We start from the raw sequence: 57,671 nt of genomic DNA on the forward strand, positions 1-57,671 counted from the left end.
CAATTACATCTTGCTCGCTCTTTCCACTACTTCGTCAATAGAACCCGCCATATAGAACGCTTGTTCCGGAATATGGTCGAATTCGCCTTCTAAGATACCTTTGAAGCCACGGATTGTATCTTTTAACGATACATATTTCCCCGGAGAACCGGTAAATACTTCCGCAACGAAGAATGGTTGTGATAAGAAACGTTCGATCTTACGCGCACGAGCAACCACTAATTTATCGTCTTCAGATAACTCATCCATACCTAAAATAGCGATGATGTCTTTTAACTCTTTATAGCGTTGTAATGTGCCTTGTACACCACGAGCTACATTATAGTGTTCTTCACCGACGACTAATGGATCTAATTGACGAGAAGTTGAATCTAGTGGATCAACCGCAGGGTAAATACCAAGAGATGCGATATTACGACTTAATACAACCGTTGAGTCTAAGTGTGCGAAAGTTGTTGCCGGAGATGGGTCCGTTAAGTCATCCGCTGGAACGTAAACCGCTTGAACAGAAGTAATCGAACCTGTTTTGGTTGATGTAATACGTTCTTGTAATACACCCATTTCTTCCGCAAGTGTAGGTTGGTAACCTACCGCTGACGGTATACGACCTAATAATGCCGATACTTCCGTACCTGCAAGTGTATAACGGTAGATGTTATCTACGAAGAATAACACATCACGACCTTCATCACGGAATTTTTCCGCCATTGTTAAACCGGTTAATGCAACACGCAGACGGTTACCCGGCGGCTCGTTCATCTGACCGTAAACAAGTGATACTTTATCTAATACGTTAGAATCCGTCATTTCGTGATAGAAGTCATTACCTTCACGAGTACGCTCACCAACACCTGCGAATACCGAGTAACCGGAGTGTTCGATTGCGATATTACGGATTAATTCCATCATATTAACGGTTTTACCTACACCAGCACCACCGAATAAACCGACTTTACCACCTTTTGCAAACGGACAAATTAAGTCGATAACTTTGATACCGGTTTCAAGTAATTCCGTACTGTTTGATTGTTCTTCGTAGCTTGGTGCCGCACGGTGAATATCCCAACGAGCTTCTTCGCCGATAGGACCTTTTTCATCGATCGGCTCACCTAATACGTTCATAATACGACCTAGAGTCTTGGTACCGACCGGTACTTGAATCGGGTTACCCGTATTTTCAACTTTTAAGCCGCGTTTTAAACCGTCTGATGTACCTAATGCGATACAACGCACAAGTCCACCACCTAATTGTTGTTGAACCTCAAGGGTTAAACCCGATTCAACTTTTAAGGCATCATATACTTTTGGTACTGCATCTTGTGGGAATTCAACGTCGATTACCGCACCGATAATCTGTACAATTTTTCCTGTTGCCATTACCTGTTCTCCATTAAATTGCTGCGGCACCCGCAACAATTTCGTTTAATTCATTTGTAATGCTTGCTTGGCGAGCTTTGTTATACACTAATTGTAATTCATCGATTAATGTACCCGCATTATCTGTTGCGGCTTTCATCGCTACCATTCGAGCGGCTTGTTCAGAAGCTAGGTTATCTACAACTGCTTGGTATACCTGAGTTTCTAAATAACGAACAAGTAAACTATCCAATAAAACTTGTGGATTCGGTTCATAAATATAATCCCATGAACCTTTCGTATCTAATTCATCGTCATCTAGTTTAGGTAACGGAAGTAACTGTGCGATAACAGGTTTTTGTGACATCGTATTTTCAAAACGGTTGTAAGCGACGTAAACCGCATCCACTTCTCCGTTTCGGAACGCATTAATCATTTCATTAACTGCGCCCACGATACGTTCCATTTCCGGATTATCGCCTAATCCCGTTACTTGAGATCTCACGTTTAAGCCTAGATTTTGGTAAAAGCTTACGCCTTTCGACCCTACTAAACCAAGCTCAACACTAACGTCTTTATCTTTCCACGTTTTAAATTCATTCAAAGTCGCTTTGAATAAATTGATATTAAGGCCACCGCATAAACCGCGATCGGTCGAAACGACAAGATAGCCTACTTTTTTAATATCACGTTCAGTTAAAAACGGGTGCTTATAACCAATGCTTCCTTTCGCAATATGGCTAATCACCTTACGGATTGTTTCCGAATAAGGACGACTGGCAGCCATACGCTCTTGCGTTTTACGCATTTTAGAGGTAGCAACCATTTCCATTGCTTTGGTGATTTTTTGAGTATTTTTCACACTTGCAATTTTGGTTCTTATCTCTTTCGCACCTGCCATAATTTTTCTCCGCTAGTCGTGATTACCACGCACCGTTCTTTTTGAAATCTTCTACGATAGCTTTTAATTGATCCTTGATTGAATCGTTATAATCGCCAGATTTTGCCAAATTTTTCATAAAGTCGGTGTGATTACTATTTGCGTAAGCCAATAAAGCAGATTCGAATGAACCGATACGTTCAAGCTCTACATCATCTAAATAACCGAATTCAGCAGCAAAAAGAACTAATGCTTGTTCGCTTACCGGCATTGGAGCAAATTGTTTTTGTTTAAGTAATTCCGTCACTTTTTGACCGTGAGAAAGCTGTTTACGAGTCGCATCATCTAAATCGGAAGCAAATTGAGCAAACGCCGCTAATTCACGATACTGAGCTAATGCGGTACGGATACCGCCAGATAATTTCTTGATAGCTTTAGTTTGCGCCGCAGAACCTACACGAGATACGGAAATACCCGGGTTTACCGCAGGACGAATACCTGAGTTAAATAAACTTGACTCTAAGAAAATCTGACCGTCAGTAATAGAAATTACGTTTGTCGGAACGAAAGCCGATACGTCACCCGCTTGTGTCTCAATAATCGGTAATGCAGTTAATGAACCTGTTTGACCTTTTACCGCACCGTTAGTGAAACGCTCTACATAATCCGCACTTACACGTGCCGCACGCTCTAGTAAACGAGAGTGTAGGTAGAATACGTCACCCGGGAATGCTTCACGACCCGGCGGACGGCGTAATAATAATGAAATTTGACGATAAGCAACCGCTTGTTTAGATAAATCATCATAAACGATTAAAGCGTCTTCACCACGATCACGGAAATATTCGCCCATTGCACAACCAGAATACGGAGCAAGGTATTGTAATGCCGCGGATTCGGAAGCCGAAGCAACCACAACGATTGTATTTGCTAATGCGCCGTGTTCTTCTAATTTACGTACTACGTTCGCAATCGTAGATGCTTTTTGACCGATTGCTACATAGATACATTTAATACCCGAATCTTTCTGTGCAATAATTGCATCGATTGCTAATGCCGTTTTACCGGTTTGACGGTCACCGATGATTAACTCACGCTGACCACGACCGATTGGCACCATTGAGTCAACTGCTTTATAACCGGTTTGAACCGGTTGATCTACCGATTGACGGTCGATAACACCCGGCGCAATAACTTCTACCGGAGAGAAACCGTCGTTATCTATTTCACCTTTACCGTCAATAGGCTGACCTAACGTATTTACAACACGGCCTAATAAACCGCGACCTACCGGAACTTCTAAGATACGACCGGTACATTTAACCGACATACCTTCCGCTAAATCCGCATAAGGCCCCATTACTACCGCACCGACAGAATCACGTTCTAAGTTAAGTGCAATCGCATAACGATTACCCGGCAATTCGATCATCTCGCCTTGCATTACATCGGCAAGACCGTGGATACGAATGATACCGTCGCTTACCGAAACGATTGTCCCTGTGCTTTGAGCTTCGCTCACCACATCAAACTGGGCAATACGTTTTTTTATCAATTCACTAATTTCAGTTGAATTTAGTTGCATTTTTTATTCCTCTTACAAGCTCAACGCTGACGCTAAGCGATTTAACTGACCGCGGCTACTACCATCAATAACAACATCATCGTATTTAATAATTACGCCTGCAATCAGGCTGTTATCGATTTGGTTGGTTAAACGAACTTTTTGACCTAAGCGTTTTTCCATCGCTTTTGCGATTTTATCTTCTTGTGCTTGACTTAATTCGTTTGCCGAAACAATTGTTACATCTTTTACCGCTTCATGTTCCGCTCGTAATGATACGAAAGTATCAAAAACCATAGGCAACACAGCCAGACGTTTATTTTCAGCCATTACACGAATAAAATTTTGCCCATATTGATCAAGTTGGTCGCCGCAGATTTTGATAAAAGTTTCAGAAATCTGACCGCTTGCAAGGGAAGAATTAATATATTCCGCCACTTGTTCGTTTTCAGCAACGAATGCCGAAAACTGTAACATTTCTTGCCATTTGTCCAACTGACCTTGTTCTAAAGCAAAATCAAAAGCTGCTTTAGCGTAGGGGCGAGCTACTGTACTTAATTCTGACATCTGCCCCACCTTATTATAGTTCTGCAACTAGCTTATCAATAATGTCATTGTTCGCTGCTTGATCAACAGAACGACCAACAATTTTCTCCGCACCCACAACTGCCAATGCAGCCACTTTCTGACGAAGTTCTTCTTGAACACGTTTACGCTCGCTTTCCACTTCCGCATGACCTTGTTCAATAATTCGTTGGCGTTCAATTTCAGCTTCCGCTTGAACAGACTCTAAAATTTCATTACGACGTTTCGTTGCTAAATCAATAATTTTTTGTGCTTCTTCTTTCGCTTTAAGGATTTCTTGATCCGCAGCAGCTTTAGAATCCGCTTGTTCTTGTTTCGCTTTTTCAGCCGATGCCAAAGCGTTAGCAATATTTGCTTGACGCTCTTCGATCGCTTTAATCAGCGGCGGCCATACAAATTTCATACAAAACGCAACGAAAAGTGCGAATGCAATAAGCTGACCGATTAGTGTTGCATTTAAATTCACAACGCCCTCCTAAAAGTCGGTTAAGTTATTCAATGAATAACGGAAAAGAGAGACCCGACTTATTTCAATAAATCAATGAACGGGTTCGCGAAGATGAAAAGTAAAGAAATACCTACAGCAATCATTGCGATAGCATCTAAAAGACCTGCAACGATAAACATTTTTGTTTGTAAGCTGCTTGCTAATTCAGGCTGACGAGCAGACGACTCTAAGAATTTACCACCTAAGATAGCAAAGCCGATAGCCGTACCAAGTGCAGCGAAAGCTAATAAAATTGACGCACCAATAATTGTTGCTGTGATTACTGATTCCATAATGTTCTCCATTAAGATTGAGGAATTCGCCAAAAGGCAGGGTTGTTGTTAATAAAATAATTCAAGCAATCAAATTTTTGCAAAATATTGCGCAAATTCGACCGCTCTTTAGGTTCGTTTAATGATCCGCTTTATTATAAGCGATACTCAAATAAACAATCGTTAGCATCATAAAGATAAAGGCTTGAAGCGTAATAACTAAAATATGGAAAATAGCCCAAACCAAGTGTAATGGGATACCTAACGCTTGTAGCGCAAAGTTATCGGCCATATACATTACTGCAATAAGGATGAAGATTAGCTCGCCTGCATACATATTACCGAATAAACGGAATGCTAAAGAAATCGGTTTTGCAAGTAGCGTAACGGTTTCGAGAATAAAGTTTACCGGAATAAACGCCCAATGGTTAAACGGATGTAAAGTATATTCTTTGACTAAACCACCGAAACCTTTTGATTTTACGGTATAGAATAAAATTAAGAAGAATACGCAGATAGACATACCTAAGGTTGCACTAATATCCGCTGTAGGAACGGCACGAAGATAATGGATACCGAACATATTTGCCAATTGAGGTAAGAAATCCACCGGAACTAAGTCAATAGCATTCATAATGAATACCCAGCAGAAAATAGTAAGTGCAAGCGGAGCAATGACATTACGCGGTCCGTGGAAGTTATCTTTAACTAAACCGTCCACCCAACCAATGACAATTTCCACGAAGCATTGCAATTTTCCCGGTACTCCCGACGTCGCATTTTTCGCAACTCGAGAAAATACGAAAAGGAAAATAACACCAGCAAGCAGAGAGAAAAAGAGCGTATCTAAATGAACAGCCCAAAAACCGTCACCTGAAGCTAAAAAACTCAAGTGATGGCTAATATATTCTGCGGTAGTTCCAGCCATAATGAATCCTTTTAGAATAAGAAATTAATGAGTTCGTTTACTTAAAATAAACGGAATGACATTATTTAAAAATAATGCCATTAAATATCCCACAAAAAACAGTACAAGATGAAGATAAGGCAATAACTTAAAACACATAACCACTAATAAAATAGTGATTATCCATTTTAAGCCTTCGCCTCGATAAAAATCGCCCATTTTTGACTGGTTTTTGGTCGTTTTTTTTAAAAAAATCCAATAAACAAAAACACAATGCGGAAGAAAACTGGATAAAAAGCCCCCTAAGAAGGAAACGCTTTCCACTCCTTTCCAAATCATTAATACACCGAACAGACTTACAAGAAGAAAAAATTCGATTTTTAACGCACTGAGATAGTGTAATTTCGCTTTATTTATTACAGCAGACATATAACTTCCCATCCGACAGGCAAATGCCCTCTGTAAAAAATGAAATATTTCTTTGGATTATACGATACAAAACAACAGATTAAAACCTGAAAAAGCCATAAAAAAGCGATTTATGCAAAATTTGTTATAAAAAGGTTAATTTTAAACTTTTGTATCGTAAAACATAAGGATACATCAGTTATCACAATGTGATCTTATTCACATTTTTCTCACAATTAATGCCGAAGAATATAGATAGATATTTATCTAATACTAAATCCGAAATTAAATATTGATTAACAACTCGAAAAATAAGTGGAAAGTGATACTTTTTACTTACTCTTTATCTCAAAGAGATCATCTCAGTAAATCAGCTTAATTAGGTTTATTTAATAATACTAAATGACGCTCACCAACTAATTCCGGTACGGAAAGAGGAATGACTTTTTCCAGCCGAATCGGATTTTTAATCTCTTGCACTTCACTTTCCGCATAAATGCCTTTAAGAGCATAAAATTTACCCTGCGGATTCGGTAAATGGTAACACCAATCCACCATGTCATTCAGACTGGCAAAAGCACGGCTTAGCACCCCGTCAAACGTTTGTTCAGTATATTCTTCCACACGAGAAAGTACCGGTGTGACATTCGTTATACCTAACTCACGTAACGCATTTTTAATAAAGGTAATACGCTTGCCAAGGCTATCTAGCAACACAAATTGTTTATCCTGATTGGCAATCGCTAACGGAATCCCAGGCAATCCCGGACCGGTTCCGACATCAATAAACTTTTCGCCTTGTAAATGTTCGCTTACCACTAAACTGTCTAAAATATGTTTCACCAACATTTCATCCGGATTGCGCACAGAAGTGAGGTTGTAGGCCTTATTCCATTTATCTAATAAACGCACGAAACCTACCAACTGCTCTTTCTGCTGATCGGTCAAATTAATTTGCGCCTGTCCCAACAAGCGGTCTAATTTCTGTCTCATTTTGTAAAATCCTTGTGGTGTACCACAATAAAACACGGAATACACTAAAAGTAACCTTGAATTAATTTCCGTATATTCCGTGTTTCCTTATCAGCTAAATTATAATTCGCCTCGTTTCAGCATGCCTTGCTTTTTTAAATTCACAAGAAGAATTGAAATTGCCGCCGGCGTAATACCTGAAATACGACTTGCTTGGCCAATCGAAACCGGGCGATGTTGCATCAGTTTCGCTCGTACTTCGTTTGAAAGGCTCTCAACCTTGTCATAATCAAATTCAGCCGGAATTAAAGTATTTTCGTGACGTTTATGACGTTCAATCTCATTCTGCTGATGTTCGATATAACCCTGATATTTAATCGATATTTCAACTTGTTCAGCCGCTTGTTTATCGTCTAAAGCCGGAGCAAACGCAGCGACTTGCGTGAGTTTGTCATAAGTAACTTCCGGACGACGTAACAAGTCTTCGCCGCTCGCTTCACGGGTAAGCGGACTATTAACCAATTCATTGACTACCGCTAAATGTTCCGATTGCGGGTGAATCCAAATTTGTTTTAGACGTTCACGCTCACGTTCGATATTTTCCATTTTTTGGTTAAATCTCGCCCAACGAGCGTCATCAATCAAACCTAACTCATGTGCAATCGGGGTCAAACGGATATCCGCATTATCTTCACGCAGCAATAAACGATATTCCGCACGTGAGGTAAAGACACGGTACGGCTCTTTAGTGCCGAGCGTGCAAAGATCATCAACTAATACGCCTGTATAAGCAAGATCACGAGTTGGGAACCAAGCCTCTTTGCCTTGAACCTGTAATGCCGCATTAATACCGGCTAACAAACCTTGTGCAGCAGCTTCTTCATAACCGGTCGTACCGTTAATCTGACCTGCAAAGAATAAACCTTCAATCGCCTTAGTTTCTAACGTCGGTTTTAGATCACGAGGGTCGAAATAATCATATTCAATCGCATAGCCCGGTTTGATAATACGAGCTTTTTCCAAACCCTTCATCGAATTTACGATACCCATTTGTACGTCAAACGGCAAACTGGTTGAAATCCCGTTCGGGTAAACTTCAATGGTACTTAAACCTTCAGGCTCAAGATAAATTTGGTGACTGTTACGATCGCTGAAACGCATTACTTTATCTTCGATCGACGGACAGTAACGAGGTCCGATCCCTTCGATGACACCGGTGTACATAGGACTACGATCTAAACTATTTCGGATCAAATCGTGTGTTTGTTCATTAGTATGCGTGATATAGCAAGGGATTTGGCGCGGATGAAGATCTACCGACCCCATAAACGACATTACCGGTAATTCCGCATCACCATGTTGTTTAGCCAAAACGTCAAAATTGATCGTACGAGCATCCAAACGCGGCGGCGTACCGGTTTTAAGACGATCAACACGTAAATTCAGATCACGTAAGCGATCCGCTAACATTGTCGCAGCAGGATCTCCCGCACGCCCTCCGGCATAGTTATCTAAACCGATATGAATTTTACCGGCAAGGAAAGTACCGGCGGTTAATACTACGGAACGTGCTTTAAAGGTGAGTCCCATTTTAGTTACTGCCCCAACCGCACGGTTATTTTCGACTAAAATATCCACCACTTCTTGTTGGAAAATATCTAAATTCGGTTGATTTTCTAGTGCGGTACGCACCGCTTGGCGGTAAAGTACTCGGTCTGCTTGCGCACGAGTCGCACGTACGGCAGGCCCTTTCGAACTGTTTAAGGTACGGAATTGGATCCCCGCTTGGTCAATCGCAATGGCCATTAAACCGCCCATCGCATCGATCTCTTTTACTAAATGACCTTTACCGATACCGCCGATAGCCGGATTACAAGACATTTGCCCTAAAGTATCTACATTATGTGTTAGAAGTAGCGTTTTTAATCCCATACGGGCAGGAGCCAGTGCCGCTTCCGTCCCTGCATGACCGCCGCCAACAACGATCACATCATAAATTTCATGGTAAATCATATATCTGCCTTTATAATTTTTATATTCTGAGTAACTGAAACAAAAGTGTGCTATTCTACCTCAAAATTACAGGATCATGAAAACGTAATTTTAAGATCGTTTATTCGATCCGAAAGAAGATCCGATGATCGTTAATTATAATATAGATCTATATATAGAGATCTTTATTATTGTTATTATTAGAGAGATCCTTTTATGAGGATAACTCTATATTTTTAAATAAAATCAAAAAGTTAGCGTAACTTAAAATCGATAAAGATCTTGTATTTTCAACAGATCTAATTTGTGGATAAATCTAATAGTTATCCACAGGGGAAGCATTTTATCAAGTTATTAATGAATAGATCTCAAGTTGTCAGGCGATAATCTACTGAATTATCCACAGATAAAATAATTAATTTTATGCTGATTTAATAAACAAAACGGCGTAATATAAAGCGTATTTAAGAATGAATAATTCGGAGATGATTATGAAAAAACCACTCTATTTGGCTGTTTTTAGTGATATTGACGGAACGTTGCTTAATACGGCACATCAAATTACGCCCTTGACGCGGCAAGCAATTCAATCCGTTATGCAAAAGGGTATTCCTTTTATACCCGTTTCCGCTCGCCCTCCTTTAGCTATCACGCCTTATACTCAACAATTGCAAAGCCACTATCCGATCATCTGTTATAGCGGTGCGTTAATCTTAGATCAGGATCTAAGTCGGTTATATAGTGTAGTGATAGAGCAAGCGGATCTTAATCGGTTGAATCTATTGCTTGAAAAATATCAACACCTTTCTATTAACCATTATGTGGGTATTGATTGGCTTACTAATAATTTGGAAAACGAGTGGACTGTTCAAGAAAGTGAAATTACCGGTTTACAAGCGGTCGAAAAAACGAAAAATTTAACAGATGTACATAAAATTCTGGTCATGGGAAAAGCGGAGCAAATTCAATCTTTAGAAAAGTTATTGAAACAGCAGTTACCGCATCTTGCCATTCATCGTTCTAAAAATGAATATTTGGAGATAATGAATAAGCAAGCGACCAAATCGAATGCCATTCGTTTTATGGAAAAAATCTTGAATATGAATCAAGATCAGGTCATTGCTTTCGGCGATAATTTTAACGATTTGGATATGTTGCAATATGCGGGGCTTAGCGTGGCAATGGGCAATGCGCCGGAAGAGATTAAAGCGGCGGCAAAACGGGTTACCTTATCCAATAACGATGACGGGATTGCAGTCGTATTAAATGAAATATTTAACTAAATGATAAAAAATAATGCCTCGCTGATAACGAGGCATTTTATTTCATTATTTCACACTAATATCACGACCAAAGAATTGTTCGCCTAATTTTTTCAACGTACCGTCTTTGTGTAGTTCGTTAATTGCCGCACTGATTTTGTTTAACGCTTCTTGGTTACCTTTATTCGCGATAAAACCGGCATCCACTTTTTCAGGCGATTCCCAAACGATTTTTAAACCTGATTTCGGATTTTTCTTCAGATAATCCAATAAAGCAAGATTATCGTTGAAAGTAGCATCCGCACGTTTTTGTTGAATCAATAATAAGCCCTGCGCCATACCGTCAATCGGCACGATATCCGCACCGTTAGCACGTGCTAATTCGCCGTAGTTTGAGCTTAAGGTTTGTGCCGTTTTTACGCCTTTTACATCGGATGCCTGTTTAATTTTTTCTTCATCGTTGCGAACTACTAATGCCGCGCCCGACCAGCTATAAGCCGCCGATTTATCAAAAGTCGCTTGGCGTTCCGGAGTGGTTAAACCCACTTGGTTTGCCACCAAATCGAAACGATCCGCTTTTAAACCGGCTAACATCGCATCCCATTGTGTTTCTTTAAAGTCCACTTTAACGCCTAATTTTTCTGCAACCGCTCGGGTGACTTCCACATCGTAGCCGGTTAATTTACCGCTTGCATCGTGATAAGTGAAGGGGGCGTAAGTACCTTCGGTACCGACGGTAATCGTACCTTTAGCATTAATTCTGTCGAGTAAGGTTTCTTTAGCAAAAGAAGTCGCCGAGGTTGCAAGTGCGATAGCTGATACCGCAATTACCGATAATTTTTTTAACATAGTAGGAACCCTCTTAATTAGAGAAAATTAATAGATAAAATATATAAAGTTGTCTTTCGGCGAATTATTAGAGAAATTTATATGCGCTTCAAATAATTAAATAGAATAATATTTAGCGAAATATTGTAAGAGAGAGGAAACAAGCGTTATCCGAGAAAAGTAAGCGGTCATTTCTAGTAAATTTTTACCAAAAAATAACCGCTTCTCTCACGATAAATATGCACCGCAACAATGTTTAAATTTTTTGCCGGAACCGCATACGCAGTTTTGTTTTTGCGAAGGCAACGGGGCGGTCGGATCAACGAAATGCCAACGATTATCTATCTGTACGAACAACGATAATTCGTGATGCGCTTCGATGCCGTTTTCCGTGTTAAATAGCGCGTTAAATTCAACTAAACTGTGAATCTTAGTGATATACGGCTGATGTGCGATGATTTCTAACCCCGCCCACTTGGTACTTTCGCCCCATACTCTCATAGCATCTCGATCTAAAAATTTCTGCTGGCTAGGGACAGTGGTTTCCACAATATAATTGATATTAACCAAAGTATAAGCCGCATAGCGAGAACGCATTAATTGTTCGGCTGTTTCTGGGAATGCTGTTTTTAAATGAAACGGCTGACAGCATTCCGTATAAGGCTTACCGGATTGGCACGGGCAAGCGGTTAAATTTTCTGACATTGTTACGACTCTGACTTGGTTGAATCACTCACAAATTTGAGTAAGGCGTTAATTTCATTTTTTGCCTGCTCGGAAAGCACCTTGTTATCATTTAACATTTGTGTACCGCGCAGGCGGATAAATTCTAAATAATCTTTATTTTGTGTTTGTTCGTATTGCTGTTTCGCTGCATACATTTCGGCAAAATATTTGCGCGTTTGGCTAATTAACATCTTTTGCCCGAACATCACAATAATTGCCAATGCAAGCGCAATTACCGAACCGTAGCCGTCAGTCGGATAATATAAAACGCCGGCAATAATAAATAAGGCGGTAACCAGCATCGAACTGTTTTTTATGTACTGCTGTTCGGGTACTTTAAGGGCTTTTTTTAAATCCATTGCAAAATTTCCTGTAAATTTGACCGCTTGTATTATAAAAAATACCCCCTCTTGGATAAAGAGGGGGCAAACGAGTTAAAGAGAGAATTAAGCTAAAATGCCTAACCAATAACCTAAAATACCGACGCCGAATAGCGCGAAGATAATGTACATTGCATTTACTTTCTTACGTAATAACCACATACATAAGAAGGTAAGCAATAATGCCGCTAAACCCGGTAATAAATCGTTAAGCACGCTTTGCACGGTGGTAACCACTTCTTCACCCATTGCGTTTTTATAGCGAGAAAGCTCAAACGGTATGTTGATACTGGTCCACTTCGATACCAACGAACCCATTACAAATAAGCCGAGAATCGAAGCGCCTTGCGTCACTTTTTGCAGACGACCGCCACCCATATCCGAAACGATTTCCGTTCCTTTTTGGTAGCCGTATTTGAAGCCGTACCAACGGGTAAGCGCACGGCAAAGGTTAATACCGATAAAGAATAATAGTGGACCTAAAATGCTACCGCTAATCGCTAAACCCGCACCTAGTGCGGCTAATACCGGACGTAATGTTCCCCAGAAAATCGGATCGCCGACACCGGCAAGCGGCCCCATTAAACCGACTTTCACCCCGCTAATTGCCGCATCGTCAATGTCTGCACCGTTAGCACGTTCTTGTTCCATCGCAGCGGTTACACCCATAATCGCCGAACCGACCCACGGCTGGGTATTGAAGAACTCTAAGTGGCGTTTTAATGCCGCCGCCTGGTCTTCTTTACGGCTGTAAAGACGTTTAATCGTTGGGATCATCGATACACAGAAGCCCATTGATTGCATACGTTCAAAGTTAAATGATCCTAATAGGAAAGTTGAACGCCAATAAGTCGCACGAATATCCGCACTGGTAAGTTGTTTTTTCTCTGACATAATTTGCTCCTTATAGACCTTCTAACTCGTTATCCGCTAATTTTTTAGTGGTGCGAGGCGCTGCTACCGATTGGTTGAATTGTGGATTTAATTGGATGTAAAGCATCGCTAAACACGCACCTAAGAAACCAAGTCCCACTAAGTTGTAGTTTGAGAATGATGCAATCACAAAACCCATAAAGAAGAACGGCATTAACGCACCGGCACGCATCATATTGATGACCATCGCATAACCTACCACCACGATAAAGCCACCAGCGATTTGCAAGCCACGGGTTACGACTTCAGGAATCGCATTTAATGCTTCGGTTACCGCATCGGTACCGGCTACCAGTGCTACGAAGAAAGTTGGAATTGCTACACGTAACGCTTGTAACAAAAGACCGGCAAAGTGACAGAATTCAATACCGCGGAAGTTTGCCTGTTCGGCAAATTTATCCGCTTTATGTTGTAAGAAGATGGTTAGAGTACGCACGAAGATGGTTAATACCTGACCTGCCGCCGCTACCGGAATGGCAATCGCAATCGCCGTCCCTTTATCTTGGCCGCCTTTGATAACTAAGATTGCCGCAATGACAGAGGCTAATGCCGCATCCGGTGCCATTGCCGCTCCCACGTTCATCCAGCCTAATGCCAACATTTCAAGCGTACCGCCAACGATAATACCGGTTTGTAAGTCGCCTAACACCCAGCCGATTAAGGTACAAGCCACAAGCGGGCGGTGAGTTTGGCGTTCATCAAGTACGGAACCCATACCGCAAATTGCGGCAACTAAGGTTACTAAAATAATTTCAATACTAGTCATAAGAAAATCCTTAATTAGAATTTGATTGCATCAAGACGTGCTTTATCAAGCGGTTCTTTTTTGTTTGCCGCCACTTGTTGTAACGACATATCTACGCCTAACTCGAGGAGTTTGTAGAATGCGGCAAGATCGGTTTGGTTAATCGCCACCGCTTGAGAAATCAGTTTGTCGCCCTCACGGAAAGTCATACCGCCGACATTCACATTTTTAATGTTCACTCCGCCTTCAATTAAGCGAACGATATCGGACGGATTAGTCACCAACCAAATGATGTTTTTGCCGGCATATTTCGGGTTGTGCCATACTTTGATCGCTTTATCGACCGTAATCACATAGCCTTTTAAATGTTCAGGTACGATTTGGAGCAATAATTCGCGGCGAATATCATCATTTGCCACTTCATCGCTGATTGCGAAAATCGCTTCGCATTTCACCGTTTTCGCCCAAGAGGTCATCACTTGGCCGTGAATTAAGCGGCTGTCGATACGCATTAATGAAATGTTCATACGACCATTTGGATCGTAGTTTGCAGGAAGAGAAGGAGATTCTTCGGAAGTTGTTTCTGGTTGTGAAACGGGAACGGCTGGTTCAGGATTATGATAAGTTCTTACGCTTAAATTACCGACTTCTTTAGCGGTTGCCGCAAGTTCAGATGCGGTTTTGGCATCCGCCGAAGCATCCATCACTTCAAGTAACATCGGTAGGTTGGTTCCCGTCACAATATCGTCCTGAGGACGTTTTGCGACAATTCTGGCTGCCGCATTGTACGGGCTACCACCAAATAAATCGACCAAGAACAACACGCTGTCGTCCGGTTGAAGCGTTGCGATAATCGCTTCATATTTTTCGACTAACGTATCTTGACCCTCTCCCGGCACAAAGATAACCGGATGAACATTATCCGTTTCTCCATATACCATTTGTGCGGAATTAACCAACTCAAGCGCTAATTTGCCGTGAGCGGCGATGATCAAATGCACCATTTTTCACCTCTGTGGTTTCTATATCCATAGTTTTTTGCTAAAACGCTTTAGCACTCATTATGAGAATATGCAAACGATTGCCTGTTTGCAAATGTTTTATAAATTAATGTCATGATTAATAGATCTAGATCATAAAAAAAGCCTTTAGTAAAATTTTACTAAAGGCTTTATCTGCAAAATTGAATAATTATTTACAATAAAATACTACCGATTAAGGCAATGATAAATCCGACAACACCGATTGAGGTTTCTAATGCCGTCCACGTTTTTAAGGTGGTTTTGGTATCCATTTCTAAGAAACGGCTCATTAGCCAGAAACCGGAGTCATTCACGTGAGAAAGTACCGTCGCACCGGAAGCAATTGCAATCACGATAAAGCAAAGATCGAATTGACTTAAATCGGTTGAAGCCGCAACACTCGGCGCAATTAATGCCGCTGCGGTAGTTAATGCTACTGTTGCCGAACCTTGTGCGACACGCATCGCCACCGCAATGATAAACGCCGCTACGATAATCGGCATACCGGTATCCGAAAGCATGGAAGATAATACATCGCCGATCCCGCTGGCACGTAATACGCCGCCGAACATACCGCCCGCACCGGTTACTAAAATAATCGAGCAAATCGGGCCTAACGCATTGTTACATAAACTTTCGATTTGTTCGTAGCTGCGTTCTCCACGTAATAACATAATCGCCAGTAATAAGGTGATTAATAACGCCACCGGTGTTTTACCGATTAAACGTAGGCTTTGCACCCAAAGTTCGGAGCCGTCAATCACTTTCGCCACACTTAAGGTATTTAAACCGGTATCAAATAAAATTAAGAAGATCGGTAATACTAAAATAAATAATACTCGACCGAATGACGGAGGTGCTTGTACCGAAGTTTCGCTGATTGCCGCCGCATTTAAAAACGCTTTTGGTAACTCTACGTGAACACGCTTACTGATAAACATACTGAAGAGGTAAGTACCGATATACCAAGTCGGAATCGCACAGATTAAACCGACAATCACCATTAACCCCATATTCACACCCAGTAAATCACCGGAAGCGACCGGGCCCGGATGCGGCGGTAGAAATGCGTGCATTACCGCAAACGCACCGGCGACCGGAAATGCATAACGTAATACCGAACCGCCGAATTGTTTTGCTACGCTAAAGACAATCGGTAACATCACTACTAAACCGGCATCGAAGAAAATCGGGAAGCCGAAGAGTAATGCCGCCACACCTAAGGCAAACGGAGCTTTTTGTTCGCCGAATTTATTAATCAGCGTATCGGCTAATACTTTTGCCCCGCCGGTAATTTCTAATAAACGCCCAATCATTGCACCTAAGCCGACTAATAAAGCCACGGAAGCAAGCGTGTTTCCGAAGCCGGTTAATAAGGTCGGCAGAATTTTATCGACCGGAATACCTGCCGCCAATGCGGTTAATAGACTGACGATCAGTAATGCGACAAACGCATGTACTTTGAATTTTATAATCAATACCAATAGCGCAATGATCGCCACTACCATAATGAAAATTAACATAGAAACCTCGATAAGAAGTATAAATTGTTACTGGTAACATAAAATTAAACGTTTGTGATGTAAATAGATTGTTAGAATTAATTTTAAAAATGAGATCTATATCACAAAATTAAATGTTACCTGTAACATTTAAGTGAAAAATCTGCTATGTTGCCGAATAAATAGGAGGAAGCTCAAATGAAATCTGGTCAAAGTTTTATTTTAATGGGTGTATCAAGCACCGGTAAAACTACAATAGGTAGTGAAGTAGCACGTCGTTTAGGCATTAAATTGATTGACGGCGATGACCTGCATCCGAGAGCGAATATCCTCAAAATGAGTCAAGGACAACCGCTAAATGATCAAGACCGTTTTCCGTGGCTGGAACGAATTAATGATGCTGCCTTTAGCTTAGAGCAAAAAAATGAAGTAGGAATTATTGTTTGTTCGGCGTTGAAAAAGAAATATCGTGACCAAATTCGTCAAGGTAATCGGAATGTGAAGTTTATTCATTTACACGGTTCATTTGATCTTATTTTAGATCGAATGAAAAAACGACAAGGTCATTTTATGAAAACCGAAATGCTGAAAAGCCAGTTTGATACGTTAGAAATTCCGCAAGCGGACGAACCGGATGTCATTTCGATTGATATTAGCGGCAGTTTTGAAGACGTGGTGCAATTATGCGTACAGGCGATTAAAGCCTATCTATAAAAAGAATGTTGAGTAGAACAAGCGGTTATTTTCTGCAAATTTTTTGCAAAATTTAACCGCTTTTTTTATGTTTAAATCGTTTCGCCGATATGAATTTTATAACCGAGATTAATTACTTCATCTTGAATATTATCACCATTTAGACGGCTTAATAATTGTTGTGCGGCCACTTTGCCGATTTCAAACCGAGGAGTAATCACACTCGCTAATTGAGGTGTTACGGATTGACCGACATCGTGTCCGTGAAAACCGGCAATTGCAATTTGTTGCGGCACTTTGATGCCTAACCGTTGGCATTCAAATAATGCGCCGATTGCCAAATCGTCATTGGTACAAAAAATGCCGTCGATATTCGGATATTTTTCCAGCGCAATATGTAGTTGTCTTGCCCCCAAGGTAAAAGAAGATGATTCTTCCGTAGCAATAGTGTAAGGCGTTAGTTTATGCTTTTGCATCGCAAGTTCGTAACCACGCATTTTTAAACGGGTACGTTTATCCATTCTTGCCGAAAAATAGACCACTTGGCGACAACCTCGTTTGACCATGGTTTCAACCATGGCTTGAGCAGCAAAAATATTGTCAAAACCGACCGCTTGTTGCAGTCCTTTTTCACTGGTATCCATTATTTCAATTACCGGAATTTTCGCGACGCTTAACATTTTGAGCGTGCGTTCACTATGGTTATTTTCCGATAAAATTAAGCCGTCCACATGATAAGAGAGGAGCGATTCAATGCGTTGTTCTTCTTTTTGTTCGCTATAACCATAGTGGGCGAGCATGGTTTGATAACCGGTAGCATCAGTTACACTTTCAATCCCTTTTAACACATCGGCAAATACCTGATTGGTTAAAGACGGCAGCAACACGCCAATCGCTTTACTTTTGGCATTGGACAGAATATCCGGCGCACGATTCGGAATATAACCGAATTGTTCAATCGCAACGGCGATTCGTTTACCGGTCTCTTCGGCAACCGAGGAGGGATTGCGTAAATAGCGACTGATGGTCATTTTGGTAATGCCTAAATGTTCGGCAATATCTTGTAAAGTCGGGCGTTTATGTTTGCTCATAGGGTTAATTTTTGTAAAGTATGTCGCTATTTTAACGGAAAGTATGATTTTATGTTTTATTTGCAAAATAACAAGCGGTAAGATTTTAGTAAAATTTTGCAAAACCCTATTTTGTAAACACCTATGAAGGCAATTTTATGGCAACAATGAAAGACATTGCTCGTATTGCGGGCGTTTCTACTTCCACCGTTTCCCACGTGATCAATAACTCACGTTTTGTCAGTGACGAGATTCGTCAGAGAATCGAAAAAGTGGTGGCGGAACTGAATTATACGCCTTCGTTAGTTGCGCGCAGCTTGAAAGTAAAAGAAACCAATACAATCGGTATGCTCGTTACCACCAGTAGTAACCCGTTTTTTGCGGAAGTAGTACGTCACGTCGAACGTTATTGTGAACGCCATAACTATCATTTAATTTTAGTTAATACTGACGGAAACAGCGACAATTTAGCTCAACATTTAGACCGTTTATTACGTAAACAAGTGGATGGTTTATTGTTGATGTGTTCCGAACCGCAAGATTTAGACGAAAGTGTGATGGCGAATATTCAGTTGCCAATGGTGGTGATTGACTGGTGGCAACAGACGCTAAATGCGGACAAAGTGCATGAAAATTCAGAATTAGGTGGTTATCTTGCAACAAAAGCGTTAATTGATGCTGGTTATACAGAGATTGCGGTAATTACCGGCGAACAATCAAAATCACATACTTTAAACCGTTTACAAGGCTACAAGCGGGCGATTTTAGAGGCAAATTTGCCAATTCGTCCAGAATGGATTATTGACGGTCACTTTGATTATCAAGCCGGTCTAGAGTGTGCAAGTAGGCTACTTACGGCGAATTCCCGTCCTCAAGCAATCTTTGCGATGAGCGACAGTATCGCTATCGGTGTATATCAAGCCGCTTGGCAAGCCGGTTTGCGTATTCCGCAAGATATTGCGGTGATCGGTTACGATAATATCGAATTATCGCAATATCTCGCCCCACCACTTTCCACCATTCATCAACCCAAAGCCCGTTTGGCAAAAAATGCGGTGGAACAGTTGATCGCCCGTATTCATCAGCCGGATAAAGCTTATCAAAAAATCGAACTTACCCCCGAACTTGTCGTTCGCCGTTCTTTTTAAAAAATTTGTGATAGACCTCTCAAATCCGATAAGAAGCGTTTGCTTTTTTACGTGAATTTTTCTATTTTTTATTCATCGAAACGTTTCGATAAAATAAAAAACGACCTAAAAGGAGGAAATATGAAAAAAACAGCGGTATTAAATGCACAACTTTCCGGTGTAATTGCCAGCCTTGGGCATACGGACGGTTTAACTATTTGTGATGCCGGCTTACCGATTCCTTCTGAACAACAATGTGTTGATTTAGCTCTGACTAAAGGTGTACCAAGTTTTTTATCTACCTTGGAAGTAGTGCTAACTGAACTCTTTGTCGAACGTATTTTATTGGCGGAAGAAATTAAACAAGCTAATCCAGCTATCGAACAACAGTTGCTTGAAATGATCAATAAACTTGCTCAAACGCAAGGTCGTCAAATTGAAATTGAATATGTGGTACATAGTGAATTTAAACAACGCAGTAATCAAGCGAAAGCGGTGGTGCGTACCGGTGAATGTTCGCCGTATGCGAATGTGATTCTTTACTCAGGCGTACCGTTCTAGAGCGAGGAAAATATGAAAACCTTGTTAAAAATCAATGGGATTGATAAAGCCTTTCCAGGCGTACAAGCGTTAAAAAATGCCTGTCTGAACGTTTATTCCGGCAGAGTGATGGCGCTAATGGGCGAGAACGGAGCGGGTAAATCAACCCTGATGAAAATTCTGACCGGTATTTATCAACGTGATGCCGGTACGATTGAATACCTAGGTAAAGCTGTCAGCTTTGCCAATCCAAAAACCTCGCAAGAAGCCGGTTTAAGCATTATTCATCAAGAACTAAATATTTTAGGTAACTTGTCGATTGCGGAAAATATCTTCCTCGGGCGTGAATTTACCAATGCTTGGGGCGGTATTGATTGGCGCAAAATGTATGAAGAATCCGACCGCTTGTTGGCACGTCTCGGGGTGAAACATTCCAGTCGCCAAGCGGCAAACGAATTATCGATCGGCGAATTACAAATGGTGGAAATCGCTAAAGCTTTGAGTTTTGAATCACAAGTGATTGTAATGGACGAACCGACCGATGCGCTAACCGATACCGAAACTGAAGCGTTATTCAGCGTGATTCGAGAACTCAAAGCAGAAGGGCGAGGTATTGTTTATATCTCTCACCGTTTAAAAGAGATCTTCCAAATTTGTGATGATGTAACCGTATTGCGTGACGGTCAATTTATCGGTGAAAGTACGGTGGCGGATTTAACCGAAGATCGTTTAATTGAGATGATGGTCGGGCGTAAGTTAGAAGATCAATATCCGCATATTGATAATCCGATCGGCGAGGTTTGTTTATCAGTTAAAAATTTGTCGGGTAGCGGCGTGAATAATGTTTCGTTTGAATTGCATAAAGGCGAGATTCTTGGCGTTTCCGGTTTAATGGGTGCTGGACGTACCGAACTAATGAAAGTGTTGTACGGTGCATTACCGAAAACCGCCGGCGAAGTGGTGTTAGACGGCAAAACGATTGATAACCGCTCCAGCCAAGACGGCTTAAATAACGGCATTGTCTATATTTCGGAAGACCGAAAAGGTGACGGCTTAATTTTAGGTATGTCGGTCAAAGAAAATATGTCGCTGACCGCTTTGGAATATTTATCGAATTGGGGACGCATCAACCACGAAAAAGAGAATATGACCGTGGTGGATTTTATCGATCTGTTTAATATCAAAACCCCAAGTCCGGATAAGATTATCGGCGAATTATCCGGTGGTAATCAGCAAAAAGTGGCGATTGCCAAAGGCCTAATGACCCGTCCGAACGTGCTGATTTTAGATGAACCGACCCGAGGTGTGGACGTCGGGGCGAAAAAAGAAATCTATCAACTGATTAATAAATTCAAGGCTGAAGGTTTGAGCATTATTTTAGTTTCAAGTGATATGCCGGAAGTATTAGGGATGTCCGATCGCATTATTGTAATGCGAGAAGGCGCCATTCGTGGCGAGTTTTCTCGCACGGAAGCAACCCAAGAAAAATTATTATCCGCCGCAATCGGCAAATAAGTTAGACGCTTTTACAAGCGGTCAAATTTAGCAAGAATTTTGCAAAAGGAATCAATATGAACAAAGCATTTAATCTAAAAAAATTCCTGATAGAACAACGTTCGATCATTGCATTACTCGCATTAATTGCGGTGGTGTCATTTTTAAACCCGAATTTTTTTAGTGTCGATAACTTACTGAATATCCTCCGCCAAACGTCAGTGAATGCGATTATTGCTATCGGTATGACGTTTGTGATTTTAATTGCTGGCATCGACCTTTCGGTCGGTTCGGTCTTAGCACTCACCGGAGCGGTAGCGGCAACTTTAATCGGTTTAGATCTCTCGATTTATTTAGTGGTACCGGCGGTATTGTTATTCGGTGCGGCAATCGGCTTGTTAAACGGTGCATTAGTCGCCTTCGGTAAAGTACAAGCCTTTATGGCAACGTTAATCACTATGTTGTTATTGCGTGGCGTGACGATGATTTATATGGAAGGTCGCCCGATTTCTACCGGTTTTTCCGACAATGCCGATTACTTTGCTGAGATTGGTACCGGCGAATTATTCGGTGTGCCGGTGCCGGTTTGGTTAATGTTTATCTTATTTGCTATCGGTTGGTTTATTCTGACTCAAACTCGTATCGGTCGTTATATTTATGCGCTTGGCGGTAACGAATCGGCAACCGCACTTTCCGGTATCAACGTGAATAAAATCAAACTGTTTGTGTTTGCGGTCAGTGGCGTGTTAGCGGCACTTGCAGGTTTAATTGTCACCTCTCGTTTAGGTTCGGCACAGCCAACAGCAGGCACAGGTTATGAGCTTGATGCGATTGCGGCGGTTGTGGTTGGCGGAACCAGTTTAATGGGCGGTAAAGGTCGTATTATCGGCACACTAATCGGTGCGTTAATTATCGGCTTCCTCAGCAATGCGTTGAATTTATTAGATATTGACTCTTACTATCAGCTTGTCGCAAAAGCGTTAGTAATTTTAGCAGCGGTTATTTTGGATAACTTCCTTGGCCGTAAAAAAGCGTAACCTACTCTCAAAAGGAGATTCCTATGAAAAAATTAACTTCTTTAGCACTTGCTTTAAGTTTAGCATTCGGTGCAAAAGCAATGGCGCAAGACACATTGGCATTAGCGGTTTCTACGCTGGATAACCCTTTCTTCGTTACCTTAAAAGAAGGTGCGGAGAAAAAAGCCAAAGACCTCGGTTACAAATTAGTGGTGTTAGATTCCCAAAATGACCCGGCAAAAGAATTAGCGAACGTGGAAGATCTCACGGTGCGTGGTGCGAAAGTGTTACTGATTAACCCGACAGATTCGGAAGCGGTCGGCAATGCGGTGGCGATTGCGAATAAGAAAAATATTCCGGTCATTACTTTAGACCGTGGTGCGAATAAAGGCGAAGTGGTGAGCCACATCGCTTCGGATAATGTTGCCGGCGGTAAAATGGCGGGCGATTTTATCGCAGAGAAAGTCGGTAAAAATGCCAAAGTTATCCAATTAGAGGGCATTGCCGGCACATCAGCGGCACGTGAACGCGGCGAAGGCTTTAAACAAGCGGTAGCGGCAAACCAATTTGAAGTATTGGCCAGCCAACCGGCGGATTTTGACCGTACTAAAGGCTTAAACGTAACCGAAAACTTACTGGCAAGCCACGGTGCAGCAAAAGCGGTATTTGCACAAAATGATGAAATGGCATTAGGCGCATTACGTGCGATTAAAGTGGCAGGTAAAGATATTATCGTTGTCGGCTTTGATGGTACGGATGATGCAGTGAAAGCGGTAAAAGGCGGAAAACTGGCGGCAACTATCGCACAACAACCGGATAAAATCGGTGAGTTAGGTGTGGAAACTGCGGATAAATTGCTTAAAGGCGAAAAAGTCGAAGCGAAAATCCCAGTGCCGTTAAAAGTGATTAGTCAGTAATTTTGGCTCCGGAACCGTTATTTTGACGGTTCCGGCATCGCTAGGTTTGTTTAAGATCGGTTTGAGGTTGTTATGAAAAAACTTTGTGTGTTGGGTAGCGTAAATGCGGATCACGTTATTCGAGTCCCTTATTTCCCAAAAGCGGGCGAAACGCTGAAAGGCGGTCATTATCACATTGCGTATGGTGGCAAAGGTGCGAACCAAGCGGTAGCTGCGGCTCGTGTACGAGATACATCATTAGTTGATGTGGATTTTATCGCTTGTATCGGCGCTGATGATATTGGGCGAGCAATGAAACAAGCATTTGTGCAAGACGGCATTAATCCCGAACACATTGTTGAAGTGGCTGATCAAATGACCGGCATTGCGATGATTCAAGTGGCAGATTCGGGCGAAAACAGCATTGTGATTTCCGCCGGTGCGAATGCAAATTTAGATGAAAGCGTGGTGGCACAACATCAAGCCACGATTGAAAGTGCGGATTGCCTACTGGTTCAGCTAGAAACGCCGTTACAAGCGGTCGAAAAAGCGCTAAAAATTGCGAAAGCTCATCACACCCAAGTGATTTTAAATCCGGCACCGGCACAACCGCTCTCGGATGAAATTTTAGCGAATATCGATATGATTACCCCAAATGAAACCGAAACCGCCTTACTGACAGGCGTTCAAGTGGTCGATGAACAAACCGCTCAACAAGCGGCGAATGTGTTCCATCAAAAAGGGATTCAAACCGTGTTAATTACTTTGGGGGCGAAAGGGGCGTTTTTAAGTGAAAACGGCAACGGCGAAATTATTGCCGGCTTTAAAGTCACACCGGTGGACACCACCGCCGCCGGCGATACCTTTAACGGCGCATTGGCGATTGCTTTATTAGAAGGCAAATCAATGCGAGATGCGGTCATGTTTGCCCACAAAGCCTCTTCGATTTCAGTCACTCGTATGGGTGCACAAAGTTCGATTCCAACTCGAGCGGAATTAGTTTAACTATTTTATTGAATCAACAAGCGGTTGGTTTTTTGCAGAAATTTGCAAGAATTCGACCGCTTGTTTTTTTATTATTTCACCTTGTTATAAAAATCATTATCATTAACATAAGTTGTTGATCCTTATCAGCTTTTCCCCAATCTCCGTACAAATTTTCTTATCATCTTTACAGAGTAACTATAGAATCAAATTATACCCTTATTTAGTTATGTTTAATTTTGTTTGGAGTGAATATGTCAATTACAAGACGTGGATTCCTAAAAGGAACATCAGCAAGTGTAACTGCATTAGCGGCATCCGGCGGTATCTCTCTCCCTTTTGTTGCTAAAGCTGAAACAAAAGATAATGTTGCCGGACAAGCACAAGATGAAAAAGTAGTTTGGAGTGCCTGTACAGTGAACTGTGGTAGCCGTTGTCCATTGAGAATGCATGTAAAAGATAATCAAATTTTATATGTGGAAACGGATAATACCGGTACGGATACTTACAATGTCGATCATCAAGTCAGAGCTTGTTTACGTGGCCGTTCAATGCGCCGTCGTGTTTATAATCCTGATCGTTTGAAATATCCGATGAAACGTGTAGGTAAGCGTGGCGAGGGTAAATTTAAACGTATTTCTTGGGATGAAGCATTAACGGAAATTGCACAATCATTACGTAAAAATATTGAAAAATACGGCAATGAAAGCATTTATCTCAACTATGGTACTGGCACATTAGGTGGAACCGTAACAAAATCTTGGCCGCCGGGTTCAACTTTAGTTGCACGTTTGATGAATTGTATCGGTGGTTATTTAAATCATTATGGCGACTATAGTACCGCTCAAATTGCAGTAGGTTTAGATTACACCTATGGTGGTGGCTGGGCATTAGGCAATGGCTTAGCTGATATTGAAAACACAAAACTTATCGTACTATTCGGTAATAATCCAGCGGAAACTCGCATGAGTGGCGGTGGTTTAACCTATTGTTTTGAGCAGGCTAAAGCAAAATCAAATGCCAAAGTTATCATCATTGATCCACGTTATACGGATACAGGAGTGGGTAAAGAGGATGAATGGATTCCCATTCGCCCTGGTACTGATGCAGCGTTAGTATCTGCACTTGCTTATGTATTAATCACCGAAAATATGGTCGATCAGGCGTTTTTAGATAAATATTGTGTTGGCTATGATGAAAAAACATTACCTGCTGATGCACCTAAAAATGGTCATTATAAAGCCTATATTTTAGGTCAAGGCGATGATGGCATTGCTAAAACACCTGAATGGGCTTCTAAAATTACCGGTATTCCTGTTGAGCGTATTATCAAATTAGCCCGTGAAATTGGTCAAACAAAACCTGCTTATATTTCACAAGGCTGGGGACCACAACGCCGTAGTAATGGCGAGTTAATTTCTCGTGCGATTGCGATGTTACCGATTTTAACCGGCAATGTAGGGATTAGTGGCGGTAATACCGGAGCAAGAGAAAGTGCTTATGGAATACCGTTTGTAAGAATGCCAACTTTAACCAACCCGGTGCAAGCAAGTATCCCAATGTTCTTATGGACGGATGCGATTCTTCGTGGCACAGAAATGACAGCGACAACAGACGGTATTCGAGGCGTAGATAAACTTTCTGCACCGATTAAAGTTATTTGGAACTATGCAAGTAACTGCTTGATTAACCAACATGCAGAAATCAATCGCACCCATGAAATTTTACAAGATGAGTCAAAATGTGAGTTGATTATTACGATTGATAACCATATGACTTCAACTGCGAAATATAGTGATATTTTGTTACCGGATTGTATGACTTCAGAACAGATGGATTTCTGTTTAGATGCTTATGTCGCCAATATGAACTATGTTATTTTTGCTGATCAAGTGGTTAAACCTTCATTTGAGTGTCGTAATATCTACGATATGTTAAGTGATTTGGCTGAAAAATTAGGTGTAAAAGAACAATTTACGGAAGGCAGAACCCAAGAACAATGGTTACGCCATATTTATGAGCAATCTCGCCAAAAATTACCTGAGCTTCCAACGTTTGAAGAATTTAGACAACAAGGTATTTTCAAAAAAGTCGATCCAAAAGGTTTCTTTATCGCTTATAAAGATTTCAGAGAAAACCCTGAAGCGAATCCATTAAAAACACCGTCAGGTAAAATTGAAATCTATTCATCTCGTTTAGCGGAAATTGCACGTACTTGGAAATTGGAAAAAGATGAAGTGATTCATCCGTTACCAATTCATACCGATAGCTTTGAGCATTACGGTGACCCATTAATGCAAAAATATCCGTTACAACTTTCCGGTTTCCATTATAAAGCGCGTACTCACTCAACTTACGGTAATGTAGATGTACTCAAAGAAGCAAATCTGCAAGAGATTTGGATTAATCCGATTGATGCACAAACGAGAGGAATTCAAAACGGGGAATTGGTTCGTATCTTTAATGATCGTGGGGAAGTGCGTATTAATGCTAAGGTTACACCTCGTATTATTCCGGGTGTTGTAGCATTGAGCGAAGGGGCTTGGTATGCACCGGATAAAAATGGTGTGGATTATTCAGGTTGTATTAATGTGCTTACTACCCAACGCCCATCTCCACTAGCAAAAGGCAATCCGCAACATTCCAACTTAGTGCAAATTGAGAAATTATAGAGGTGAACTATGGAACAATATGGTTTTTATTTCGATTCTGAACGTTGCACAGGTTGTAAAACTTGCGAGTTAGCGTGCAAGGATTATAAAGATTTAGGTACCGATGTGAATTTCCGCCGTATTTATGAATATGCCGGCGGGAATTGGGTGCAAGGTAATGATGGTTGTTGGCATCAAGATGTCTTTGCTTACTATATGTCGATTTCGTGTAACCATTGTGATGACCCTGCGTGTGTAAAAGTGTGTCCGACCGGTGCGATGCACAAAAATGCGGACGGTTTTGTAATGGTAAATGAAGATACCTGTATCGGCTGTCGCTATTGTAGTATGGCTTGTCCTTACGATGCACCGCAATACAGTGTAAGCAAAGGGCATATGACTAAATGTGACGGTTGTTATTCTCGCGTGAAAGACGGACAACAACCGATTTGTGTCGAATCTTGCCCGTTACGTGCGTTAGATTTTGCACCGATTAAAGAGTTACGTGCGAAATATGGTGAACAAGCATCGATTGCACCGTTACCGTCAGCAGATTTAACCAAACCGAATTTAGTGGTTAAAGCCAATAAACACGCACGTCCAAGTGGCGATACAACGGGGTTTTTAGCTAACCCAAGAGAGGTGTAAGATGAATGCAGGATTACATGAATTACCGTTGGTTTTCTTTACGGTGTTAGCTCAAACAGCGGTCGGATTTTGGCTGATTTTTACCTTTGTGATGTGCAAAGGTTCTAGTCCGAAAAGCCAAAGTTATTTGCACAAAGGACTATTTGTTGCATTGCTATTATTAGCGTGCGGCTTTATCGCTTCCGTAACACACCTAGGTTCGCCGCTCAGAGCGTTCAATTCATTAAATCGCGTCGGCAGTTCTATGATGAGTAATGAAATTGCGAGCGGTGCGGTATTCTTCGCCTTAGCCGGTGGATATTGGCTATTAGCCGTATTAGGCAAAATGCCGCAAGGGTTAAGCAAAGTGTGGTTAGTAGTGACAGCATTAGTAGGCGTTGTGTTTATGTATATGATGAATAACCTTTATCATTTACCGACCGTACCGACTTGGAATAACGCAATAACCTCTTGGCAATTCTATTTAACTGTTGTCTTGGGTGGCTGTGCATTAGCGATGGCAGTATTAAGCATAAATCCGCATCAGGATTATCAAGTGAAATGTAGCCCTTGGTTATATGTGCTAGCGGTATTCTGTGTAGCGGTGGTCGTTATTTACCAAGCATTCGGATTAGCGCATATTCATAGTTCGGTACAACAAGCGGTTAATTTAGTACCGGATTTTGCGATTATGCAAGTGTTACGCCTCTGTTTATTAGCGGTGGCGGCAGCATTGATTGTAAAAGGTAGAACATTGCCGTTACTTTCTCTCGCTGTACTTATCACATTAGCGGCTGAAATGATTGGTCGAGTATTATTCTACGGTTTACATATGACCTCAGGAATGGCGGTATAAATGAAAAATAATGGTGGAGAAACCCACCGTTATGCGATAAATAAGGAAAATAAAATGCAAAACGAATTACAACAATGGATTTCTATCAGCGGAAGATTATTAGGCTCGTTATTCTACTATGAACCGAGCGATGAAAATGTACAGTCGGCTTTGCATTTTTTCCAACAAGAAAATTGGGCAAATGAATGGGGGGAGTTAGCCAATGAATCCCAAATTAAGCAGTTAATTGTCCAAGGTTTAGCTCAAGTTTTATCTGAACAATATCAACGTCTGTTTATCGGTCCGGAGCAACTTATCGCACCGCCGTGGAGTTCGGTTTATCTTGACCCGGAATCAGTTATTTTCGGTAATTCGTTATTGGATTTACGTGCTTTTTTGCGTAAACATCAAATTGCATTAACTCAGAACGAAACCGAGCCGGAAGATCATATCGGCTTAATGTTATTACTTGCCGCTTATCTTGCGGAAAGTAAACCTGAATTATTACCGGAATATTTGAGTAAACATCTGCTTATTTGGGCGGAACATTATTTCGACTTAGTCGCCCAACAAACGAATTTTCCGTTCTATCAAGGACTTGCATTACTTGCTCAACACACTTTAAAAGATTGGCAACAAAAACTGGCAATTATTGTCCCCCAAGTTTCTTTTTATCGTTAAGCTATGTTAGGCAAAAACAAATTACCACCGCTTGAACTTACGCCGAGAGTTTTTTCTCGTCGGGAGTTATTTACCGGTTTTTTTCGCCATGCTCAACCTAATCGGAGCCAGCTACGAATTGAAAATCGCCCGCCTTTTGCCGCACCGGAACATCTGTTTAGTGCTGCCTGTGACGGATGTGGTAAATGTGCCACGGCTTGCCCAATGGGGGTTATTGATATTCGCCGACAACAAGCGGTATTAGATTTAACTTTTTCCGCTTGTACCCTTTGCGGTAAATGTGCTGAAAACTGTCCGACCCAAGCCCTACATCTTTCTTTTAAAAAAGATACTGAACTCCGTCCCCAATTCTCAACCGCTTGTTTACACACAAAAGGGCAACCTTGCGATAGTTGTATCCAAAGTTGCCCTCAACAAGCGATTTCACCTGAACTCACTATTAATCACGACCTCTGCAACGGTTGCGGAGAGTGTAAACAAGCCTGTTTTATGGCGGCGGTGAGCCTAAAAGGTACGAATTAGTCGGCTAATTTCATTACATAAAGCTGATATAACGGTAAGCCTTGCATAACATGTACTTTGCGCTGATAAGTGTTTACATAATGATCTACGACAGGTTTAACAAGGGTGTAGTGATGTTGTTGCGTAATAGGATCCGGTGACCAACAGTAATCGTCAAAAGCAATGATTCCTTCATGAGAACCAGCTTTATATTTCACAATCTTACTTTGCGGAAAACGTTCTGCAGTGAGAGCAATATTATGATTGAATCGTTCTTCTACACTCATCATATTTAACTCGGCGTGTTCCAGTCCCTCTTGCCATGTATCAAGACAGAAAATTTCAACAGAAGGTTGGTATTTAAGCGCTTCTTCGATAAAGAATGAAGTTGAACTCCCCTCAAAAGAACCGACTTCTAAAATACGAATGGGCTTTAAGTCTTGAAAAATCTTAGCAAGATTCTGAATATTATGAGAGAACCAGTCGGTTGAGTATTGATATGAGGTATTTGATGTGGACATAAGATTTCTCGTGTGTGGTAAGGCTATAGCTGTAATTTAATCGTCATTCTCATAGATATGGGAAAAATTGTAAATGTTTAAACAAACATTTGCGTGATAATGAGGATAAACAAGCGGTAAAATTCCGCTGATATGTTGTAAATTTTTAGGGAAATTTGACCGCTTGTTTGCGACAAAAATATCATTTTGATATACTTCACTCAACATACCTGCTATGCCTATGACTGAGTTTTCTTAGTTACGCACAAATTTGCAGGTTTTTTTTTACACGGAAGATAGAAAATGGGGCAATTTAATAAACCTACAAAATCCAATCAAGAGCTTGTACAACAATGGAAAGCAAGAGGCTTAGTTATATCCGATGAGGCTCGCGCGGAACGTTATTTGGAACATATTAGCTATTATCGTTTTTCCGCTTATACCATTCCTTTTCAACAATTCAACAATCCGAATCATCACTTCAAGCCCAATACAACATTTGACGATATTCTTAATTTATACATCTTCGACCGTGAATTACGTTTGCTTGTATTAGATGCGATTGAACGTATTGAAGTCTCTGTCCGTACACAAATCAGCAATGTAATGGGAACACAAGCTCAAAATCCTTTTTGGTATATGCAAGAAAGCTATTTCAAAAAGGATTTCAATATTTATCGCTTACTCGCTCAGATTGAAAAACAACTGGCTGAAGAACAGCAACGTTTAGAACGTGATGAAAAACATATTCAGAAACGCTACAAAAATAATAATATCGATGAGAAAGAAAGAGATCGCCTGTTAAATAATGTTCGTAAAGAAAATTTCTTACGCCACTATCTCACTCAGTACAGCACACCGAAATTGTTACCCTCGTGGATGATGATTGAAATGCTAACTTGGGGCGAACTTAGTCATTTATATGCAGGGCTATCAGAAAAACATCAAAAACCGATTGCCAAAAATTTAGGCGTACAAGCGCCTATTTTAGAATCTTGGTTAAAAGTTTTAAATGACGTTCGCAATATCTGCGCTCATCACAGCCGCTTATGGAATAGAGAATTTGGACGAGTAATTAAAACCCCAATCAGCCAAAACAGACTATGGCTTTCATCGGAAATCAAGTTGAATAACCAACATATCAACGCAGAAAAACGCCTTTACCCGATTTTAGTCGCAATTCAAGTGCTACTTTATACCATCAGCCCAAATTCAACATGGGCAAAACGCTTGAAGGAATTGTTAGATAGTTATCCTGACATTCAGAAAGAATATATGGGTATTCCACAAAATTGGGAATTAGATAGCTTTTGGGATAAGGCTTTGAGATAAAAATGAGCCACAGCGTGGCTCAACAGGCTCGAAGAGCCTCCTAACCACGTACGGCTCGTACGTGGTTATATGCTCAGTTTGGGCTGGAGTAAAAACAACAAGCGGTTGAGTTTGCAAGATTTTTTGCAGTTCCAACCGCTTGTTGTTTATAAAACTATCTATTTCGATTTGCAAAACGCTCTATAATTTCCATATCATTCATTTCATCATTCGGATCTTCACTAAAGAAAAAACTTAGATTAGTATCCGCTCTAAAATGAGCATATAAAATAGGACGTAATAATTCCGCCTTATTGCTATTCTCAAGACTTCTAACATTAAGTAAACCATTTTCCCTATGCCCATTTCGTCGTACATCATAACAATAAATAGCATTAGGATTATTTGGCTCAAGTCTACGAACCATTAATTGGTTTTCTAACACATTATTTCTTTGTATTATTTTTTCTTGCGGAATAACATCTGAAAATAGCTCTGCAAACTGAACAAATATATCTCTCCAATGACCTCCATTTTCTGGTTGTATATTGAAAAAGTGACAGAATTGATGCGTATTATGAAAGTGTACTTCATAAAAATCACAATATGCTTCAATACTATGATTCACATCATTCACATCAATAAACTCTAATTTAGCTTGAGCATATATATTAGGTTTATGTTCATTATCAGCATATAACCGCAGAATTACGATAGTCTGTACATTATTATATCCAAATCTAAAGGCATCAATAACCCAGCCTAACTGATTCATGCTATTTAATAACAATGGTAAATTTTGGAATCTAATTGGCATATAAAACTCCTATAAAAAAGGATAATAGTAGAAACTATTACCCTTCTAAATAATTATTACTTCAACGCAACCCTCGCATTTCTAAACAATCTCATCCACGCCCCGTCTTCTGTCCAATCTTCAGGATGCCATGAGTTGCTGACTGCGCGGTAAACACGTTCTGGGTGTGGCATCATAATTGCGACACGTCCGTCTGAGTTTGAGATTGCGGTAATGCCGTTTACCGAGCCGTTCGGGTTAGCTGGGTAAATTTCGGTCGGTTGTAAGTTGTTATCGATATATTGTGCGATGACAAGTTTCTGTTCGGTTAAGCCGGCAAGTTGTTGTGCCGATTTGAACTCCACTTGACCTTCACCGTGTGAAACGGCAATCGGCATATGTGAACCCTCCATACCTTGGAACCAATGGCTGTTGGTTTCGTTGATTTTAACTAAACCAACACGTGCTTCGAAGCGTTCCGATTTGTTACGTACGAAACGTGGCCAGTTTTCTGTACCCGGGATAATTTCCGCAAGGTTCGAAACCATCTGGCAACCGTTACATACACCTAATGCAAGCGTATTCGGATTCGCAAAGAATTGGCTGAACTGTTCACGCAACATTGGGTTGAATAAAATTGATTTCGCCCAACCGCCGCCGGCACCGAGTACGTCACCATAAGAGAAGCCACCACACGCAACTAACGCATTGAAATCTTTAAGATTTCTTCTACCCGCCATTAAGTCTGATATATGTACGTCAATCGCATTAAAGCCGGCACGGTCGAATGCCGCCGCCATTTCGTAATGGCTGTTTACGCCTTGTTCACGCAAGATAGCGATAGTCGGCTTCACGCCTTTGTTGATAAACGGAGCGGTAATATCTTCGTTTACATCATAGGTTAAGAAAGTTGATAAACCTTTGTTGTTCGGGTCTTTTTTGATTTCAAATTCTTGATCCGCACATTCCGGATTATCACGTAAACGTTGCATTTGGTGAGTTAATTCCGCCCAAATTCCACGTAATTCTGAACGTTTTTCGTTAAGAAGTTTGAAGCTGCCACGGCTAATCACAAAGCGATCGTCTTCGTGTACCGTACCTAAATCTTTGGTTAAGCCCAGTAAGTTATGTGCATTTAATACTTCACGCACACGCGCTAAATCCGCATCTTTTACTTGAATAACGGCACCAAGTTCTTCGTTGAATAATACTGCTAAATCGTCATCGCCTAACGCTGAAATATCAATTTCTACGCCGCAGTTGCCGGCAAACGCCATTTCCGCAAGGGTAGTAATTAAACCACCGTCCGAACGGTCGTGGTAAGCAAGTAATTTGTCTTCCGCCACCAAGGTTTGCATTGCATTAAAGAAATTTTTGAGGCTTTCTACATTCACAACGTCCGCCGGCTTATCGCCGAGTTGTTTGTAAACTTGCGCTAATGCGGTTGCACCTAAACGGTTTTTACCTTCACCTAAGTCAATTAATAATAAGCTTGATAAGCCTTTATCGGTACGTAATTGCGGGGTAACGGTTTTACGCACATCTTCCACACGAGCGAATGCCGAAATCACTAATGAAAGTGGTGCAGTTACCGATTTTTGCTCACCGTCCTCGATCCACGTAGTGCGCATTGACATTGAGTCTTTACCTACCGGAATCGTAATACCTAACGCCGGGCAAAGCTCTTCACCGACCGCTTTTACTGCTTCATAAAGACCGGCATCTTCACCTTCGTGACCCGCCGCCGACATCCAGTTTGCCGAAAGTTTAATACGTTTTAGTTCACCGATATTGGTCGCTGCGATATTGGTGATCGATTCCGCCACCGCTAAACGTGCAGACGCACCGAAATCTAATAAAGCAACCGGCGCACGTTCGCCCATTGACATTGCTTCACCGTGGTAGCTGTCTAAACTTGCCGTAGTTACCGCACAGTCCGCTACCGGAATTTGCCACGGGCCAACCATCTGATCACGTGCCACCATACCGGTTACCGAACGGTCACCAATGGTGATCAAGAAGGTTTTTTCTGCGACAACCGGTAAACGTAACACACGATGTAGCGCTTCTTTTAATTGGATTTGTTGGCTATCAAGCGGTTGATTTTCAACGGTTTTTGACGAAACGTCACGGTGCATTTTCGGCGTTTTGCCGAGTAACACGTTCATCGGTAAATCAATCGGGTTATTGTCGAAATGATCGTCTTTAAGAGTTAAATGTTTCTCTTCGGTCGCTTCACCGATCACGGCAAACGGCGCACGTTCACGCTCACATAATTCGGTAAATAACGCTAATTTTTCCGGTGCAACCGCTAATACATAACGTTCTTGCGATTCGTTACACCAAATCTCAAGCGGTGACATACCTTTTTCGTCACATAAAATTTTACGTAAATCGAATTTACCGCCACGCTCGCCATCATGAACTAATTCCGGCATTGCGTTAGATAAACCGCCCGCACCTACGTCGTGGATAAATAGAATCGGGTTATCTTCGCCTAACTGCCAGCAACGGTCGATCACTTCTTGGCAACGGCGTTCCATTTCCGGGTTTTCACGTTGAACAGAGGCAAAATCTAGATCTTCTTTCGATTTACCGGAAGCCATAGACGAAGCCGCACCGCCGCCTAAACCGATGTTCATTGCCGGGCCACCAAGTACGATTAATTTCGCCCCAACCGGAATTTCACCTTTTTGCACGTGTTCAGCACGGATATTACCGATACCGCCTGCGAGCATAATCGGTTTATGGTAACCACGTACTTCTTCACCGGCAAAGCTGTTTACTTTTTCTTCATAAGTACGGAAATAACCTAATAACGCCGGACGACCGAATTCGTTATTAAATGCCGCACCGCCTAATGGACCTTCGATCATAATATCGAGTGCCGAAGCGATACGATTCGGTTTTGAAAGCGGGTTTTCCCACGGCTGTTCAAAGTTTGGAATCACAAGGTTAGAAACCGAGAAGCCGGTTAAACCTGCTTTTGGTTTTGCACCGCGACCGGTTGCACCTTCGTCGCGAATTTCACCGCCTGAACCGGTCGCTGCCCCTGGGAACGGCGAGATCGCAGTCGGGTGGTTATGGGTTTCCACTTTCATTAAGATATGTGCATCTTCTTGATGCGCACGATATTGACCGTCTTGATCCGGGAACCAACGACCGACCTTCGAACCTTCCATTACCGCCGCATTATCTTTATAAGCTGAAAGCACGTAATCAGGCGTTTTCTCGAAGGTGTTTTTAATCATTTTGAATAATGATTTTTCTTGTTTTTGACCGTCAATCGTCCAATCCGCATTAAAGATTTTGTGGCGACAGTGTTCCGAGTTCGCCTGTGCGAACATATAAAGTTCGATGTCGTTCGGGTTACGATTTAAAACGGTGAAATTTTCGACTAAATAATCAATTTCATCATCCGCTAACGCTAAACCTAAGTTCACATTCGCTTCTTCTAACGCTTTACGACCGCCGTTTAAAATATCTACGGTGGTAAATGGCTTCGGCTCCTGTTGAGCAAATAAATTTGCCGCTTGTGCTTCGTTATCTAACACCGTTTCTAACATACGGTCGTGTAATAAACCTTTTAAGGTTTCGATTTGTGCCGCCGTCGGCTCCGCGCTGAATTCAAAATAGTAAGCTAAACCACGTTCAATACGATTTACTGCTTGTAAGCCGCAGTTGTGCGCAATATCGGTCGCTTTTGAAGACCATGAAGAGATGGTACCGATACGAGGGGTCACAATTAAGCAAAAACCGGTCGGCTCGTGTTCGGTGAGTGTTGGACCGTAATGTAAAAGCTCTTTAATTTCAGCAGTTTGTGCTGCGCTAAGTTCAGCATTTAAATCGACAAAATGCACATATTCCGCATAGACCGATTTTACCGGTAGCGCATTTTGTTGGAATTTGGTTTGGAATTGGTTAAGACGAAATTCAGAGAGGGCTGGAGAGCCGCGAAAGGTTTGTACAGTCATTGTTGATTCCGTATTTGAGAAATAAAAAAATTCTCTGCCATTATAGCGGATAACGCAAACGTTTGCATTGCAAAATTTTAGGGAAATTCGACCGCTTGTTCCGACTTTTTCTCAGGGATTTAAAAATAATGTGATCGGACTCTAATATTTGGATTTCGTCGCTCGACAGCCAGTCGGCAAGCGGTTAGATTTAGTCGCATTTTTGTAAACTGTTAGTTAAAAAATTATGGAAAGTCGTCATTCGTTAATTATTCGCTATTTGGAAGAATTTCATCAGGCAAGCGTTTTAGAACTTGCCGAACAGTTTAATGTTTCGGTCGAAACGGTGCGTCGAGATTTAAATAAATTGGCGGCGGAAGGGCTGCTACATCGTACTCACGGCGGAGCGGTAAGCAATAAACAACGGGATGTCGGCCGTTCGTTTCATGTTCGCCAGCGTATGAACAGTAATGCGAAAAAAATGATTGCGGATAATGTGATTCATCATTTGTTTCCGGAAGCGACGATTGCGTTAGATGCCAGTTCGACCGCTTGGAATGTGGCACAACGAATTCCGAATATTCCGTGTAAAGTGGTCAGCAGCTCGATGCGGATTATTTACAGCTTATCGCATAAACCGCATATCGAGACGATTGCGACCGGCGGCGTTTATGTCGAAAAATATAATGCGTTTTACGGTCCGTTGTCCGAACAATTGTTATCTCGCTTAAAAATTGATATTGCGATTATTTCCTGTACCGGTGTTGCGGACGGTGCGATTTGGGAATCCAATGAGGTGAATATCGCCTTTAAGCGAAAATTATTAGCGAATAGCAAACAAGTCTTTTTATTAGTCGATCACAGTAAACTTGAACGTAAAGATCGGTTCAAAATGGCGGACTTATCCGAAGTGGATAAGTTATTTGTCAATCAACTTCCCCCTCAAACACTCCAAAATTATTGCGCACAAAATAGTATAGAAATTGTTCTCTAATTGGTCTTTTTGCGAATAAATGCCCGATTTTTTGCCTGTTTTTGCAAAATCGGGCATTTGTTTTTTTGCTTTTTTTAGAAAAAACGGCTTTTTTCTGTGATCGTACTCACAAAACTTTAACGAGTTTGGAGTTTTCCTTCGTTAAAAATCTTGCTTGTGCATAATAGCCCTTGTCGAAACACTCATTTCTCTTTTCTTTTAACCAATCGGGAGATTTTATTATGACAACCTTGAAATCAACTCCAGTAAAAATTGGTATCCGCCCTACAATTGACGGTCGCCGCATGGGGGTTCGTGAGTCTTTAGAAGAACAAACAATGAATATGGCAAAAGCGGTTGCCGAATTATTGCAATCGGAAATTCGCCACCCAAACGGCGATTTTGTCGAATGCGTGATTGCCGACACCACTATCGGCGGCGTAGCGGAAGCGGCGGCTTGTGCCGAAAAATTTAAACTTGAAAATGTCGGTGTGGTGATTACCGTTACCCCTTGCTGGTGTTACGGTTCTGAAACCATCGATATGGATCCGCATATGCCGAAAGCGATTTGGGGCTTTAACGGTACCGAACGCCCGGGAGCGGTGTATTTAGCGGCTGCATTAGCAGGACACAGCCAATTAGGTTTACCGGCTTTCTCAATCTATGGTACGGAAGTTCAAGAAGCGAATGATCAATCTATTCCTGCCGACGTTCGTGAAAAATTATTACGTTTCGCACGTGCCGGTTTAGCGGTTGCGAATATCCGCGGTAAATCTTATTTATCTATCGGTTCCGTTTCAATGGGGATTGCCGGTTCTATCGTAAATCAACCGTTCTTCCAAGAATATCTCGGTATGCGTAACGAATACGTCGATATGACCGAAATTAAACGCCGCTTAGATCGCAAAATTTACGATGAAGAAGAATTTAAACTTGCGATGGAGTGGGTAAAACAATATTGCAAAGACGGTATTGATGTCAATGCGGAACAAAACCAACGCAGTCCGGAAGAACGAGCCAAACTTTGGGAAGATGTGGTGAAAATGACCATTATCGGACGTGATTTAATGGTGGGTAATCCACGTTTAGCCGAACTCGGTTATGTAGAAGAATCAATGGGTCATAATGCGGTTGCCGCCGGTTTCCAAGGACAACGTCAATGGACCGACCATTTACCGAACGGCGACTTTATGGAAGCGATTCTAAATTCAACCTATGACTGGAACGGTGTGCGTGCGCCGCACATTTTAGCTACTGAAAACGACTCGTTAAACGGTGTCGGTATGTTGTTGGCAAATCAATTAACTGGTCAAGCGCAAATCTTTGCGGACGTGCGTACTTATTGGAGTGAAGATTCGGTTGAACGTGTTACAGGCTGGCGTCCGGAAAGCGGTTTCTTACACCTATTGAATTCCGGTTCGGCTGCATTAGACGGTACCGGTCAGCATACGGATAAAGACGGTAATCCGGTCGTTAAACCGGCTTGGGAAGTGACCGAAGAAGACGGTAAACGCTGCTTAGAAAATACCCGTTGGTGTCCGGCTGTACACGAATACTTCCGTGGCGGCGGCTTATCTTCTCAATTCTTAACCAAAGGCGGTATGCCGTTCACCATGCACCGTATCAACATTATTAAAGGTCTTGGTCCTGTATTGCAAATCGCAGAAGGTTGGTCGGTCGAATTACCTCAACACGTACATGAAACCTTAAGCAAACGTACCGACCAAACATGGCCTTGTACTTGGTTTGTACCACGTTTAACCGGTAAAGGTGCGTTTACCGATGTATATAGCGTGATGGCGAACTGGGGTGCAAACCACTGTGTGGCGACTTACGGTCACGTGGGTGCGGACTTAATTACTTTAGCTTCAATGTTACGTATTCTGGTATGTATGCATAACGTCGAAGATAAAGATGTGTTCCGTCCAAGTGCATGGAACGGTTTCGGTCAAGATAAAGAAGGCCAAGATTACCGTGCATGTGCAAACTTCGGTCCGTTATATAAATAAAACATATCCTCCCTCTCCCTCTACGGGAGAGGGGTTTTACCCACTTTAGAACGGAAGTAAAGGGAGAATAATATTTATGTCTATTGCCCTTATTTTTGACTGCGGTGCGACGAATTTACGTACGATTGCCATTGATCAAAGCGGGAAAATTCTCGCGATGCAACACCTTGCCAATAATACCCAAGCAGGGGAAGAAAACCCTGATTATCACATTTGGGATATTGAAGAAATTTGGCAAAAATTGATGGCTTGTGCAAAAAGCACCCTTTCACAACTTTCAGCGCAACAACGCCAATCTATCGTAGGGATTTCCGTGACGACCTTTGGCGTGGACGGCACGATTTTTGATAAAGCCGGCAACCAGCTTTATCCGATTATTTCTTGGAAATGCCCTCGTACGTTACCGATTATGGCGGAGCTTGCCGATAAAATTGACGTAGAAGCACTTTATCAACGTAACGGGGTAGGGCATTATAGTTTTAACACTTTATTCAAATTATTATGGTTGAAACAACATAAACCTGAACTTTATGCTCAGGCGGACAGTTTTCTGTTTATCTCGTCTATTTTGACCTATCGCCTAACCGGCGTGCAAAGTACCGACCGCACTATGGCTGGGACTTCTATGATGACCAATATTGAAAACGATGATTGGGATAAAGAGGTTCTCTCATTATTAGGCTTAACCGAAGCGCATTTCCCACCGATGAAAAGTGCCGGCGAAGTTATCGGTACTTTAAAAACAACATTAGCCGATGAGTTAGGTTTAAGCGATCAAATTCCGGTAATTTCTTGCGGTCATGATACGCAATTCGCCATTTTCGGCTCCGGAGCCGGTTATAACCAACCGGTATTAAGTTCGGGAACGTGGGAAATTTTAATGTCGCGTTGCCAACAAGCTAAACCTGAATGGAAATTTGTTGAGCAAGGTTTGACGATTGAATTTGACAGTCAATCCGGCGGTTTCAACCCCGGCGTGCAATGGGTTGCGTCCGGTGTGATGGAATGGTTGGGCAAACGTTTCTTTGCCGATGTAGTCGGTCAAGATAATTATTACGGCACGATGATCTCCGAAGCACAATCGGTGCCGGCAGGTGCAAACGGTGTGAAATTAGTCGGTAATTTTGACGGTACGACAACGGAAAGCGGATCGATTACCGGTTTGTCCATGCATACAAGCCGCGGCGAAATTTACCGTGCCGGCTTGGAATATATGGCGTATCGCTTAAAAGCCGGTTTAGCCGTTTTAGAACAGGTCGGTCAATTTAATGCGGAAAGTTTGATTTGTGTCGGCGGCGGTTCTAAAAACGCCCTTTGGAATCAAATTCGTGCCGATGTGTTAAATCGACCGCTGGATGTGGTGGATTTCCCTGAGAGTACCGTGTTGGGTGCGGCAATGTTCACTTTTGCCGGTGCGGGTGTTTTCTCATCGCCGGAACAAGCGCAACAGGCAATGAAACCGAATGTACAACGAGTAGAACCATCAACTAACAGTCAGTTTTATTAATCATCATTAAGTTACGAATCCCTATCTATATTAGCTGCAAGCGATCGAATTTCTTGCCGGCTTTGTGAAGTGCTGCCCAAAAACGACCGCTTGGTGAAAATTTAGGCATTCGTTCTAGGAAAAAACAGGAGTTCAAGATGTTAAAAGGTATTCATCCGGCAATTTCTCCGGAATTACTCAAAGTGTTAGCGGAAATGGGGCACGGTGACGAATTAGTCCTTTCCGATGCGCATTTTCCGGCGCATTCGATTCATTCCAAAGTGATTCGTGCGGACGGTATCGGTGTCGCCACTTTATTAGAAGGAATTTCGGCGCTGTTTGAATTCGACCAGTATGTCGAAGCCCCGTTAGCAATGATGCAAGCCGTACCGGGAGACACGTTGGATCCGAGTGTCGAAGAACGTTATTTAGCCGCAATTAAAAAAGTAAACGGCATAGCCCCGAAAGTCGAGCGAGTAGAACGCTTTGCTTTTTACGATCGTGCGAAAACCGCTTATGCGGTCGTGGTTACCGGCGAGTTAGCGAAATACGGCAACATCATCATCAAAAAAGGGGTTACGCCCGTTAAATAAAAATTTACACCATTAACAGAATTCATCATAAAAAATTAAAGGAGTTCACTATGAATCGCAGAGAACTGGCTCGACAAATTATCGATACTTGCCTTGAAATGACACGTCTCGGTTTAAACCAAGGGACGGCAGGTAATGTTAGCGTACGTTATCAAGACGGTATGCTGATTACTCCAACCGGTACGCCGTACGAACAAATGACCGAAGACAGTATCGTTTATGTGGATAAAGACGGTAAACACGAAGACGGTAAGTTACCGTCAAGCGAATGGCAATTCCATTTAGCCGTGTATGAAGCGCGTCCGGAATTAAATGCGGTCGTGCATAATCACGCATTGAATTGCGCCGCCGCTTCTATCCTCGGCGAAGATATTCCGGCTATTCACTATATGATTGCTTGTACCGGAACCGATCATATTCCATGCGTACCTTATGCGACTTTCGGCACACACAAATTAGCCGATTATGTGCGTGAAGGGATTAAGCAAAGTAAAGCGATTTTACTGGCGCATCACGGCTTAATTACCGCAGATAAGACCTTGGATAAAGCATTAGGTATTGCTCATGAAGTTGAAGTAATTGCAGAGTGGTATCTAAAACTGCTTGCAACAGGCAGACCGCTTCCGACGTTATCCAAAGAAGAGATGCAAACCGTATTGGAAAAATTCAAATCTTACGGTTCTTGGGTCGAAGAAAAATAAATGTAATCGAGAAATGTAATCGAGAAATGTAATGACATCTTCATAAACAACGAAAAAGGAACGTCCTATGACAGCTAAAGTTCTTGAGAAAAAATTTGTGGTGCCATTTATCCTGATCACCACGCTATTTGCCCTTTGGGGTTTTGCAAATGATATTACCAACCCGATGGTAGCTGTATTCCAAACCGTAATGGAAATTCCGGCTTCCGAAGCCGCTCTCGTACAGTTCGCTTTCTACGGCGGTTACGGTACGATGGCGATTCCCGCCGCATTGTTTGCCAGCCGTTATAGCTATAAAGCGGGTGTATTATTAGGTTTAGCATTATATGCCATTGGGGCGTTCCTGTTTATCCCGGCGGCAAAATATGAACAGTTCTCGTTCTTCCTTTGGTCGCTTTATATTCTTACGTTCGGTTTAGCGTTCTTGGAAACTACGGCGAACCCGTTCATTCTTTCAATGGGTGATCCGGCAACCGCAACCCGTCGTTTAAATTTAGCGCAATCTTTTAACCCGCTAGGTTCGATTACCGGTATGTTTGTCGCTTCACAAATCGTTTTAACCAACCTTGAATCGGAAAAACGTGATGCGGCGGGTAACTTACTGTTCAATACTTTATCGGAAGCGGAAAAAGCGGTGGTTAGAACCAACGACTTAGAAATGATTCGTAACCCGTATGTGGCGATTGGTATTGTGGTATTGGTGGTCTTTATCATTATTGCGCTTTACAAAATGCCTGCAACCAAAATGGATGAACACGGTAAAATCTCTGTGAAAGAATCATTCGGTCGTTTAATTAAAAATGCACGTTATCGTGAGGGTGTGATAGCACAAGTATTCTATGTCGGTGTGCAAATTATGTGTTGGACCTTCATTATCCAATATGCGGAACGTATTGGTTTAACTAAAGCGGAAGCGCAAAACTGGAATATTGTGGCAATGGCGCTCTTTATCAGTAGCCGCTTTATCAGTACTGCTGTGATGAAATATCTTAAAGCGGAATTAATGTTGTTCCTGTTTGCTGTAGGCGGTTTCTTCAGTATCTTAGGGGTAATGTTTATTGACGGTATGGGCGGTTTATATTGCCTTGTATTGACCTCCGGTTTTATGTCACTAATGTTCCCGACTATCTATGGTATTGCGCTTGACGGACAACGTGAAGAATCGGCACTCGGTGCGGCTGGTTTAGTAATGGCTATCGTGGGCGGTGCGTTAATGCCGCCGCTTCAAGGTTCGATTATCGATATGGGTACGGTTGCGGGTATGCCGGCGGTAAACTTCTCATTTATCCTACCGTTAATTTGCTTCGTTGCTATCGCTATCTACGGTTTCCGCTGCTGGAAAGTGTTAGTTAAATAACTATAAAAGGAGCTATCAAGCGGTCGAGTTTTCCATAAAATTTGCAAAAAAATCAGAAAATAAGACCGCTTACCTTCCTTATCGGAAAATGAATTTTTAACTTTAAGAAGGAATATTGTATGTCAAATCGTTTGATTCTGAATGAAACCAGTTACCACGGTAAAGGTGCGATTCAACACATTGTGTATGAAGTCAAAAGTCGCAGTTTTAAAAAAGCATTAGTGGTAACCGATAAAGATTTAATTAAATATAACGTCGCTTCAAAAGTCACCGATTTATTAGATGCGGCGGGATTACCTTACGAAATATTTGACGCAGTAAAAGCGAATCCGTCGGTCGATGTGATCAAAGCCGGTGTAGAAAAATTTAAAGCATCCGGTGCGGATTATCTGATTGCCATCGGTGGCGGATCCCCGATTGATAGTGCGAAAGCAATCGGGATTATCATCAATAACCCTGAATTTAGCGATGTATTATCGTTAGAAGGTGTGGCACCGACGCATCAAAAATGTATTCCGATCATTGCAGTACCAACCACCGCTGGTACGGCAGCAGAGGTTACAATTAATTACGTGATTACCGATGAAGAGAAAAAACGTAAGTTCGTTTGTGTGGACGTGCACGATGTACCTGCGGTGGCGGTGGTAGATCCGGATATGATGTCCTCTATGCCGAAAGGCTTAACCGCGGCAACCGGTATGGATGCTTTAACCCATGCGATTGAAGGTTATATCACTAAAGCGGCGTGGGAATTAACTGATGCGTTACACTTAAAAGCGATCGAAATTATTGCTCGTAGCTTACGCGGTGCGGTGGAAAATGATCCGCAAGGGCGTGAGGGAATGGCTCTCGGTCAATATGTTGCCGGTATGGGTTTCTCAAATGTCGGTTTGGGTGTAGTACACGGAATGGCACATCCGCTTTCTGCTTATTACGATACGCCGCACGGTATCGCCAACGCGGTGTTATTACCTTATGTGATGGAATTTAATAAAAATTACACGGGTGAGAAATATCGTGAAATCGCACGCGCAATGGGCGTGAAAGGCGTGGATGAAATGACTCAGGCGGAATACCGTGATGCGGCGGTAGCGGCGGTAAAACAGCTTGCGATAGATGTCGGTATTCCGGAAAAACTTTCGCAAATCGGAGTAAAAGAAGAAGATTTGGTTGCGCTTTCTATTGATGCGTTTAACGACGTATGTACGCCGGGAAATCCGAGAGAGTGTACGGCGGAAGAAATTTTGGAAGTATATAAATTAGCTTATTAATACTCACCTAAAAAAATCAACCGGTCAGGCGAATAACTTGACCGGTTTTTTTATGTTAAGTAATAAAAAATTATCCTATTTAAATTTATAGATTAAAATTTATATAAATTGAGTAGAAAATAACCCCGAGTTTTTGAAATGCTATTTCAAAAACCATAAAAAACATGTTTTTATTTTTTCTTTTTATTTATAGGAACTTATTATGGGCATCTTCGAACAAACAAATCCGAGCCGTCGTCGTTACGGTTTAGCGGTATTCGTCGGTATTATCGCCGGTATTATTTCAGCATTCGTAAAATGGGGTGCGGAACATCCTTTCCCACCGCGTAGCCCGATCGATTTATTCCAATCTGCGTGTCCGCAACCGGTTTTAGACGCATTAAATTCAGGCTCATTAGCGATGAACAGCGCATTAGAGCAATGCTCTCGTGCGGTATTAAACCCTCCGGCGGTTTTCTTACGTGATTACATCGGTATCGACCCTTATAACACGGTTGCATTTACTTTTGCGGATCACACATTTAACTCAATCGGCGTAACACATATGATTTTCTCATTAGTGTTCGCTATCGGTTACTGCTTAGTTGCGGAAGTATTCCCGAAAATTAAATTCTGGCAAGGTATCGGTGCAGGTATCATCGCAAACATCTGTGTACACTACATCACATTCCCGGCATTAGGTTTAACACCGCTGGTTGCGGAATGGCCTTTATACGAACACATTTCAGAATTAGTCGGTCACATCTTCTGGTTCTGGACAATTGAGGTCATTCGTCGTGATTTACGTAACCGTATTACCAAAGAGCCGGATGCGGAAGTGCCGTTAAATCAAGCTCATCGTTAATTTATCGTTTAAATGTGAAAACCACTCTTATCGAGTGGTTTTTTCTTTGGTGCAAGCGGTCGAATTTTCCGTTTTTCTTACCTGTACAAAATAACTAAACGCTATAAAAAATAGCTTCTTATACTTTCCCTTTCTAATTAATTAGATCAACAATTCCTCCCGTTTTTAAATCTTTTATTTTAACCGCACCTACTGTTTACTATGAATTGGTCTTACGTTGTTAATGCGATTCCACGCTTTATTGACGCGGCAATCATTACGCTCCAGCTTTCATTTTGGGGGATTTTGCTGTCGTTAGTCTTCGGCTTATTGATCGCGATTGTTACCGCTTATCAAGTTAAACCGTTTTACGGCTTAGCTCGCGGTTATATTGAATTATCTCGTAATACTCCTCTGCTTATTCAACTCTTCTTTCTTTATTACGGCTTACCGAAAATCGGCATTAAATGGGACGGTTTTACCTGTGGGATTATTGCCTTAGTTTTTCTTGGCGCAAGCTATATGGCGGAAGCGTTACGTGCCGGTTTACTCGCGGTACCGAAAGGACAAGCCGAAGCGGCAAAAGCGATCGGGTTAAATCGTTTTCAGGTGTTTCGCTATGTGATTTTTCCGCAAGCTTGGGCGGTATCCATTCCGGCTATCGGTGCAAATGTGCTGTTTTTAATTAAAGAAACATCGGTTATTAGTGCGGTTGCCGTGGCGGAATTAATGTTTGTGACCAAAGATATCATCGGTATGGATTACAAAACCAATGAAGCCTTGTTCTTACTGTTTGCCATCTACTTAGTGATTTTATTGCCGATTTCACTGTTAGCTCGCCACTTTGAAAATAAAGTACGGAGTGCAAAATATGGGGTTTGATTGGTTATTCGAAGGGCAAAATACCGCCAGACTTGCACAAGGCTTATGGCTAACCGCCCAGATTTCATTTATTTCGGTCGGTTTATCCTTGATATTCGGCACACTATTCGGCTTACTGATGCGAGCGAATAATGTATTTGTACGTGCCGTTTGTCGTTTTTATTTGGAAACCATTCGTATCGTACCGATTTTAGTTTGGCTATTTGCGCTCTACTTTGGGCTATCTACTTGGTTTAATCTGCATATCAGCGGTTTTTGGGTGTGTATATGGGTATTTACCTTATGGGGTGTTGCCGAAATGGGCGATTTGGTACGAGGAGCGTTAGCCTCGATTGAAAAACACCAAATCGAATCCGCAAAAGCATTAGGTCTAAATCGTTGGCAGATTTTTCAATATATCGAATTACCACAAGGTACACGTCGAGTATTACCGGGGGCGATTAATCTGTTTACCCGCATGGTAAAAACCAGTTCGCTTGCCGCCTTAATCGGGGTGATCGAAATGGTTAAAGTCGGACAGCAAATTATCGAAAATGCGTTATTGACGAATCCAAGTGCCTCCTTTTTTGTCTATGGCTTAATTTTTATTCTGTATTTTCTGATTTGCTATCCGTTATCTTTATTCGCAACACGCTTAGAACATAAATGGGAGAGCTAAATGGCGTTACTTTCTATCCGTAATTTACATAAAAAATATGGCGAAACGGTCGCCATTCCCAATTTGGATTTGGATTTAGCCAAAGGCGAAGTAGTAGTGATTTTAGGCCCGTCCGGCTGTGGTAAAAGTACGTTATTACGCTGCATAAACGGTTTGGAGGAAAAACAAGGCGGTAGCATTGTGATGCAAGATGTCGGCGAATTCGGTAAAGATTTAAGCTGGGAAGCCTCTCGCCAAAAAGTCGGTATGGTGTTCCAAAGTTACGAGTTATTCGCACATTTAAATGTGATCGAGAATATTTTATTAGGCCCGATCAAAGCCCAACAACGTTCACGCCAAGAAGTCGAGGCGCAAGCGGATAAATTACTCGCTCGTGTTGGTTTACTCGATCGAAAAAACGCCTTCCCTCGAGAATTATCCGGCGGACAAAAGCAACGTATTGCGATTGTACGTGCCTTGTGTATGAATCCGGAAGTGATTTTACTCGATGAAATTACTGCGGCACTCGACCCGGAAATGGTGCGAGAAGTCCTAGATGTGGTACTGGAACTGGCGGAAGAAGGAATGTCGATGCTAATCGTTACCCACGAAATGGGCTTTGCCGAGAAAGTGGCGGATCGGATTGTCTTTATGGATAAAGGTGTGATTATCGAACAAGCACCGCCGCATCAGTTTTTTAAACAACCGCAAACCGAAAGAGCTAAACAGTTCTTAAACGGGATGGATTACTAATTTATACAAGCGGTTAAATTTAGCCAATTTTTTACAAACTATATTAACGAGGAGAGTTCTATGAAACTTAGCACAACATTAAAAACATTACTGATAACCGCAATTACAGCTTTTACCTTAACCGCATGTGACAATGGGAATAACGCTCAATCTTCAACAGCAAAAGATAGTGTGGCACAAATTAAAGAAAAAGGGGTAATTCGTATCGGTGTATTCGGCGATAAACCGCCGTTCGGTTATGTCGATGCAAACGGAAAAAGCCAAGGTTTTGATGTCGAAATTGCCAAAGAGATTGCCAATGATTTACTCGGCAGTCCGGACAAAGTGGAATTTGTCTTAACCGAAGCGGCAAACCGTGTCGAATACCTTAAATCGAATAAAGTCGATCTGATTTTAGCGAACTTTACTAAAACGTCGGAACGTGCGGAAGTCGTTGATTTTGCCGCACCTTATATGAACGTAGCATTAGGTGTTGTTTCGCCGAAAGGTGCATTAATTACCGACCTCAAACAGTTGGAGGGTAAAACCTTATTAGTTAATAAAGGCACAACTGCCGATGCCTATTTCACTAAAAATCACCCGGAAATTAATCTGTTGAAGTTTGATCAAAACACCGAAACCTTTGATGCATTGAAAGACGGACGCGGCGTAGCGTTAGCCCACGATAACGCGTTGGTCTGGGCGTGGGCAAAAGAAAACCCGACCTTTGACGTGGCAATCGGTAGCGTAGGACCTGCGGAACAAATCGCTCCGGCGGTACAAAAAGGTAATCAAGCTCTGTTGGATGTGATCAATAAAGAAATTGCCGAATTTAAAACCAACGGCAAATTAAAAGCGGCTTATGAGAAAACGTTAGTGCCGGTTTACGGCGATAAACCGGAGTTACTTGCGCAATAAGCATTTGAGTTATATCTAAAAAGCGCAAAGAAATCATGGTTTCTTTGCGCTTTTCTTTGGCTCTAAATTTACTTTGCGTTCACTAAAAGGTAAACTGGAATTTATATATAGAAATCAATAAGGTGATTTTGAGTGGCGCAATGTTCTATCACTAAATCGTTAATTTTCTCACGCGGAATTTTAAAGATCCCTCATTTAAATGCTTTCTTACATGATAGTGAGTTAATCTCTTATTCTCGTTTGACCAAAACGATTCGAGCGGATAATGTCATCGGTTGGGGATTACGCCCCTCTGCGGACAAAGCTCGTGCTTATGCCGAACAACATCATCTTCCTTATATTGCATTAGAAGACGGTTTTTTACGTTCGCTCGGGCTGGGTGTTATGGGCTATCCGCCTTTCTCCGTTGTGTATGATGATGTCGGTATTTATTACGACACGACACGTTCATCCCGCTTAGAGCAGCTGATTCTCAGTTCGCATTTTAGCGCAACCGATCTTCAACAGGCGGAGCAAGCCGTGCGGCTAATTGTTCGTCATCAGTTATCAAAATATAACCATAATCTTGATTATGTTTCCAATGAACCGAAAACAAGTGAAATCGTATTAGTCATAGATCAAACCTTTGGTGATATGGCGGTAAAATACGGTCGGGCGAATGAATCCGATTTCCAACAAATGCTGGATGCGGCGATTGGTGAAAATCCCGATGCTCAAATTTGGGTAAAAACGCATCCGGATGTAATTAGCGGAAAGAAAAAAGGTTATTTAACCGATTTACATCGTTACGGTAACCGAATTCGTTTATTCGCGGAAGACGTTAATCCGATCTCTCTGTTGAATCGGGTTGATAAGGTCTATTGCGTTACTTCACAGATGGGATTTGAGGCGCTACTGTTAGGTAAACCGGTGATTACGTTTGGTATTCCTTGGTTTGCCGGCTGGGGAGTAACGGAAGACAGACATCCGGATATTGATGTGTTAAAGCGTTCGCAACGTCGTGAGAATCGTTCTTTTCTGCAATTGTTTGCCGCAGCTTACCTACAATATAGCCGTTATATTAATCCGTATTCGGGAAAAGTCGGTACGATTTTTGATGTTATCGATTATCTGAGCAAAGCGAAAATATTGAATCAACGATTAAGCGGTCATCTTTATTGTGCCGGTATGTCGTTGTGGAAACGAGCTGTGATTAAGCCGTTTTTTAACTTGCCTTTATGCCGATTACATTTTGTCGGCTCATTAAAAACGTTGGAAAAAAGAACGCTTGAAAAAGATGCTAAATTATTAATTTGGAGCCAAGGAAAACCGGAAGTGTTAGCTTATTCTGAAAAGCATCATATTCCGCTTTTACGTATGGAAGACGGCTTTATTCGATCTGTCGGCCTGGGATCTAATTTAGTTGCACCGTTATCATTGGTGATTGATGATTTAGGTATTTATTTTAATGCACAAACGCCTTCTCGTTTAGAAGAGATTTTATTGCATCAAGAATTTAGTGAGCAGGATTTAGTCCTAGCGAAAAAATTACAAACTCGCTTATTAGAAGCAAATATCGGCAAATATAATGTGGGAAGTGCCGGCTTCCAACTTAATGTCACGGATAAACGTACCATTTTAGTACCCGGTCAGGTGGAAGATGACGCTTCTATTCGTTTCGGTTCTCCGGAAATTAAGAAAAATTTGGATTTGTTGCGTAAGGTTAGAGAATTAAATCCTAATGCTTACATTATTTATAAACCGCATCCGGATGTAGTTAGCGGTAATCGACAAGGGCATATACCGACCGAACAAGCGGTCGAATTTGCCGATGAAATTGTCGAAAACGCCAATATCTTAGACTGCATCAACCAAGTTGATGAAGTACATACGATGACCTCATTAGCCGGTTTTGAAGCATTATTACGTGGGAAAATCGTGCATTGTTACGGACTGCCTTTTTATTCAAATTGGGGATTAACCGAAGATTATCTTTCGCTTGAACGTCGTCACAGAAAGTTATGTTTGGAAGAACTTATTTCGGCGGTACTGGTATATTATCCTCAATATGCCGATCCGGAAAATGCGACGATGATTAATGCGGAACAAGCGATTGCAATTCTGCAACAACAAAAACTACAGCTATCACATAGCGGTATTAAACGTCCGTGGATCGCCAAACAGTTTGGTAAATTGAAACAGCTTTATCGCACATTGCAATAAGAATTTTTAAAGAGTATTACCTATGATTAGTCATTATTTGGATGATTTGATTGAAAATGCGGATCGAATCCTGTTATTACAAGGTCCGATAGGCTCTTTTTTTACCGATCTGTCGGAATGGCTACGTACTCAAAATAAAACGGTATTTAAAATCAATTTAAATGCCGGTGATGAATATTTTTACCCGAATAGCGTTTTAAATACGTTTGCTTATCGCGATAGCCTAGAAAACTTTCATCATTATCTAGTGAGTTTTTGTCAAACTCATCATATTGATCAGGTGATTTGTTTCGGCGATAACCGTAAGTACCACAAAATTGCAAAAAAAGTATGTCAATCTTTATCCGTTGGTTTCTGGGCGTTTGAAGAGGGATATTTCCGTCCTAATTACGTTACTTTTGAAAAAAGCGGAGTAAACGCCTATTCGCCGATTCCATGTGATGCAACGTTTTTCTCTCAATTTGAGAACTTACCCGAGCCGGCAAAACCGCAGCATGTCGCAAAAGGCTTTTGTCCGATGGCGAAATTGGCGATTCAATATTACGTTTCCGCTTATTATCGTCGTCACCATTATCCTAAATATCGCCATCATCGTTTATTAAATGTCTTATATTATGTGAAATTATGGTCGATATCCGGAGTGAAACGTTTACACTATTATCTATATGATTGGAATTTTGCAAAACGAATAGAAAAAGGGGAATTCGGCGATTTCTTTATTTTGCCTTTACAGGTTTATGACGATAGCCAAATTCTGGTTCACAGCGATTATTCGAGCGTAGAGGCGATTTTACGCGAAGTGTTATTATCTTTTGCGACGAAAGCACCTAAGCACCTACGTTTGATCGTAAAACATCACCCGATGGACCGCGGCTTTATTGATTACGGTAAAGTGATTGACGAATATCTGGAGCAATATCCCGATCTGAAAAAACGAATTTACTATATTCACGATGTACCGATGCCGGTTTTCTTACGTCACGGTAAAGGAATGGTCACGCTAAACAGTACCAGCGGTATTTCGGCATTACTACACAATATGCCGGTGAAAACCTTAGGTCGTGCCAATTATGATTTTGCCGGGCTGACCTATCAAGGCAGCTTAGATGACTTTTGGGTAAATCCGGAAAAACCGGATGACGGATTATTTAATGCTTACCGAAAATTCCATCTGCATAAAACGCATATTAACGGTAGCTTCTATAACAAGGTGATTTTGCGTTATCCGTATAATCGAAGCTAATCTTAAACAACAAGCGGTTATTTTTTGTAAAATCTTCACAAAAAATAACCGCTTTTCTAATCTATTCTCTAAAAGATCACTTCTAAACGCATAAAGGTATTGATGAAGTGGTTACGATCTTTGTCTTTATCGTTATAGAAGCTGATTTCCGGTTGAATAAACACCCAATTACGGAAAATCGGTTGGCGATAGCTGATAAATGGACCGTAGGAATTAAATTTCGAGTAACCTTTATCAAAGCGTCCGCCCATAAATACGCCGTAGCTTAAACGTTTGAGCGGCGTGAAATTATGTTGTCGATATAAACTGTTGCCCCAGCCGGTTTCTTCATCCACGTCATGCGTATATTGTAGGAAAGTATGATTCATAATGAAGGTGTTTTCACTGTCAATATAGCGATTTTCCAAATTAGTACGTAAGTAGTGCTTACTATTGGTACCGTAACGGTAAATTTGTTCTAAGCGCGTACCGAAATTGTCGGTAATATCCCATGTTTTACTTAAGCGCAATCGTCCGAAAATATCGCCGCCGGAACGAATCCCGCCGTCCAAATCGCTTTCGATGCCTAAACGTTTAATTTCGTTTGACCAACGTAAACCGATAGAGGCATTATCGTTCCGTGCCTGACGGCTGTCGTAATTACGATCACGAGGCAGATTACGGTAATTTTGCCCTACATGGTTTTTATCGCGCGCTTGGTTTTCCAAATCTTCATCACCGAATACCACACTCACGTGTTTTTTCAGTACCGGTAATCTGATTTTACCTCGCACACGCGGTTTATAGGAAAAACGGTCGTGTTTATTCCATTGATTGTCTAACATTACTCGCAAACTTGCCGATGCCGGTTTGTTCGGATCGGTTTCGCCCAGCCAATCGTTAATACCGTTTGACCAGTCGTGCAATTTGGAACGGATCGAACTGCGTTGTTGATCCGCCCAAGTGTTTTCGGTTTCGGTTGTTTCATTTGCGAAAGCAGGAGCGGAAAGTACGGCGGATAATACGATGCAGGTAAGTTTGAGCTGTTTCATAGGCGTGATCTTCATTAAGAAATTTGAAGCTATCATAATCCAAATTAGCCTGTGATTCAAAAGCAATGCGTGATATTTCGGCGGTAATCATAAGAAAGCGGTCGATTTGCAAGAATTTTTTACAAATCGACCGCTTGTTATTTTTCAAAAGAGAAAGAAATTAAGCCCAGTATTTATCCACTTCGGCACGAATCGCTTCGGCGGTTTGTTTACCTTTTTCGCCGACTAAAGCACGACCTGCGATAAAGGCTTTGGCATTTTTGATTTCTTTAAATAAGTGAATATCTTCCGGTACGATACCGCCGGTGATAGAGAGTTCTAAGCCGAGTGCGGAAAGTTGTTTCATTAATTCGACATCTTCCGGCGTCCAACCTTTACCTGCCAATTCCGCATCGCGAGAACGGTGATAAATCGCTTGTTTTACGCCTAATTCAACCCATTCTTTCGCATCTTTTTCTACCGTCCAGTTACCGTAGATTTCGATTTGGATTTCTTTCTTCACTTTGAGTTTCGGATGCGCCGCATTGAAATCGTCCGCCACTTTCTTACATGCCGCTTTGGTTGCCGGATGTGCCGCTGCTGAAACGGTCAGCCAGTCTGCGCCCGCTTCGAATGCCATTTTCGCTAAAATCGCACCGCCGTCGGTGGTTTTTAAGTCGCATACGATAATATGATTCGGATGTAACGCACGTAAGGTGGAAACCGCTTTCATTCCTTCCGCACAAGCAAGGATCGTACCGCACTCAATAATTTCTACTACGCTTTCCGCTTGTTTCGCATCCGCAACCGCTTTTTCTAAACTTAATGAATCTAATGCAATTTGAAGTAATGGTTTTGACATATTTTGTTCCTTTTACGAATTGTTAAATGGTACTTTATTCCTCTCTCCCGCTAATGGGAGAGCGACCGCTTGTTGAAGCGTTTAGCGAAACAAGCAGAGAGAGGGAGAATTTCTAGCCGGCTAACGCTTGATCAATCACCGCATAAACGTCTTCTTTAGTTTGGCAACGTAAGATTTTGGCTAAATCTACGCCGGTATCACTGTCCGGATCATCCAATACCTGAGTAATTTCCATTAAACCTTCCATATGCTTATCCGAATCGCTGCCCGCAAGAGTAACCAGTACCGAAACCGGTTCGTCTTCGCCGTCAAAGGTAATCGGCTCCGCTAAAGTAACTAACGCAAACGATGTTTTAATTACCCCTTCTTCTGGACGAGAGTGAGGCATTGCAAGACCTGGGGCAAGAATAATATAAGGTCCTATTTTCTCAATATTTTCAATAATGCTGGTGTAATAACGAGGCTCTATCGCACCTGATTTTTCTAATAAATCCGTACCGAGTTTGATCGCCGCTTTCCAGTCCGCCGCACGTTGATTTAAAAGGATTGAATTATTTTCGATAAGCGATTCTTTTAACATAGCTTTGCTTCCTTTAAGTTGGATAAGTTTAATTTAATCGGAAATAAACCGCCCCTATTAAGAGGCGGAGATAAGATTATTGATATTTTTTAATCAGAGCTAATAACTCTTCACCGAAGGTATTCGGATTTAACATATTTTGTACGCCTAACACCGAGATATGTTCATTTGCCACAATCTCATTTTGTAAGTGTTTAGAACATACGATGATATCCACCGAACCGACTTTACCTTTATGATCGGTAACCGCACAAGAGTCCATAATATTCGGTACGCCGCGTTTATCAAGGTATTGTTTAATTTTCATTTTCATCATCATGGATGAACCCTGACCGGAACCGCATACCGCTAAAATACGTACCGCTTTGGTTTCGCTTTGCGTATTGTCTGTTTCCGCTTGTTCCGGCACTTCTTCTTCAATCGGTTCGCCGAAACCGTATAATTGGTCTACGGTTTTGCCTTCCGCTTTCGCTCTCGCTTCATCGGCACGTAATTGTTTACCGGCAAACGCCATATAAACAAGGGCTAAGGCGATACATACGAAGGTTGCGCCCGCTGGGCTAAAGAACATACCTTGGATAATCGGTGGGAATAATAACGCCCAGTCCGCCATACCCATCCAACCGTTAAAGCCTGCGCCGCCTTCCGTACTGGTAATTAAGCTTACCACCCAGGCTGAACCGAGTACCTCGATGATACCCATCACGAAACAGATTTTCATCACCGCTTTCCAGCCGCCGAAATGGTTTGCGAATACGCCGATTGTCGCATTAGAGAAGAACATCGGGATAAAGCCCGGGATAATTAACACCGCAGCCGAAGCGTCGCCGCCGAATTGTTGATAAGCGATTAATAATCCGACCGCAACGAATTGACCGATAGCACCCCACATAAAACCGAATACTACCGCATTTGGCGAGAATGCGTAAGTCGCCGCACAGTCAATCGCTAACACCGCATTCGGAATTAAGCGTTCGGAAATCCCTTTGAACGATTCGGATAATTCGGCAACGAACATACGTACGCCTAATACGATAACTTGGATAGCCACCGCAAATTTTAAGCCGGTTTCAAAGATGTAAATCGTCCAGTGGGTTTTACCCGCCATTTGTTGCAAGTTGTCCAAACCGAATGACATTAAGATGATACCGAAGAACACGGTCATCACGATAGCGGTTGCAGAGATACTGTCGTGGAAAATGTGTAACCATTTCGGTAAGTCGAGTTTGTCCACGCTCTCTTCTTTTTTACCTAATTTCGGTGCGACTTTTGCCGCTAACCAAGAAGCGAATTGTTGTTGGTGACCGATAGAGAAACCCGCACCGCCGGTAATTTGTTGGGTGGCTTGGTACATCATATTAGAGAAGATGCCCCAATATAACGCCATGATAATAGCGGTATAAACCACCACTTCCCAAGGTTTTGAACCGAGTAACCAGAATACCACCGCAATTAAGCCCGCTTGTTGGAACATTATATGACCGGTAAGCATAATGGTACGAATACCGGTAAAGTGTCTGAACAGCACTAATAAGATGTTAAGGAATAACGCCAAAATTACCGCATATCCGACGTACGCATAAGCGTCGCCCATGGTACTGATTGTCGCTTGCCAGCTTGTGTAAGGGTCAATCACCGCACCTTTAAGATTATGGTATTTGGATAAACCTTCGATAACCGGTTTAAAGTTTTGTACAAGCGTACCCGAACCGACTTGTACTAACATAAAGCCGACAATCGTTTTAATCGTACCTTTTAGAATGGTAGTTGAATCTTTTTTGAGGAATATATAACCGATACAAGCGACCAGACCGAGTAGGAGCGGTGCTTTCGATAGTATTTGGTCATTAATTGCCATAAAGATACTCATTAATGTATCCATAGTGAGCCTCTCCGTTTTATGTTGAGTAAGAATGATGAGATTTGGAAGATCTCAGTGTTTTTAGATTGGTTAAGTTAAATATAAGATGGCGTAGAGCATCAGTACCTACCGAACAAATGATAAACAGTTATAACGGAATCAAAAAGATTATTTTTGATTATTTGTGAGCAAGATCACATTTTATTTTTCATTTATATGATTTTTGTGTTCATATGTTAAGAAAATGTATTGTCTTTCTCTGTAGCTGAGGAAATTATGCTTATATTTCATATGGATATAATTATCTATTTGTTTTATAAAGAAAATATTTTCTTAATAAAAAATGGAAATGACCTAAAACGGAAGAATTCGTCAGAAAAAATTAGAAGTAGATCACATTTTTCACAAAAATCATTTTACCAATACTGAATGATTACTTATGATTACTCTTGATTAAAATATTCATCTCTTCCTTCCAAAAATTAGGAGTTTACTATGGCTAAAGTTAATGAAATCACACGTGAAAGTTGGATTCTTTCTACCTTCCCTGAATGGGGCACTTGGCTAAACGAAGAAATTGAGCAAGAAGTCGTGCCGGAAGGTAACTTCGCAATGTGGTGGCTAGGTTGCGTGGGTGTGTGGATTAAAACGCCTGCCGGTGCAAATATTTGTATGGATTTATGGTGTAGCCGTGGTAAATCCACTAAAAAAGTAAAAGATATGGTACGCGGTCACCAAATGGCGAATATGGCAGGCGTACGCAAATTACAACCGAACTTACGCGCGCAACCGATGGTATTGGATCCGTTTGCGATTAATGAAGTCGATTTTATTCTCGCTTCCCATTATCATAGCGACCATATTGATGTGAATGTGGCGGCGGCGATTGTAAACAACCCTAATTTAAATCATGTGAAATTCGTCGGTCCGTGGCACTGCGGCGAATTATGGAAAAAATGGGGCGTGCCGGAAGATCGTATCATTGTAGTAAAACCGGGCGATGTAGTAAAAATTAAAGACGTAGAAATTCATGCG

54 protein-coding genes (1 of these 54 only partly in view) are annotated in these 57,671 nt (G+C 41.7%); 29 read left to right on the forward strand and 25 right to left on the reverse strand.

Features of this window, described 5'->3' with window-relative positions; all coding sequences use genetic code 11:
• Window positions 1–3 precede the first annotated feature (3 nt).
• From atpD to mnmG, 10 genes are all read right to left on the reverse strand, one after another.
• Entirely contained in the window at window positions 4–1,377 is a 1,374-nt protein-coding gene (gene atpD, locus DY200_RS08570; protein ID WP_115587688.1) for a F0F1 ATP synthase subunit beta, read from the reverse strand.
• 13 nt (window positions 1,378–1,390) lie between these two features.
• Window positions 1,391–2,257, reverse strand: coding sequence for a F0F1 ATP synthase subunit gamma (gene atpG, locus DY200_RS08575; RefSeq protein ID WP_005599063.1), 867 nt, complete (start codon window positions 2,255–2,257; stop codon window positions 1,391–1,393).
• 22 nt (window positions 2,258–2,279) lie between these two features.
• Window positions 2,280–3,821 carry a F0F1 ATP synthase subunit alpha gene (gene atpA, locus DY200_RS08580; RefSeq protein ID WP_005602400.1) on the reverse strand — a complete coding sequence of 514 codons (1,542 nt, stop codon included), beginning with the start codon at window positions 3,819–3,821 and terminating at the stop codon, window positions 2,280–2,282.
• A 12-nt stretch (window positions 3,822–3,833) separates the two neighbouring features.
• Window positions 3,834–4,367, reverse strand: a complete 534-nt coding sequence (gene atpH / locus DY200_RS08585; RefSeq protein ID WP_005599067.1) for a F0F1 ATP synthase subunit delta — start codon at window positions 4,365–4,367, stop codon at window positions 3,834–3,836.
• Window positions 4,368–4,380: 13 nt separating this feature from the next.
• Window positions 4,381–4,851 (reverse strand): F0F1 ATP synthase subunit B, encoded by a 471-nt coding sequence (gene atpF / locus DY200_RS08590; protein ID WP_115587689.1) that lies wholly within the window; start codon window positions 4,849–4,851, stop codon window positions 4,381–4,383.
• Window positions 4,852–4,910: 59 nt separating this feature from the next.
• On the reverse strand, window positions 4,911–5,165 hold the full coding sequence (atpE, locus tag DY200_RS08595) for a F0F1 ATP synthase subunit C (protein WP_005599073.1): 255 nt from the start codon (window positions 5,163–5,165) through the stop codon (window positions 4,911–4,913).
• A 118-nt stretch (window positions 5,166–5,283) separates the two neighbouring features.
• Window positions 5,284–6,072 carry a F0F1 ATP synthase subunit A gene (gene atpB / locus DY200_RS08600; protein ID WP_005599075.1) on the reverse strand — a complete coding sequence of 263 codons (789 nt, stop codon included), beginning with the start codon at window positions 6,070–6,072 and terminating at the stop codon, window positions 5,284–5,286.
• Between the two features lie 24 nt (window positions 6,073–6,096).
• On the reverse strand, window positions 6,097–6,480 hold the full coding sequence (locus DY200_RS08605) for an ATP synthase subunit I (protein ID WP_115587690.1): 384 nt from the start codon (window positions 6,478–6,480) through the stop codon (window positions 6,097–6,099).
• A 354-nt stretch (window positions 6,481–6,834) separates the two neighbouring features.
• Window positions 6,835–7,452: a 16S rRNA (guanine(527)-N(7))-methyltransferase RsmG gene (rsmG, locus tag DY200_RS08610; RefSeq protein ID WP_115587691.1), complete on the reverse strand. Its 618-nt coding sequence runs from the start codon at window positions 7,450–7,452 to the stop codon at window positions 6,835–6,837.
• Between the two features lie 99 nt (window positions 7,453–7,551).
• On the reverse strand, window positions 7,552–9,444 hold the full coding sequence (gene mnmG / locus DY200_RS08615) for a tRNA uridine-5-carboxymethylaminomethyl(34) synthesis enzyme MnmG (protein WP_115587692.1): 1,893 nt from the start codon (window positions 9,442–9,444) through the stop codon (window positions 7,552–7,554).
• A gap of 449 nt (window positions 9,445–9,893) precedes the next feature.
• On the opposite strand from mnmG, the gene DY200_RS08620 reads away from it, so the two are divergent.
• Window positions 9,894–10,706: a Cof-type HAD-IIB family hydrolase gene (locus DY200_RS08620; protein ID WP_115587693.1), complete on the forward strand. Its 813-nt coding sequence runs from the start codon at window positions 9,894–9,896 to the stop codon at window positions 10,704–10,706.
• Window positions 10,707–10,751: 45 nt separating this feature from the next.
• Here the strand turns inward: DY200_RS08620 and DY200_RS08625 are convergent, their stop codons facing one another.
• The 7 genes from DY200_RS08625 to DY200_RS08655 all read right to left on the reverse strand — a co-directional run bounded on the left by DY200_RS08625 (window position 10,752) and on the right by DY200_RS08655 (window position 16,842).
• Window positions 10,752–11,534: an amino acid ABC transporter substrate-binding protein gene (locus DY200_RS08625; RefSeq protein ID WP_115587694.1), complete on the reverse strand. Its 783-nt coding sequence runs from the start codon at window positions 11,532–11,534 to the stop codon at window positions 10,752–10,754.
• Window positions 11,535–11,741: 207 nt separating this feature from the next.
• On the reverse strand, window positions 11,742–12,218 hold the full coding sequence (locus DY200_RS08630; protein ID WP_115587695.1) for a YchJ family protein: 477 nt from the start codon (window positions 12,216–12,218) through the stop codon (window positions 11,742–11,744).
• Between the two features lie 2 nt (window positions 12,219–12,220).
• Window positions 12,221–12,598 (reverse strand): hypothetical protein, encoded by a 378-nt coding sequence (locus tag DY200_RS08635; RefSeq protein WP_005605663.1) that lies wholly within the window; start codon window positions 12,596–12,598, stop codon window positions 12,221–12,223.
• An 87-nt stretch (window positions 12,599–12,685) separates the two neighbouring features.
• Window positions 12,686–13,513 carry a PTS mannose transporter subunit IID gene (manZ, locus tag DY200_RS08640; protein WP_005599091.1) on the reverse strand — a complete coding sequence of 276 codons (828 nt, stop codon included), beginning with the start codon at window positions 13,511–13,513 and terminating at the stop codon, window positions 12,686–12,688.
• Between the two features lie 10 nt (window positions 13,514–13,523).
• Entirely contained in the window at window positions 13,524–14,318 is a 795-nt protein-coding gene (locus DY200_RS08645) for a PTS mannose/fructose/sorbose transporter subunit IIC (protein ID WP_115587696.1), read from the reverse strand.
• 14 nt (window positions 14,319–14,332) lie between these two features.
• Complete coding sequence (locus DY200_RS08650) at window positions 14,333–15,301, reverse strand: mannose/fructose/sorbose PTS transporter subunit IIA (protein WP_005605665.1); 969 nt, start codon at window positions 15,299–15,301, stop codon at window positions 14,333–14,335.
• Window positions 15,302–15,492: 191 nt separating this feature from the next.
• Window positions 15,493–16,842 carry a GntP family permease gene (locus DY200_RS08655; RefSeq protein ID WP_005599098.1) on the reverse strand — a complete coding sequence of 450 codons (1,350 nt, stop codon included), beginning with the start codon at window positions 16,840–16,842 and terminating at the stop codon, window positions 15,493–15,495.
• A gap of 177 nt (window positions 16,843–17,019) precedes the next feature.
• On the opposite strand from DY200_RS08655, the gene DY200_RS08660 reads away from it, so the two are divergent.
• Window positions 17,020–17,535, forward strand: a complete 516-nt coding sequence (locus DY200_RS08660; RefSeq protein ID WP_115587697.1) for a gluconokinase — start codon at window positions 17,020–17,022, stop codon at window positions 17,533–17,535.
• Window positions 17,536–17,606: 71 nt separating this feature from the next.
• Here DY200_RS08660 and gntR read toward each other — a convergent pair whose 3' ends face one another.
• A complete protein-coding gene (gntR, locus tag DY200_RS08665; protein WP_115587698.1) occupies window positions 17,607–18,605 on the reverse strand; it encodes a gluconate operon transcriptional repressor GntR in 999 nt (332 codons plus the stop codon).
• Between the two features lie 137 nt (window positions 18,606–18,742).
• On the opposite strand from gntR, the gene DY200_RS08670 reads away from it, so the two are divergent.
• The 11 genes from DY200_RS08670 (at window position 18,743) to napF (ending at window position 29,957) form a co-directional block, all read left to right on the forward strand.
• A complete protein-coding gene (locus DY200_RS08670; RefSeq protein ID WP_115587699.1) occupies window positions 18,743–19,732 on the forward strand; it encodes a substrate-binding domain-containing protein in 990 nt (329 codons plus the stop codon).
• A 120-nt stretch (window positions 19,733–19,852) separates the two neighbouring features.
• A complete protein-coding gene (gene rbsD / locus DY200_RS08675) occupies window positions 19,853–20,272 on the forward strand; it encodes a D-ribose pyranase (RefSeq protein ID WP_115587700.1) in 420 nt (139 codons plus the stop codon).
• Between the two features lie 12 nt (window positions 20,273–20,284).
• Complete coding sequence (gene rbsA / locus DY200_RS08680) at window positions 20,285–21,766, forward strand: ribose ABC transporter ATP-binding protein RbsA (RefSeq protein ID WP_115587701.1); 1,482 nt, start codon at window positions 20,285–20,287, stop codon at window positions 21,764–21,766.
• Window positions 21,767–21,822: 56 nt separating this feature from the next.
• Window positions 21,823–22,782: a ribose ABC transporter permease gene (rbsC, locus tag DY200_RS08685; protein WP_018651472.1), complete on the forward strand. Its 960-nt coding sequence runs from the start codon at window positions 21,823–21,825 to the stop codon at window positions 22,780–22,782.
• Between the two features lie 23 nt (window positions 22,783–22,805).
• Window positions 22,806–23,678 (forward strand): ribose ABC transporter substrate-binding protein RbsB, encoded by an 873-nt coding sequence (gene rbsB, locus DY200_RS08690; protein ID WP_115587702.1) that lies wholly within the window; start codon window positions 22,806–22,808, stop codon window positions 23,676–23,678.
• 72 nt (window positions 23,679–23,750) lie between these two features.
• Window positions 23,751–24,662 carry a ribokinase gene (rbsK, locus tag DY200_RS08695; protein ID WP_115587703.1) on the forward strand — a complete coding sequence of 304 codons (912 nt, stop codon included), beginning with the start codon at window positions 23,751–23,753 and terminating at the stop codon, window positions 24,660–24,662.
• A gap of 233 nt (window positions 24,663–24,895) precedes the next feature.
• Window positions 24,896–27,313, forward strand: a complete 2,418-nt coding sequence (locus DY200_RS08700; protein WP_115587704.1) for a DMSO/selenate family reductase complex A subunit — start codon at window positions 24,896–24,898, stop codon at window positions 27,311–27,313.
• Window positions 27,314–27,322: 9 nt separating this feature from the next.
• Window positions 27,323–27,940, forward strand: a complete 618-nt coding sequence (locus DY200_RS08705) for a DMSO/selenate family reductase complex B subunit (RefSeq protein ID WP_115587705.1) — start codon at window positions 27,323–27,325, stop codon at window positions 27,938–27,940.
• A 1-nt stretch (window position 27,941) separates the two neighbouring features.
• Window positions 27,942–28,775: a DmsC/YnfH family molybdoenzyme membrane anchor subunit gene (locus DY200_RS08710; RefSeq protein ID WP_115587706.1), complete on the forward strand. Its 834-nt coding sequence runs from the start codon at window positions 27,942–27,944 to the stop codon at window positions 28,773–28,775.
• A 54-nt stretch (window positions 28,776–28,829) separates the two neighbouring features.
• Window positions 28,830–29,435, forward strand: coding sequence for a Tat proofreading chaperone DmsD (gene dmsD / locus DY200_RS08715; RefSeq protein WP_115587991.1), 606 nt, complete (start codon window positions 28,830–28,832; stop codon window positions 29,433–29,435).
• A 3-nt stretch (window positions 29,436–29,438) separates the two neighbouring features.
• Window positions 29,439–29,957, forward strand: coding sequence for a ferredoxin-type protein NapF (gene napF, locus DY200_RS08720; RefSeq protein ID WP_115587707.1), 519 nt, complete (start codon window positions 29,439–29,441; stop codon window positions 29,955–29,957).
• Here napF and DY200_RS08725 read toward each other — a convergent pair.
• Window positions 29,954–30,457: a class I SAM-dependent methyltransferase gene (locus DY200_RS08725; RefSeq protein ID WP_115587708.1), complete on the reverse strand. Its 504-nt coding sequence runs from the start codon at window positions 30,455–30,457 to the stop codon at window positions 29,954–29,956. The two genes, napF and DY200_RS08725, sit on opposite strands and share 4 nt — an antisense overlap.
• 282 nt (window positions 30,458–30,739) lie before the next feature.
• Here DY200_RS08725 and DY200_RS08730 point away from each other — a divergent pair, with 282 nt between their 5' ends.
• Window positions 30,740–31,768: an Abi family protein gene (locus tag DY200_RS08730; RefSeq protein WP_115587709.1), complete on the forward strand. Its 1,029-nt coding sequence runs from the start codon at window positions 30,740–30,742 to the stop codon at window positions 31,766–31,768.
• 154 nt (window positions 31,769–31,922) lie between these two features.
• On the opposite strand, the gene DY200_RS08735 is transcribed toward DY200_RS08730, so the two are convergent.
• Window positions 31,923–32,564 carry a DUF6037 family protein gene (locus tag DY200_RS08735; protein ID WP_005599134.1) on the reverse strand — a complete coding sequence of 214 codons (642 nt, stop codon included), beginning with the start codon at window positions 32,562–32,564 and terminating at the stop codon, window positions 31,923–31,925.
• Between the two features lie 56 nt (window positions 32,565–32,620).
• Window positions 32,621–36,517 (reverse strand): phosphoribosylformylglycinamidine synthase, encoded by a 3,897-nt coding sequence (purL, locus tag DY200_RS08740; RefSeq protein ID WP_115587710.1) that lies wholly within the window; start codon window positions 36,515–36,517, stop codon window positions 32,621–32,623.
• 226 nt (window positions 36,518–36,743) lie between these two features.
• Between purL and DY200_RS08745 the strand changes: the two genes are divergently transcribed.
• From DY200_RS08745 to DY200_RS08810, 14 genes are all read left to right on the forward strand, one after another.
• Window positions 36,744–37,490: a DeoR/GlpR family DNA-binding transcription regulator gene (locus DY200_RS08745; RefSeq protein ID WP_009874967.1), complete on the forward strand. Its 747-nt coding sequence runs from the start codon at window positions 36,744–36,746 to the stop codon at window positions 37,488–37,490.
• Window positions 37,491–37,711: 221 nt separating this feature from the next.
• Window positions 37,712–39,478: an L-fucose isomerase gene (gene fucI, locus DY200_RS08750; RefSeq protein ID WP_115587711.1), complete on the forward strand. Its 1,767-nt coding sequence runs from the start codon at window positions 37,712–37,714 to the stop codon at window positions 39,476–39,478.
• A 76-nt stretch (window positions 39,479–39,554) separates the two neighbouring features.
• Window positions 39,555–40,985: an L-fuculokinase gene (gene fucK / locus DY200_RS08755; RefSeq protein WP_115587712.1), complete on the forward strand. Its 1,431-nt coding sequence runs from the start codon at window positions 39,555–39,557 to the stop codon at window positions 40,983–40,985.
• A 137-nt stretch (window positions 40,986–41,122) separates the two neighbouring features.
• Window positions 41,123–41,557 (forward strand): L-fucose mutarotase, encoded by a 435-nt coding sequence (fucU, locus tag DY200_RS08760; protein ID WP_115587713.1) that lies wholly within the window; start codon window positions 41,123–41,125, stop codon window positions 41,555–41,557.
• A gap of 50 nt (window positions 41,558–41,607) precedes the next feature.
• Window positions 41,608–42,258, forward strand: coding sequence for an L-fuculose-phosphate aldolase (locus DY200_RS08765; RefSeq protein ID WP_009874964.1), 651 nt, complete (start codon window positions 41,608–41,610; stop codon window positions 42,256–42,258).
• 67 nt (window positions 42,259–42,325) lie between these two features.
• Window positions 42,326–43,615 carry an L-fucose:H+ symporter permease gene (gene fucP / locus DY200_RS08770; RefSeq protein ID WP_115587714.1) on the forward strand — a complete coding sequence of 430 codons (1,290 nt, stop codon included), beginning with the start codon at window positions 42,326–42,328 and terminating at the stop codon, window positions 43,613–43,615.
• Window positions 43,616–43,734: 119 nt separating this feature from the next.
• On the forward strand, window positions 43,735–44,886 hold the full coding sequence (gene fucO, locus DY200_RS08775; RefSeq protein WP_115587715.1) for a lactaldehyde reductase: 1,152 nt from the start codon (window positions 43,735–43,737) through the stop codon (window positions 44,884–44,886).
• Window positions 44,887–45,088: 202 nt separating this feature from the next.
• A complete protein-coding gene (locus tag DY200_RS08780; protein WP_115587716.1) occupies window positions 45,089–45,730 on the forward strand; it encodes a YagU family protein in 642 nt (213 codons plus the stop codon).
• A 201-nt stretch (window positions 45,731–45,931) separates the two neighbouring features.
• A complete protein-coding gene (locus tag DY200_RS08785; RefSeq protein ID WP_115587717.1) occupies window positions 45,932–46,591 on the forward strand; it encodes an amino acid ABC transporter permease in 660 nt (219 codons plus the stop codon).
• Window positions 46,581–47,249: an amino acid ABC transporter permease gene (locus DY200_RS08790; RefSeq protein WP_115587718.1), complete on the forward strand. Its 669-nt coding sequence runs from the start codon at window positions 46,581–46,583 to the stop codon at window positions 47,247–47,249. The genes DY200_RS08785 and DY200_RS08790 overlap by 11 nt, the downstream gene beginning before the upstream one ends.
• The gene (locus DY200_RS08795) at window positions 47,250–47,981 is read left to right on the forward strand and encodes an amino acid ABC transporter ATP-binding protein (RefSeq protein ID WP_115587719.1); all 732 of its coding nucleotides are present in this window, start codon (window positions 47,250–47,252) and stop codon (window positions 47,979–47,981) included.
• Window positions 47,982–48,041: 60 nt separating this feature from the next.
• Window positions 48,042–48,878: a cysteine ABC transporter substrate-binding protein gene (locus DY200_RS08800; protein WP_115587720.1), complete on the forward strand. Its 837-nt coding sequence runs from the start codon at window positions 48,042–48,044 to the stop codon at window positions 48,876–48,878.
• Window positions 48,879–49,010: 132 nt separating this feature from the next.
• A complete protein-coding gene (locus DY200_RS08805) occupies window positions 49,011–51,080 on the forward strand; it encodes a capsule polysaccharide biogenesis protein (RefSeq protein ID WP_115587721.1) in 2,070 nt (689 codons plus the stop codon).
• 22 nt (window positions 51,081–51,102) lie between these two features.
• Window positions 51,103–52,323 (forward strand): capsule polysaccharide biogenesis protein, encoded by a 1,221-nt coding sequence (locus DY200_RS08810; RefSeq protein WP_115587722.1) that lies wholly within the window; start codon window positions 51,103–51,105, stop codon window positions 52,321–52,323.
• A gap of 68 nt (window positions 52,324–52,391) precedes the next feature.
• Here DY200_RS08810 and DY200_RS08815 read toward each other — a convergent pair whose 3' ends face one another.
• The 4 genes from DY200_RS08815 to DY200_RS08830 form a co-directional block, all read right to left on the reverse strand.
• Window positions 52,392–53,354: a hypothetical protein gene (locus DY200_RS08815; protein ID WP_115587723.1), complete on the reverse strand. Its 963-nt coding sequence runs from the start codon at window positions 53,352–53,354 to the stop codon at window positions 52,392–52,394.
• Window positions 53,355–53,514: 160 nt separating this feature from the next.
• Entirely contained in the window at window positions 53,515–54,195 is a 681-nt protein-coding gene (locus DY200_RS08820; protein WP_115587724.1) for a 3-keto-L-gulonate-6-phosphate decarboxylase UlaD, read from the reverse strand.
• A 112-nt stretch (window positions 54,196–54,307) separates the two neighbouring features.
• Window positions 54,308–54,775: a PTS sugar transporter subunit IIA gene (locus DY200_RS08825; protein ID WP_115587725.1), complete on the reverse strand. Its 468-nt coding sequence runs from the start codon at window positions 54,773–54,775 to the stop codon at window positions 54,308–54,310.
• A 76-nt stretch (window positions 54,776–54,851) separates the two neighbouring features.
• On the reverse strand, window positions 54,852–56,657 hold the full coding sequence (locus tag DY200_RS08830) for a PTS ascorbate-specific subunit IIBC (protein ID WP_115587726.1): 1,806 nt from the start codon (window positions 56,655–56,657) through the stop codon (window positions 54,852–54,854).
• A gap of 474 nt (window positions 56,658–57,131) precedes the next feature.
• On the opposite strand from DY200_RS08830, the gene ulaG reads away from it, so the two are divergent.
• On the forward strand, window positions 57,132–57,671 hold the start of the coding sequence (gene ulaG, locus DY200_RS08835; protein ID WP_115587727.1) for an L-ascorbate 6-phosphate lactonase. Its footprint extends 552 nt past the window's final position; the window shows 540 of its 1,092 coding nt (coding positions 1–540); the start codon lies at window positions 57,132–57,134; the stop codon falls past the right edge of the window.

It is taken from the genome of Actinobacillus lignieresii (assembly GCF_900444945.1).
Taxonomy (GTDB): Bacteria; Pseudomonadota; Gammaproteobacteria; order Enterobacterales; family Pasteurellaceae; genus Actinobacillus; species Actinobacillus lignieresii.

Excerpts from the sequence above, each read along its gene's own strand:
- atpD (WP_115587688.1), bottom strand. The coding sequence starts at position 1,377 with ATGGCAACAGGAAAAATTGTACAGATTATCGGTGCGGTAATCGACGTT.
- atpG (WP_005599063.1), bottom strand. The coding sequence starts at position 2,257 with ATGGCAGGTGCGAAAGAGATAAGAACCAAAATTGCAAGTGTGAAAAAT.
- atpA (WP_005602400.1), bottom strand. The coding sequence starts at position 3,821 with ATGCAACTAAATTCAACTGAAATTAGTGAATTGATAAAAAAACGTATT.
- atpH (WP_005599067.1), bottom strand. The coding sequence starts at position 4,367 with ATGTCAGAATTAAGTACAGTAGCTCGCCCCTACGCTAAAGCAGCTTTT.
- atpE (WP_005599073.1), bottom strand. The coding sequence starts at position 5,165 with ATGGAATCAGTAATCACAGCAACAATTATTGGTGCGTCAATTTTATTA.
- atpB (WP_005599075.1), bottom strand. The coding sequence starts at position 6,072 with ATGGCTGGAACTACCGCAGAATATATTAGCCATCACTTGAGTTTTTTA.
- DY200_RS08605 (WP_115587690.1), bottom strand. The coding sequence starts at position 6,480 with ATGTCTGCTGTAATAAATAAAGCGAAATTACACTATCTCAGTGCGTTA.
- rsmG (WP_115587691.1), bottom strand. The coding sequence starts at position 7,452 with ATGAGACAGAAATTAGACCGCTTGTTGGGACAGGCGCAAATTAATTTG.
- mnmG (WP_115587692.1), bottom strand. The coding sequence starts at position 9,444 with ATGATTTACCATGAAATTTATGATGTGATCGTTGTTGGCGGCGGTCAT.
- DY200_RS08620 (WP_115587693.1), top strand. The coding sequence starts at position 9,894 with ATGAATAATTCGGAGATGATTATGAAAAAACCACTCTATTTGGCTGTT.
- DY200_RS08625 (WP_115587694.1), bottom strand. The coding sequence starts at position 11,534 with ATGTTAAAAAAATTATCGGTAATTGCGGTATCAGCTATCGCACTTGCA.
- DY200_RS08630 (WP_115587695.1), bottom strand. The coding sequence starts at position 12,218 with ATGTCAGAAAATTTAACCGCTTGCCCGTGCCAATCCGGTAAGCCTTAT.
- DY200_RS08635 (WP_005605663.1), bottom strand. The coding sequence starts at position 12,598 with ATGGATTTAAAAAAAGCCCTTAAAGTACCCGAACAGCAGTACATAAAA.
- manZ (WP_005599091.1), bottom strand. The coding sequence starts at position 13,513 with ATGTCAGAGAAAAAACAACTTACCAGTGCGGATATTCGTGCGACTTAT.
- DY200_RS08645 (WP_115587696.1), bottom strand. The coding sequence starts at position 14,318 with ATGACTAGTATTGAAATTATTTTAGTAACCTTAGTTGCCGCAATTTGC.
- DY200_RS08650 (WP_005605665.1), bottom strand. The coding sequence starts at position 15,301 with ATGGTGCATTTGATCATCGCCGCTCACGGCAAATTAGCGCTTGAGTTG.
- DY200_RS08655 (WP_005599098.1), bottom strand. The coding sequence starts at position 16,842 with ATGTTAATTTTCATTATGGTAGTGGCGATCATTGCGCTATTGGTATTG.
- DY200_RS08660 (WP_115587697.1), top strand. The coding sequence starts at position 17,020 with ATGAAATCTGGTCAAAGTTTTATTTTAATGGGTGTATCAAGCACCGGT.
- gntR (WP_115587698.1), bottom strand. The coding sequence starts at position 18,605 with ATGAGCAAACATAAACGCCCGACTTTACAAGATATTGCCGAACATTTA.
- DY200_RS08670 (WP_115587699.1), top strand. The coding sequence starts at position 18,743 with ATGGCAACAATGAAAGACATTGCTCGTATTGCGGGCGTTTCTACTTCC.
- rbsD (WP_115587700.1), top strand. The coding sequence starts at position 19,853 with ATGAAAAAAACAGCGGTATTAAATGCACAACTTTCCGGTGTAATTGCC.
- rbsA (WP_115587701.1), top strand. The coding sequence starts at position 20,285 with ATGAAAACCTTGTTAAAAATCAATGGGATTGATAAAGCCTTTCCAGGC.
- rbsC (WP_018651472.1), top strand. The coding sequence starts at position 21,823 with ATGAACAAAGCATTTAATCTAAAAAAATTCCTGATAGAACAACGTTCG.
- rbsB (WP_115587702.1), top strand. The coding sequence starts at position 22,806 with ATGAAAAAATTAACTTCTTTAGCACTTGCTTTAAGTTTAGCATTCGGT.
- rbsK (WP_115587703.1), top strand. The coding sequence starts at position 23,751 with ATGAAAAAACTTTGTGTGTTGGGTAGCGTAAATGCGGATCACGTTATT.
- DY200_RS08700 (WP_115587704.1), top strand. The coding sequence starts at position 24,896 with ATGTCAATTACAAGACGTGGATTCCTAAAAGGAACATCAGCAAGTGTA.
- DY200_RS08705 (WP_115587705.1), top strand. The coding sequence starts at position 27,323 with ATGGAACAATATGGTTTTTATTTCGATTCTGAACGTTGCACAGGTTGT.
- DY200_RS08710 (WP_115587706.1), top strand. The coding sequence starts at position 27,942 with ATGAATGCAGGATTACATGAATTACCGTTGGTTTTCTTTACGGTGTTA.
- dmsD (WP_115587991.1), top strand. The coding sequence starts at position 28,830 with ATGCAAAACGAATTACAACAATGGATTTCTATCAGCGGAAGATTATTA.
- napF (WP_115587707.1), top strand. The coding sequence starts at position 29,439 with ATGTTAGGCAAAAACAAATTACCACCGCTTGAACTTACGCCGAGAGTT.
- DY200_RS08725 (WP_115587708.1), bottom strand. The coding sequence starts at position 30,457 with ATGTCCACATCAAATACCTCATATCAATACTCAACCGACTGGTTCTCT.
- DY200_RS08730 (WP_115587709.1), top strand. The coding sequence starts at position 30,740 with ATGGGGCAATTTAATAAACCTACAAAATCCAATCAAGAGCTTGTACAA.
- DY200_RS08735 (WP_005599134.1), bottom strand. The coding sequence starts at position 32,564 with ATGCCAATTAGATTCCAAAATTTACCATTGTTATTAAATAGCATGAAT.
- purL (WP_115587710.1), bottom strand. The coding sequence starts at position 36,517 with ATGACTGTACAAACCTTTCGCGGCTCTCCAGCCCTCTCTGAATTTCGT.
- DY200_RS08745 (WP_009874967.1), top strand. The coding sequence starts at position 36,744 with ATGGAAAGTCGTCATTCGTTAATTATTCGCTATTTGGAAGAATTTCAT.
- fucI (WP_115587711.1), top strand. The coding sequence starts at position 37,712 with ATGACAACCTTGAAATCAACTCCAGTAAAAATTGGTATCCGCCCTACA.
- fucK (WP_115587712.1), top strand. The coding sequence starts at position 39,555 with ATGTCTATTGCCCTTATTTTTGACTGCGGTGCGACGAATTTACGTACG.
- fucU (WP_115587713.1), top strand. The coding sequence starts at position 41,123 with ATGTTAAAAGGTATTCATCCGGCAATTTCTCCGGAATTACTCAAAGTG.
- DY200_RS08765 (WP_009874964.1), top strand. The coding sequence starts at position 41,608 with ATGAATCGCAGAGAACTGGCTCGACAAATTATCGATACTTGCCTTGAA.
- fucP (WP_115587714.1), top strand. The coding sequence starts at position 42,326 with ATGACAGCTAAAGTTCTTGAGAAAAAATTTGTGGTGCCATTTATCCTG.
- fucO (WP_115587715.1), top strand. The coding sequence starts at position 43,735 with ATGTCAAATCGTTTGATTCTGAATGAAACCAGTTACCACGGTAAAGGT.
- DY200_RS08780 (WP_115587716.1), top strand. The coding sequence starts at position 45,089 with ATGGGCATCTTCGAACAAACAAATCCGAGCCGTCGTCGTTACGGTTTA.
- DY200_RS08785 (WP_115587717.1), top strand. The coding sequence starts at position 45,932 with ATGAATTGGTCTTACGTTGTTAATGCGATTCCACGCTTTATTGACGCG.
- DY200_RS08790 (WP_115587718.1), top strand. The coding sequence starts at position 46,581 with ATGGGGTTTGATTGGTTATTCGAAGGGCAAAATACCGCCAGACTTGCA.
- DY200_RS08795 (WP_115587719.1), top strand. The coding sequence starts at position 47,250 with ATGGCGTTACTTTCTATCCGTAATTTACATAAAAAATATGGCGAAACG.
- DY200_RS08800 (WP_115587720.1), top strand. The coding sequence starts at position 48,042 with ATGAAACTTAGCACAACATTAAAAACATTACTGATAACCGCAATTACA.
- DY200_RS08810 (WP_115587722.1), top strand. The coding sequence starts at position 51,103 with ATGATTAGTCATTATTTGGATGATTTGATTGAAAATGCGGATCGAATC.
- DY200_RS08815 (WP_115587723.1), bottom strand. The coding sequence starts at position 53,354 with ATGAAACAGCTCAAACTTACCTGCATCGTATTATCCGCCGTACTTTCC.
- DY200_RS08820 (WP_115587724.1), bottom strand. The coding sequence starts at position 54,195 with ATGTCAAAACCATTACTTCAAATTGCATTAGATTCATTAAGTTTAGAA.
- DY200_RS08825 (WP_115587725.1), bottom strand. The coding sequence starts at position 54,775 with ATGTTAAAAGAATCGCTTATCGAAAATAATTCAATCCTTTTAAATCAA.
- DY200_RS08830 (WP_115587726.1), bottom strand. The coding sequence starts at position 56,657 with ATGGATACATTAATGAGTATCTTTATGGCAATTAATGACCAAATACTA.